General features: G+C 65.2%; 47 protein-coding genes, 3 tRNA genes, 1 other RNA gene and 2 pseudogenes (1 of these 53 running past the window's edge). 32 read left to right on the forward strand and 21 right to left on the reverse strand.

The genetic code is table 11. The features are described from left to right. Positions 1-173: 173 nt before the first annotated feature. The gene (locus CW348_RS01195; RefSeq protein ID WP_394355882.1) at positions 174-695 is read left to right on the forward strand and encodes a PucR family transcriptional regulator; all 522 of its coding nucleotides are present in this window, start codon (positions 174-176) and stop codon (positions 693-695) included. Positions 696-795: 100 nt separating this feature from the next. Further along, complete coding sequence (locus CW348_RS01200; RefSeq protein ID WP_104613097.1) at positions 796-3,024, forward strand: WD40 repeat domain-containing serine/threonine protein kinase; 2,229 nt, start codon at positions 796-798, stop codon at positions 3,022-3,024. A 163-nt stretch (positions 3,025-3,187) separates the two neighbouring features. On the opposite strand, the gene CW348_RS01205 is transcribed toward CW348_RS01200, so the two are convergent. From CW348_RS01205 to CW348_RS01215, 3 genes are all read right to left on the reverse strand, one after another. Then, a complete protein-coding gene (locus CW348_RS01205; RefSeq protein ID WP_011290502.1) occupies positions 3,188-3,811 on the reverse strand; it encodes a class I SAM-dependent methyltransferase in 624 nt (207 codons plus the stop codon). A gap of 451 nt (positions 3,812-4,262) precedes the next feature. After that, complete coding sequence (locus CW348_RS01210) at positions 4,263-5,879, reverse strand: hypothetical protein (RefSeq protein ID WP_011290501.1); 1,617 nt, start codon at positions 5,877-5,879, stop codon at positions 4,263-4,265. After that, positions 5,876-6,907: a hypothetical protein gene (locus CW348_RS01215; protein ID WP_104613098.1), complete on the reverse strand. Its 1,032-nt coding sequence runs from the start codon at positions 6,905-6,907 to the stop codon at positions 5,876-5,878. The genes CW348_RS01210 and CW348_RS01215 overlap by 4 nt, the downstream gene beginning before the upstream one ends. Before the next feature lie 1,830 nt (positions 6,908-8,737). On the opposite strand from CW348_RS01215, the gene CW348_RS01220 reads away from it, so the two are divergent. Further along, positions 8,738-8,905 carry a hypothetical protein gene (locus tag CW348_RS01220; protein WP_155983522.1) on the forward strand — a complete coding sequence of 56 codons (168 nt, stop codon included), beginning with the start codon at positions 8,738-8,740 and terminating at the stop codon, positions 8,903-8,905. A 34-nt stretch (positions 8,906-8,939) separates the two neighbouring features. On the opposite strand, the gene CW348_RS01225 is transcribed toward CW348_RS01220, so the two are convergent. Further along, positions 8,940-9,024, reverse strand: a tRNA-Ser gene (locus CW348_RS01225). Positions 9,025-9,149: 125 nt separating this feature from the next. Between CW348_RS01225 and ffs the strand changes: the two genes are divergently transcribed. The 6 genes and pseudogenes from ffs to dnaE all read left to right on the forward strand — a co-directional run bounded on the left by ffs (position 9,150) and on the right by dnaE (position 17,427). Continuing rightward, positions 9,150-9,245, forward strand: an RNA gene (gene ffs, locus CW348_RS01230) — signal recognition particle sRNA small type. A gap of 129 nt (positions 9,246-9,374) precedes the next feature. After that, positions 9,375-11,453, forward strand: coding sequence for a DNA polymerase III subunit gamma and tau (locus CW348_RS01235; RefSeq protein WP_104613099.1), 2,079 nt, complete (start codon positions 9,375-9,377; stop codon positions 11,451-11,453). Positions 11,454-11,805: 352 nt separating this feature from the next. Further along, a pseudogene (locus CW348_RS01240) lies at positions 11,806-12,165 on the forward strand (AAA family ATPase); the annotation flags it as partial. Positions 12,166-12,527: 362 nt separating this feature from the next. Then, positions 12,528-12,971: an ATP/GTP-binding protein gene (locus CW348_RS01245; protein ID WP_258076929.1), complete on the forward strand. Its 444-nt coding sequence runs from the start codon at positions 12,528-12,530 to the stop codon at positions 12,969-12,971. Positions 12,972-12,993: 22 nt separating this feature from the next. Next, positions 12,994-13,560 (forward strand): annotated as a pseudogene (locus CW348_RS15905) (RloB family protein). A 300-nt stretch (positions 13,561-13,860) separates the two neighbouring features. Next, positions 13,861-17,427 (forward strand): DNA polymerase III subunit alpha, encoded by a 3,567-nt coding sequence (gene dnaE / locus CW348_RS01260; protein WP_011290494.1) that lies wholly within the window; start codon positions 13,861-13,863, stop codon positions 17,425-17,427. A 44-nt stretch (positions 17,428-17,471) separates the two neighbouring features. On the opposite strand, the gene CW348_RS01265 is transcribed toward dnaE, so the two are convergent. Beyond that, entirely contained in the window at positions 17,472-19,310 is a 1,839-nt protein-coding gene (locus tag CW348_RS01265; RefSeq protein WP_104612765.1) for a glycoside hydrolase family 15 protein, read from the reverse strand. 315 nt (positions 19,311-19,625) lie between these two features. Between CW348_RS01265 and CW348_RS01270 the strand changes: the two genes are divergently transcribed. From CW348_RS01270 to CW348_RS01315, 10 genes are all read left to right on the forward strand, one after another. Beyond that, positions 19,626-19,952, forward strand: coding sequence for a YbaB/EbfC family nucleoid-associated protein (locus CW348_RS01270; protein WP_016187973.1), 327 nt, complete (start codon positions 19,626-19,628; stop codon positions 19,950-19,952). 99 nt (positions 19,953-20,051) lie between these two features. After that, a complete protein-coding gene (gene recR / locus CW348_RS01275) occupies positions 20,052-20,651 on the forward strand; it encodes a recombination mediator RecR (protein WP_011290491.1) in 600 nt (199 codons plus the stop codon). Between the two features lie 221 nt (positions 20,652-20,872). Then, positions 20,873-22,144 carry an aspartate kinase gene (locus tag CW348_RS01280; protein ID WP_011290490.1) on the forward strand — a complete coding sequence of 424 codons (1,272 nt, stop codon included), beginning with the start codon at positions 20,873-20,875 and terminating at the stop codon, positions 22,142-22,144. Then, positions 22,141-23,199 carry an aspartate-semialdehyde dehydrogenase gene (locus CW348_RS01285; RefSeq protein ID WP_011290489.1) on the forward strand — a complete coding sequence of 353 codons (1,059 nt, stop codon included), beginning with the start codon at positions 22,141-22,143 and terminating at the stop codon, positions 23,197-23,199. Before CW348_RS01280 ends, CW348_RS01285 begins: the two co-directional genes overlap by 4 nt. Positions 23,200-24,114: 915 nt before the next feature. Then, positions 24,115-24,348: a hypothetical protein gene (locus CW348_RS01290; protein WP_104612766.1), complete on the forward strand. Its 234-nt coding sequence runs from the start codon at positions 24,115-24,117 to the stop codon at positions 24,346-24,348. Positions 24,349-24,651: 303 nt separating this feature from the next. After that, positions 24,652-24,888 (forward strand): hypothetical protein, encoded by a 237-nt coding sequence (locus CW348_RS01295; protein ID WP_011290485.1) that lies wholly within the window; start codon positions 24,652-24,654, stop codon positions 24,886-24,888. Positions 24,889-25,193: 305 nt separating this feature from the next. Continuing rightward, positions 25,194-25,436 (forward strand): hypothetical protein, encoded by a 243-nt coding sequence (locus CW348_RS01300; RefSeq protein ID WP_156482500.1) that lies wholly within the window; start codon positions 25,194-25,196, stop codon positions 25,434-25,436. 255 nt (positions 25,437-25,691) lie between these two features. Continuing rightward, complete coding sequence (locus tag CW348_RS01305) at positions 25,692-25,940, forward strand: hypothetical protein (protein ID WP_104612768.1); 249 nt, start codon at positions 25,692-25,694, stop codon at positions 25,938-25,940. Between the two features lie 295 nt (positions 25,941-26,235). Continuing rightward, entirely contained in the window at positions 26,236-26,511 is a 276-nt protein-coding gene (locus CW348_RS01310) for a hypothetical protein (protein WP_016187970.1), read from the forward strand. Between the two features lie 282 nt (positions 26,512-26,793). Continuing rightward, positions 26,794-27,156 carry a hypothetical protein gene (locus tag CW348_RS01315; RefSeq protein WP_011290481.1) on the forward strand — a complete coding sequence of 121 codons (363 nt, stop codon included), beginning with the start codon at positions 26,794-26,796 and terminating at the stop codon, positions 27,154-27,156. Positions 27,157-27,183: 27 nt separating this feature from the next. Here the strand turns inward: CW348_RS01315 and CW348_RS01320 are convergent, their stop codons facing one another. Beyond that, entirely contained in the window at positions 27,184-27,978 is a 795-nt protein-coding gene (locus tag CW348_RS01320; RefSeq protein WP_011290480.1) for a GntR family transcriptional regulator, read from the reverse strand. A gap of 615 nt (positions 27,979-28,593) precedes the next feature. On the opposite strand from CW348_RS01320, the gene CW348_RS01325 reads away from it, so the two are divergent. Then, complete coding sequence (locus CW348_RS01325) at positions 28,594-29,145, forward strand: PLDc N-terminal domain-containing protein (RefSeq protein WP_227480966.1); 552 nt, start codon at positions 28,594-28,596, stop codon at positions 29,143-29,145. Positions 29,146-29,198: 53 nt separating this feature from the next. On the opposite strand, the gene CW348_RS01330 is transcribed toward CW348_RS01325, so the two are convergent. After that, positions 29,199-29,384 (reverse strand): hypothetical protein, encoded by a 186-nt coding sequence (locus CW348_RS01330; RefSeq protein WP_061783847.1) that lies wholly within the window; start codon positions 29,382-29,384, stop codon positions 29,199-29,201. A 242-nt stretch (positions 29,385-29,626) separates the two neighbouring features. Here CW348_RS01330 and serS point away from each other — a divergent pair, with 242 nt between their 5' ends. Next, a complete protein-coding gene (gene serS, locus CW348_RS01335) occupies positions 29,627-30,895 on the forward strand; it encodes a serine--tRNA ligase (protein ID WP_011290478.1) in 1,269 nt (422 codons plus the stop codon). Positions 30,896-31,185: 290 nt separating this feature from the next. Further along, positions 31,186-31,497: a type II toxin-antitoxin system VapB family antitoxin gene (locus CW348_RS01340; RefSeq protein WP_011290477.1), complete on the forward strand. Its 312-nt coding sequence runs from the start codon at positions 31,186-31,188 to the stop codon at positions 31,495-31,497. On the opposite strand, the gene CW348_RS01345 is transcribed toward CW348_RS01340, so the two are convergent. Further along, positions 31,464-32,381, reverse strand: a complete 918-nt coding sequence (locus tag CW348_RS01345) for a LysR family transcriptional regulator (RefSeq protein WP_011290476.1) — start codon at positions 32,379-32,381, stop codon at positions 31,464-31,466. The two genes, CW348_RS01340 and CW348_RS01345, sit on opposite strands and share 34 nt — an antisense overlap. Positions 32,382-32,464: 83 nt before the next feature. Here CW348_RS01345 and CW348_RS01350 point away from each other — a divergent pair, with 83 nt between their 5' ends. Beyond that, positions 32,465-33,571, forward strand: coding sequence for an aminotransferase class V-fold PLP-dependent enzyme (locus CW348_RS01350; RefSeq protein ID WP_011290475.1), 1,107 nt, complete (start codon positions 32,465-32,467; stop codon positions 33,569-33,571). Positions 33,572-33,696: 125 nt separating this feature from the next. Here CW348_RS01350 and CW348_RS01355 read toward each other — a convergent pair. The 4 genes from CW348_RS01355 to CW348_RS01370 form a co-directional block, all read right to left on the reverse strand. After that, positions 33,697-33,784 (reverse strand) — tRNA-Ser (locus CW348_RS01355). 823 nt (positions 33,785-34,607) lie between these two features. Next, on the reverse strand, positions 34,608-35,093 hold the full coding sequence (locus tag CW348_RS01360) for a nucleoside deaminase (protein WP_104612769.1): 486 nt from the start codon (positions 35,091-35,093) through the stop codon (positions 34,608-34,610). Continuing rightward, positions 35,090-35,584 carry a tRNA adenosine deaminase-associated protein gene (locus tag CW348_RS01365; RefSeq protein WP_011290473.1) on the reverse strand — a complete coding sequence of 165 codons (495 nt, stop codon included), beginning with the start codon at positions 35,582-35,584 and terminating at the stop codon, positions 35,090-35,092. The genes CW348_RS01360 and CW348_RS01365 overlap by 4 nt, the downstream gene beginning before the upstream one ends. 58 nt (positions 35,585-35,642) lie before the next feature. Next, positions 35,643-36,143 carry a tRNA adenosine deaminase-associated protein gene (locus CW348_RS01370; protein WP_011290472.1) on the reverse strand — a complete coding sequence of 167 codons (501 nt, stop codon included), beginning with the start codon at positions 36,141-36,143 and terminating at the stop codon, positions 35,643-35,645. 307 nt (positions 36,144-36,450) lie between these two features. On the opposite strand from CW348_RS01370, the gene upp reads away from it, so the two are divergent. The 4 genes from upp to CW348_RS01390 all read left to right on the forward strand — a co-directional run bounded on the left by upp (position 36,451) and on the right by CW348_RS01390 (position 38,558). After that, entirely contained in the window at positions 36,451-37,104 is a 654-nt protein-coding gene (gene upp / locus CW348_RS01375; protein WP_016187965.1) for a uracil phosphoribosyltransferase, read from the forward strand. Between the two features lie 392 nt (positions 37,105-37,496). Continuing rightward, positions 37,497-37,721: a hypothetical protein gene (locus CW348_RS01380; protein ID WP_011290471.1), complete on the forward strand. Its 225-nt coding sequence runs from the start codon at positions 37,497-37,499 to the stop codon at positions 37,719-37,721. A 141-nt stretch (positions 37,722-37,862) separates the two neighbouring features. After that, positions 37,863-38,030: a hypothetical protein gene (locus tag CW348_RS01385; RefSeq protein ID WP_011290470.1), complete on the forward strand. Its 168-nt coding sequence runs from the start codon at positions 37,863-37,865 to the stop codon at positions 38,028-38,030. Between the two features lie 15 nt (positions 38,031-38,045). Then, entirely contained in the window at positions 38,046-38,558 is a 513-nt protein-coding gene (locus CW348_RS01390) for a PH domain-containing protein (RefSeq protein ID WP_011290469.1), read from the forward strand. A 491-nt stretch (positions 38,559-39,049) separates the two neighbouring features. On the opposite strand, the gene dnaB is transcribed toward CW348_RS01390, so the two are convergent. Beyond that, a complete protein-coding gene (gene dnaB, locus CW348_RS01395; RefSeq protein ID WP_011290468.1) occupies positions 39,050-40,399 on the reverse strand; it encodes a replicative DNA helicase in 1,350 nt (449 codons plus the stop codon). A gap of 869 nt (positions 40,400-41,268) precedes the next feature. On the opposite strand from dnaB, the gene CW348_RS01400 reads away from it, so the two are divergent. From CW348_RS01400 to CW348_RS01420, 5 genes are all read left to right on the forward strand, one after another. Beyond that, positions 41,269-42,687 (forward strand): LCP family protein, encoded by a 1,419-nt coding sequence (locus tag CW348_RS01400; RefSeq protein ID WP_011290466.1) that lies wholly within the window; start codon positions 41,269-41,271, stop codon positions 42,685-42,687. A 558-nt stretch (positions 42,688-43,245) separates the two neighbouring features. Further along, positions 43,246-44,517: a mannose-6-phosphate isomerase, class I gene (gene manA / locus CW348_RS01405; protein WP_011290465.1), complete on the forward strand. Its 1,272-nt coding sequence runs from the start codon at positions 43,246-43,248 to the stop codon at positions 44,515-44,517. Continuing rightward, complete coding sequence (locus tag CW348_RS01410) at positions 44,514-45,620, forward strand: hypothetical protein (protein WP_227480965.1); 1,107 nt, start codon at positions 44,514-44,516, stop codon at positions 45,618-45,620. Before manA ends, CW348_RS01410 begins: the two co-directional genes overlap by 4 nt. Then, positions 45,617-46,927, forward strand: coding sequence for a DUF6716 putative glycosyltransferase (locus CW348_RS01415; RefSeq protein ID WP_011290463.1), 1,311 nt, complete (start codon positions 45,617-45,619; stop codon positions 46,925-46,927). Before CW348_RS01410 ends, CW348_RS01415 begins: the two co-directional genes overlap by 4 nt. A gap of 173 nt (positions 46,928-47,100) precedes the next feature. Next, complete coding sequence (locus CW348_RS01420) at positions 47,101-47,859, forward strand: metal-dependent hydrolase (protein WP_038042994.1); 759 nt, start codon at positions 47,101-47,103, stop codon at positions 47,857-47,859. Positions 47,860-47,886: 27 nt separating this feature from the next. Here the strand turns inward: CW348_RS01420 and CW348_RS01425 are convergent, their stop codons facing one another. The 8 genes from CW348_RS01425 to gyrB form a co-directional block, all read right to left on the reverse strand. Then, positions 47,887-49,215, reverse strand: coding sequence for a polysialyltransferase family glycosyltransferase (locus tag CW348_RS01425; protein WP_011290461.1), 1,329 nt, complete (start codon positions 49,213-49,215; stop codon positions 47,887-47,889). Positions 49,216-49,219: 4 nt separating this feature from the next. Continuing rightward, positions 49,220-50,182, reverse strand: coding sequence for a glycosyltransferase family 2 protein (locus CW348_RS01430; protein ID WP_011290460.1), 963 nt, complete (start codon positions 50,180-50,182; stop codon positions 49,220-49,222). Between the two features lie 78 nt (positions 50,183-50,260). Next, the gene (locus tag CW348_RS01435; RefSeq protein ID WP_011290459.1) at positions 50,261-51,172 is read right to left on the reverse strand and encodes an N-acetylneuraminate synthase family protein; all 912 of its coding nucleotides are present in this window, start codon (positions 51,170-51,172) and stop codon (positions 50,261-50,263) included. 6 nt (positions 51,173-51,178) lie between these two features. Then, the gene (locus CW348_RS01440; RefSeq protein WP_338114564.1) at positions 51,179-52,369 is read right to left on the reverse strand and encodes an acylneuraminate cytidylyltransferase; all 1,191 of its coding nucleotides are present in this window, start codon (positions 52,367-52,369) and stop codon (positions 51,179-51,181) included. Positions 52,370-53,424: 1,055 nt separating this feature from the next. After that, a tRNA-Ile gene (locus tag CW348_RS01445) sits at positions 53,425-53,498 on the reverse strand. 160 nt (positions 53,499-53,658) lie between these two features. Beyond that, positions 53,659-54,351 (reverse strand): DUF3566 domain-containing protein, encoded by a 693-nt coding sequence (locus tag CW348_RS01450; protein ID WP_104612771.1) that lies wholly within the window; start codon positions 54,349-54,351, stop codon positions 53,659-53,661. Between the two features lie 199 nt (positions 54,352-54,550). Continuing rightward, positions 54,551-57,097 carry a DNA gyrase subunit A gene (gene gyrA / locus CW348_RS01455; protein WP_011290456.1) on the reverse strand — a complete coding sequence of 849 codons (2,547 nt, stop codon included), beginning with the start codon at positions 57,095-57,097 and terminating at the stop codon, positions 54,551-54,553. A 56-nt stretch (positions 57,098-57,153) separates the two neighbouring features. Then, on the reverse strand, positions 57,154-57,671 hold the end of the coding sequence (gene gyrB / locus CW348_RS01460; protein ID WP_016187959.1) for a DNA topoisomerase (ATP-hydrolyzing) subunit B. 1,420 nt of this gene lie beyond the right edge of the window; only the last 518 of its 1,938 coding nucleotides appear in the window; its start codon lies beyond the right edge, outside the window — the gene reads right to left on this strand; the stop codon is at positions 57,154-57,156.

The raw sequence follows: 57,671 nt of genomic DNA on the forward strand, positions 1-57,671 counted from the left end.
AACGCCAGACGCACACAGACCACCGCAACCGTCTGTCGGCGGCCCGCGCAAAGTGTGAGCAACCCCCGCCCCCCCCCCGCCCCCCCCCCCCCCCGCGCCCCCCCCCCAACCCCCACCCCCCCCCCCCCCCCCCGTGCTCCGCCCCCCGCCTCGTCGACGACACCAGCACCCCCGTGCGCGCCATCCTCGCCGACCAAGGCACCCACCACGCCCACCTGGAACTCCTCGACAACCTGCACGCCGCCGGATGGCTCGCCGCACTCAGCCGCCCCGTGCCCGGCAGCGCACTCGCCGACGCCGACCAAGAAGCCGCGATGCTTCTCATCCGCGCCCACGCCACCGGCCGCCCCCTCCTGCCCGAAACCCAGCCCGACCCCCTCGAAACCCTCCTCGAAACCGACGAAGCCCGCGCCGCAGCCCGCACCCTCCTCGGCCCGCTCGCCGGAAACGACAGCACCTCCCGCACCCTGCGCACCACCCTCCGCGCCTGGCTCGCCCACCACGGCAGCTGGGACCGGACCGCCGCCGACCTCGGCGCCCACCGCAACAGCGTCCGCTACCGCATCAGCCGCATCGAACGCGACCTCGGCATCGACCTGTCCGACCCGGAACAGCGAATGCGCATGTGGTTTGCGCTGTCCCGATTCCCCGACGACACCCCCACCCACCCGACACAAAGGGACATATCACGATGAGGTGAAAGAAATTCACCGCCATCGTGGGGAAGAAAGGTTCTTGACATAATGCTGTGTGGGCACGATCGTGGCGGTCAGCGCGGTTACGGCGAGGAGGGAATTGATAGAGCCGTTGCAGCCCGGCGACCCCGGGCGGATCGGTCCCTACCGGCTCGTCAGCCGACTAGGCGCGGGAGGAATGGGGCAGGTATTCCTCGCCCGCTCCCCTGGAGGGCGACCGGTAGTGGTCAAAGTCATCCTGCCCGAATACGCCAACGACGACGAATACCGCATTCGTTTCGCGCGTGAAGTCGAAGCTGCCCGCCGCGTCGGCGGCTTCCACACCGCCCAAGTCATCGACGCCGACCCCACCGCCGACCCGCCGTGGATGGCCACCGCCTACATCCCCGGCCCCTCCCTGCGGAAAGCCGTCACCGAACGCGGCCCCCTCTACGGAAACAACCTGCGCACCCTCGCTGCCGGACTCGTCGAAGGCCTCGCCGCCATCCACGCGTGCGGCCTCGTCCACCGCGACTTCAAACCCAGCAACATCGTCCTCGCCGCCGACGGCCCCCGTGTCATCGACTTCGGCGTCGCCCGCCCCCTCGACAGCAGCGTCATGACCCAAAGCGGCGCCGTCATCGGCACCCTCGCCTACATGTCCCCCGAACAAACCGACGGCAGCCAAGTCGGGCCCGCCAGCGACGTGTTCTCCCTCGGCACCGTGCTCGCCTTCGCCGCCACCGGACGGTCCCCGTTCATGGCCGACTCCATCGGCGAAATCATCGCGCGCATCTCCGGACCGCCTCCCGAACTCCCCGAACTCCCCGACGACCTGCGGGAACTCGTCTACGCATGCTGGGAGCAGAACCCTGACTTGCGGCCCACCACGGCCGAACTCCTCGCCCAGCTCAGCACCGACCACACCGGCGACGACTGGCCCCCGCCCCACTTGAGCGACCTGATCGGCTCAATGCTCCCACTCGGGGCAACCACCTCCCCCAACCCGTCGCTCGCCATCGAACCGCCACCCCCCTCCCACGGCCCCCCGCGGCCGTCCGAACCGCTGCCCGACCCCGGGGACGACGCCGACGAACCCTCTGCGGAGAAACCCAGTCGGACCCTTCCGGAACCGGAGCCGCCGGAACTGGAAGAAAACCCCATCCAGGTCATCCACGAACCGGAACGCCCTGCACCCACCCCGCCCCGCCCCCGCGAACCCGCCAGAGGGGCGATAAAACCGAAAAATCCCCGCCCGGCAGCGCCCCAACCCCCCTGGTCCCCGCCCCGGGTCCAGCCACCCCGGTGGAAACAACTCATCACGAAGAAACCCGTGGCCGGCATCCTCACCGCAGTCGCCACGGCCGGCCTCGTCGTGTCCTTCCTCGTCTGGCAGTGGACACTCCCCGAGACCCCGCTGCGCCCCGACAGCAGCACCGCCCCCTCAGAGTCCGCTGACCCGCACGAACTCAACGAGCCTCGCATCCTCACCACCGACCGGGAAGCGGTTGCCGTCGCATTCAGCCCCGGCGGATCCCTCCTCGCCAGCGGCAGCGGCGACAAACTCATCCACGTGTGGGACGTGGCAAGCGGCGACGAACTCCACACCCTGGAAGGCCACACCGACTGGGTGCGTGCCGTCGCGTTCAGCCCCGACGGCGCCCTCCTCGCCAGCGGCAGCGACGACGCCACCGTGCGGCTGTGGGACGTGGCCGCCGCAGAAGAACGAGCCGTTTTCGAAGGACACACCCACTACGTGCTGGACATCGCGTTCAGCCCCGACGGCTCGATGGTGGCCAGCGGTAGCAGAGACGGCACCGCCCGGCTGTGGAACGTCGCCACCGGGACAGAACACGCCGTCCTCAAAGGGCACACCGACTACGTCTACGCTGTCGCGTTCAGCCCCGACGGCTCGATGGTGGCCAGCGGCAGCAGAGACGGCACCATCCGCCTGTGGGATGTCGCCACCGGAAAAGAACGCGACGTGCTGCAAGCACCCGCCGAGAATGTCGTCTCCCTCGCGTTCAGCCCCGACGGGAGCATGCTCGTCCACGGCAGCGACAGCACCGTCCACCTGTGGGACGTAGCCAGCGGCGAAGCACTGCACACCTTCGAAGGCCACACCGACTGGGTGCGTGCTGTCGCGTTCAGCCCCGACGGCGCCCTCCTCACCAGCGGCAGCGACGACCGCACCATCCGCCTGTGGGATGTCGCCGCCCAGGAAGAACACACAACCCTGGAAGGGCACACCGAGCCCGTCCACTCCGTAGCCTTCCACCCGGAAGGCACCACGCTAGCCAGCGCAAGCGAAGACGGCACTATCCGTATCTGGCCCATCGCCACGGAATAACCCCGTGCCTGCTCCTCCCCAGTCCGGCACTCTGTCAGCCCGGTTTTCTGTCCCGGCCCTCGGAACTGGCAGGGAAACACTCTGGTGCCCGAGTCCTCGACAGGCCCCTCTCTACTGAGGAGAGCACACCTCAAGACAGTTCAGTTCGGTGTGTCTGTTCCCGTCAGGCAGAGCGGTGCACCACGACGAGAGAGTCGACCGCGGTCCGCGGCCCCTCCTCCGTAGCGACCTCACGGGTCACATATCCGGCGCGCTCCACCTGGACCGCGAACCCTTCCCCAGCAGCGATCTCAGCCACCGCCATGGCGATGTCCTCAGGGATGTGCAAAACCTTCGGATCCTGCGGCCCGCCCACGCCGCGCGTGAGATTCTCCAAAGCGTGGCCCACACTCACCAGCCGACCCCTCGGAGCCACGGCCCGCACCGCCTCGGTGAGCGCGCGCCGCCAATCGCCGGGAGGCAGTTGGAGATAGCTGAGAAGCACCAAGTCGTAGCCTTCACGCCGAGGCGCGGGGTTGCGGGCATCGGCGCACAGCCACTCCACTTCCACACCACGTTCCCGGGCGAGCTTCTTCCCCCGTTCCACAGCAACCGCGGAAAAGTCGCTGGCCGTCACCTGCCAACCCTGCTCTGCAAGCCACACCGCGTTACGGCCCTCGCCCGCAGCCACATCCAAGGCCCGTCCCGGAGGTAAATCAGCGACGACCTCGACAACGAACCGGTTGGGCTCCACACCCCACACCAGTTCCTGCTCCCGGTAGCGCTGGTCCCACTCATGAGCGTCCATGCCCTCCCTTCTACCCGGTGCCCCCTCACAGGGAGGATGTCATCGACATATGCAGCCCCTGATGGCCACGTTCCATCATGGCTCGGTCAAAACAGGTTGGTGAGCACTGGCGACAGAGCACTGCCCTGGTATAAGCGTCGACCTCGCTTCATGGGCCCGGTGCGCGGCCAGGCCTACTGCTCGTCGGGTGACGAACTTCGGCACCAGCAGGCACAGTTCAACGTCAGGAACTAGCTCACGTACTCGGGTCACCACGAGTCAGCGCAGAATCCTCTCAAAGTAGTCCTCGATATCGGCGCGCACCACCCACCTGTTGCTCGCCTCCCGAGCTATTGCCAGCGCATGTACGGCGTCTCCACCCCAAACCTTTGCGATAGGCGAAACTCCACAGCAGCGCCGGGTCCAAATCCAGTTCAATGGCTTCCGGAACCGCGCATTCCACACCCTTGAGCTACATGTCCTTACGCCAGCGAGTGTGGGTGAGCGGTGCGGTGATGGGACGGTCGTCCCACAGGATTTGGGAGAACACGCCTGCTGCCAGACACCAGGCGGTCGCCTGAACGAGAGTGATGACGCCTGCACGGCTGTGGGCGGCCCAGCCTTGGGCGAGTTCTGCGCCGTTCTCGCTGAAGACGGGAACCACCCAGGCCAAACCCAGCAGGGAAACTATGAGGGCGTGCAGGGCGCCGACCAGTAAAACCATGAAAGAGCGGCCTAAGGCGCTCCGCCAGTCGATTCCGTTGTTGCGGGCGGTGGTTAACAGGTAGGCGTAGGCGGCAGCGCTCAGCAGGACCGTGGCCCAGAGCGGGCCCAGCGGGGGTGACACAGGTTGGGACCCTGAGGAGATGTCGGGAAGAGCGTCACCGAATGCGGCATGCCACCACGAAGGGTGCATAGCGGTGAGCATGAACAGGCCGATTGCTGCGGCGGCGGGCATCCGCAGCAGCAACGGCAGCGCCCATACACGGCCGTGCACAATAATGCCGGCTATCCCCAGCAGACAGCAGCCCCCAGCTACTACCGCGGCCCAAGTAAGAGTGGGACAACCTATCAACTTAGGCCGGAACAGCGCGACGATCACCAGCAACAATGTGGCAAGGGCCGACACACTGGTACAGAAGGCTATGCCCACTCTGCACCTACGCTCCTGAGTGATCGCCATGGCTACGCGTAACGTATCCCAGAGCCGGAAACGCGGCAGGAGGTGACGTTCAGCAAGGTTGGACATAATGCGCTTGTCGTCCTGCTTCAGCGTTCGGCATTTTCTCTCTTTTTTCTTGTGTTTGTGATCGTTACCCAGTGCATTCAAACGATCGGTGGACACGCCCAGTAGAGGACCACAACGACCGCTATCGAATAGTAGCGCTGTGATCTCCTGCTCTAGCTCAGAAGAGTCCGCATGGCTGAGTACTGTATGGGATTCGTAGTGGTCGAGACACTCCACCCAGATACGCCGCGCCTCGATGCTGCGTGTAGTGAACAGGTGTTCTGTATCGCTTCCAGGGGTGGCACCGAACACATAAGGAGCAGCAGTAGCTATCTGCTCCTCTGAATCATCCCGGGACCGGTAGACCTCGAGGAACGCTATACAGCGCTGCCGCGCGGCGACGGGGAGCAGGATGTCCAGTTCAGTGTCGATGAACCCTTTGGGTTTGATCTCGTCCAAACGGGCTATGCATCGCCACACCGCTTCCACGGTCCAGCACCAGGCGATCCACTGCTTATGTGCTCCCCATTCGCCATACTGCTCATTCGCCGCAGCAACGAGGGCAAGTGGTGAGTACAAGGCAGCCAAGAGCAAGGCGCGATTTTCAGCCAGCAGCCCGGTGATAGTACGGAGGCGGTCTTCTATCGTATCCGGTGACCGGTCAGAGCTCGTGTTGTGGATACGCAGGTGCGATACTAGTTCGTATTCCCTAATCAGCTCCTTGGCCTGTTGAAGGAGCCGAGCATCCCTGTCTCTGTTTCCATTGATCCGGGCCCTCTGGAACACGTCACCGAGAGCGGAACGCTCCCGCTCGAAGAAGGCGCCATGTACCCTGTCTTGCCAGGTAGAATTCGCAATCATTGCGGCACAGACTCTGTCGGAATACCAAACAGCTCGCACATACCCTGACCGAACGCAGTCAGGCGATATTCCTTCCCTCTTATTTCATAGGCATATCCCTCAAAAAAATTGGTTTCTAGATTTTTTGTTTTTCCATCCTTGTAGAACGGTTTGAGTTCATGGCGAACCTGACGGACCTCGAGCCGTCGAAGCGGAAGCTGGAAAGGCTTTCGAGATGTTTCGTGCATGATCCATGCCGATACATCCTCACCCAGACTGCGCACCCATTCGGCTAGAGCGACAAGATAGGGAATAGTGGCTTTATATCCTCCGGAGAGGTAGAAGCGGATTTCTTCTCGAGGTTGGATGATCCGCTTCACTTTTTCCAACATAGATTCGGGAGGAGCAACAAGCAAGCGGCCCAGACGTCCCATAATCTTCATGGGTTCCCGAAACGCCTGGTCGGAGTTGAAGGCATCCAATCCGGGAATTCGAAGAATGTGGATGCATCCGATTGCCGTCTTGTCCAATCGGGCGTTTTCGTCGAGATCAGACAGATAGCGAATTCGACGGATGTCGCCGTTTGCCAGTGCGATTGCGTTCCACCAGGCAGCTGCGATACCTTTATCCGTGTCGGTGGCAAGGAGAAATACCGTGTCTTTTCTAGAAGGGAGGAACTCTTCCTTCTTCTTTGCGGAAGAAATCTCAATGGCTGCTTGGCGTAGGGTGTCCAATTCTGCTGACACGCCCCGGTAGCGGATCCACTCTCCGACGTTGATCCTGTCAGCGATCTCCTGGAGCTCATCCCGTTCCGGAGAATCCGCTGCGGATCCCGTTTCGAACATAGCCTCCATGACATCTTTTGGCTTTTTTCCGGGGTAGATGGATTCGAGGTAGCCAGAGGCCTGCACCTGCTTGATCAGTTCAGTCCACGGAAAATCCTGTTCGATCGGATTTGGCCCGGCCGGTTCTTCAACAAACTTCAATTTTTCGATTTTTGCGAGGTTGCCAATGATACTCAGCCCGACGGGGGCGATGTGGACGGTCATTTTTCCTCCTCAGCGTTGATATATCCGTATCCGGAGCTGACTTTGACGCCGCTCCCGAGTTCAATCACGGCCTCGGCTAGCTACTGGGCGGCCTACGCGGTTGCCTGCTCGCTGTCGCCGACGACCGCGGCGTTGAACCACCCCACAGACACTGTCAGGAAGTGCGCTGGAACGGGCTGGTGGTATTCGGCATGTGGAGGGATGCCACGGTTAGCCCGGGGGTCGGCGGTCGCGTCGTAGGGCTTGGTGTGGGGGTGAGCATGTCCTTGGCGACAGTGACAAGGGAGTCGTTCCACGCGGGGTCGAGCGCGATCGCATCAGCGGATACGCCGGGGATGGCGGGCAGGGGTGTGCGGCCGAGGGCATGGTTTTGCAGGTGAGGTGGCCTAGCGCGATCGTGGAGGTCACCCAGGCGAACGCGCGCTGCAGGGTGGGTTCGGGAAGCGCCACGTGTGTGGCTTCCCACTGTTGCGCGTAGTCGCTGACCTCAAGTCCGGCCATACTCCGGGAGACTCCCGGGATGCCAGGGACTTTGATAACGCGGCCGGACACGCAAGCCATCCAGGATTTCCAGGTTTCGCGTACTGCCTGCACTGCGGAGCGGACTCGGCCCTGTCCTCTCCCTGCCGCCGGCAGTGCCGCGATCCGGTTCGGCATGCCCTCCGGGTCCGCTGCCGCGGGCAGCAGCTCCTCTGGGTTGAATTGGCGTGCCACTCTGGCAGCCGATTGCGCCATGATGCGGCTGACGTTCGCCGGATCGGCGGTGCTGTGCACTTCAGTGATGGACCGCTGCACCCCGGTCAGACCGATGACGACGAGATTTTTTCTTGGATTCATCCAGCCAAGTCCTCCGCCGGCCACTGACAGTCCCAACTTAGAGCTGATTGGGCGCTTCCATCCCTCGAATAGCCAGAAATACCCAAAATTGATGCCGAAAGGGATCAGACACCGAGGAGTGTATGTACAGGAATCCCCTGTCCCTTGCTGGGAATGATCGACGGTGGATATGAGGTCTGCGGGAGTCTGTTCTTGTGTTCGGTGGTGGCTCCCGGGTGTCTCCGCCGCGTCGATCCCGCCCGTGCTGATTCGTTTTCCCTGGTCAAAGGAGTGTGGCGAGGGTGAAAGGTAGGCGGGATCTCTAGCGCTTGACTGTTGTGGAGTTCTTGCCGCAGTCAGTATGCCTTTCTGGGCTCTCTGTCAGGTTCAAGGCGCTCTCAGTACCTTTCGTGCGCCAGGGTGGGCGGTAAGGGGCACTGGTGGACAGCGTCTCGGTCGAGCATGTCCGCGCGCCGCAGACACTATTGCCGTTCGCAGGCGAGGAAATAAAAAGGACAGTAGCTCGGGAGATTAATGGTTGGCGTGGAATCACTTTCTGTTGTCCTAGTACCGCACTTTGAATCCCCTGGTGTGCAGGGGAGTCCTTGGTCTTCTTTCAGAGAGGGCGCGGGTATTACGTAATTTCGGACACTGTCGCGGAATGATCTGGCATTCCGATTTCCGACCACCGAGGCGGCTACTGCCGCGGCCAACCTCGAGAAGCTTCCCGCTGAGCGTGGAGGTGTCCTGGTGGTTTCCCGCGGAGGCACGATGAGGAATCCACAGCCTGTGGATATTCCGCAGCTACCGCGAGGATCTCGGGTGTCCTCCCACTGCAGCGGTCCTCCTCTGTCACGGCCAGGCCAGGCTGGACTCTTTCGGGACACCACGCCGCGGTCGCGTAGCGTTTTCAGCCTCTCGAACGACGACCCCGCCGCGTCAGGCAGCTGGGGCAGCTGCTGCATGGACCACTGCATCAGGATCAGACCTGCCCCAAAGAGGGAAAGCAGCGGCATGCACGCCTACATGGGCGGACACCGGATGCTGCCCACTGCGGACAACGCCGGAGAGCGACGCTGGTTGCAGGCCTGGGAAGACCGCCGTGGCGGGGCCTGGACTGCTTTGGAACAGGCCGGATGGAAGAGTGAACTCGTCCTAGACGACGACGGGGTCCGGAGTTAAGAACTCCGGACCCCGTCCTGCCTCTCAGGCGAAGCGGAGGATAAGGGATTCGAACCCTTGAGGGGTTGCCCCCAACACGCTTTCCAAGCGTGCGCCCTAGGCCACTAGGCGAATCCTCCGCGGACCACTCTACATGGAAACGGGCACTATGCCGAACTGATATCCCGCTCCTGCGCGAAACCGCTGATCGGCGCGGGTGCAAGACCCGGTTCGCGAAACCGGGAGGGGGCCTATAGACTCTGGGTCAGGCCCCTCGTGCGGCGTCATCCTACGAACCTCCCCAGGGCCGGAAGGCAGCAAGGATAAGTAGGCTCTGACGGGTGCGCGGGGGGTCCTTCGCGTTTGAGCCACCGATCACGCGGAACAGCCCGGACTGTCACCGGAACCGGGTTGAATAGGTGGTTGGAGATACCACCGAGGAGCCTGTGACCCCACAGCGCTGGTCCGCGGAGGGAGCAGTGAGCGCGCCGTGAGCATCGCCCTGTACCGCAAATACCGTCCCGCGACCTTCGCTGAAGTACGCGGCCAAGAGCATGTCACTGAACCCCTGCGTCAGGCGTTGCGGAACGGGCGGGTGAACCACGCCTACCTGTTCAGCGGTCCACGCGGCTGCGGGAAGACCTCCAGCGCGCGGATTTTGGCTCGGTCGCTGAACTGTGCGAAAGGTCCCACGCCTGACCCGTGCGGGGAGTGCGACTCGTGCGTAGCGCTGGCCCCCGACGGCGGCGGCAGTATCGACGTCATCGAGATCGACGCCGCCTCCCACGGTGGTGTCGACGACGCCCGTGACCTGCGGGAGCGCGCGTTCTTTGCGCCGGTGAACTCGCGGTACAAGGTCTACATCATCGACGAGGCGCACATGGTGACCCGGGAAGGGTTCAACGCGCTACTCAAACTCGTCGAGGAACCGCCGCCGCATTTGAAGTTCGTGTTCGCCACGACCGAGCCGGAGAAAGTGATCGGCACGATCCGGTCACGCACCCACCACTACCCGTTCCGGCTGATTCCGCCGAACACGCTGCGGGAGCTCATCGAGGAGATCCTCAACGAGGAGAAGGTGCCCTACGACCCCGCGGCGCTGCCGCTGGTGATCCGCGCCGGTGGGGGGTCTGCGCGGGACACACTGTCCATCCTCGACCAGCTTCTCGCGGGTTCTGACGAGCGGGGCATCACCCGGGAGGCCGCGGTGCAGCTGCTCGGCTACACCGACTCCAGCCTGCTGGGGGAGATGGTGGACGCGCTGGGCGCAGGCGACGGCGCAGCCGTGTTCGAGCTGATCGACCGGGTGGTCGAGGGCGGGCATGATCCGCGCCGGTTCGCCGCCGACTTGTTGGAGCGGGTCCGCGACCTGGTGGTACTCAACGCGGTGCCGGACGCGTTGGACAAGGGTCTGATCAACGTGCCGCCCGATGCGGTGGAGCAGATGCGGGAGCAGGCGAGCCGTCTCGGTGCGGCCCAGTTGACGCGTGCCGCGGAGATCCTCAACAAGGGTCTCACCGAGATGCGGGGGACGACGTCGCCGCGGCTGCTGCTGGAGTTGATGTGCTCTCGGATTCTGCTCCCCGGAGTCGACCCTGGGGACGAGCTGGCGTTGGCAGCCCGGTTGGAACGGTTGGAGCGCAACGGTATAGCGGCTGCTCCGGCCGCTCCCGCGGTGTCTCCCCCCGCAGCGGGCACGCCTGCTGCAGCGCCGCCGTCCACCCCTGCGGCTGCGCCCCGGCCTAGCACGGCTGAGCCGAGGCCACCGCAGCCGCCCGCGCCCTCGGCACGCCCCCATCCGGCTCCGGCTGCTGCAGACGACTGGGGCGCTCCCCGACGGCCCAGCCAGCCCGCACCGGCTGCTCCCCAACCCGCGGCCCCTGGCCCAGCAGGGGAGGGGTCGTTTGATGACCGGTGGCCGCACATCGTGGAGTATTTGGCGAGTAATCGGAAGCGGGCCGCGCACGCCATCGTCCGCGACGGGGTGCACGCCACTCTGCTGCAGGGGCGCACCCTCACCCTGTTCTTTGAGACTGAAGGACTGATGCGCAGCTTTGTCACGGGCGGGCGGGCCCGGGACATTGCTGAGGCCGTGCACCGCGTGTTCGGTCTCGAAGTGGCCGTGGAAGCAAAGACGGGGCATCCCGGCAATGTGCGGCAGGCGCCCCCGCAGGCTCCGATGTCTCGTCCGCCGCAGCCGGTTGCCCAGTCCACCCCACCTCAGCCGGTCCAGCCTTCTACTGCCCAGCCGCCTGGCGAACCGCGGGACGCTCGGGCGGCAGCGGAAACCGGTTGGGACGCCCCGGCCGCTGTCCCCCCGTCGACGCCTGCCTCCACGCAGGAGCCGGCTCCGGTACCTGAACCAGAACCGGAGCCGCCCTCGGCTGCTGAACCTGCCCCAGCTCCTCCTGCCTCACCGGTGGACGTGTCCCCTGCGGGGGAGGCCGAGGAAACCAATCCGGAGGACACAGCCGACAATGACCTGGATGAGAGCTCGCTCACCGGTGCCGCGCTGATTGAGAAGGAACTGGGCGGCAAGCTCATCGAAGAAATCGACCACACCGACTGAGCGGGAGCACATAGTTTCTTCGCGCAGGTCCTGGACCGATATTCAGTAGTGCCGTTTGAACCCTTGTTACGGAGAAAACCTTCCTGGCAAGGCTTGGAGCGGCATACGATAGGTCCATCACGCTCCGCTCCCTCTTCGTCATACCTCTGTTGGGGAGGCCCTCGATGTTGCTGCGTTTCAGAGTGGCCAACCACCGGTCGATCCGCGAGGAGCAGGAACTGTCTCTCGTCGCGGTCCCCAAACGGGGGGAGGCGAAGCCGAAGGCTCACGAGATCCCGCCCACGGTCCACGTTGCAGGGATCTACGGGCCAACGCCTCGGGAAAATCTAATGTGCTGGATGCCTTGCGGTGGATGAGCGCAGCGGTCAAGTACTCGCACATCCACTGGCAGCCTGATGCCGGGGTGCCAAGGAAGCCGTTCCGGTTGGACGACACCTCTCACGAAGAGCCTTCGTTCTACGAGATCGACTTCGTTTTTGAGGGTGTACGGCACTCCTATGGGTTCGAAGTCACCGACCGCGAAGTCGTGGGAGAGTGGCTTTTCGTGTTCCCGCACGGGCGCCCCAAGCGGCTTTTCGAGCGGGAAGGACCACAGGACTACAAGTTCGGCAAATCCCTCAAAGGGGAATTGCGCCGTATTGAGAAACTTACCCGCCCTAATTCCCTCTACCTGTCGTGCGCGGCGTCGAACAACCACCCCTATCTTTCTTCCATCCACCACTGGATCGGGACTCACATCCGTTTCGCTACGCAGAATTCCTTCGATGAAGGCGTCAGGTTCCGCTTCACCCAGTCTCTGATCGAGGACCCCGGGAGCAAAGGGGCAGAGTACGTCAGCCGGCTCGTACGAGTCGCTGACCTGGGCATCACAGACATCGTCCTTTCCAAAAGAGAAATCGACGGCTTCGAGAAAGAATTCATCTCTTTCATCAGGGAGAGACTCCCCGATATCCCTGAAGAAGAATTCCGCAAGCGAATAGAGCAGCGCCCGCTGTTCATCCACGATTATCGGGAAAACCTCGACCGCTTCCTATCGACGAGGAGAGCGATGGGACGCGTTCGTGGTTTGGTCTCGTGGGATTTGTGCTGCGCGTGCTTGAGGAAGGGGACGTCTTCCTCGTCGACGAGATCGACTCCAGCCTGCACCCGGTCCTCTCGTCCACTCTCATCCGGATGTTCAAAGATCCGGTCATCAATCCCAAGGGTGCACAAATGGTGTTTGCCTCACATGACACCACTCTTCTCGGTACCATGCTGGAAAACAAACTTCTCGAACGGGACGAAGTATGGTTCACCGAGAAGGATGCCCACGGGGCGACCTCCCTCTACTCCCTCGTCGAATTCCATCCGCGGGGCGACGAGAATCCGGAACGGGGCTACCTTCAAGGCAGATACGGCGCTGTGCCCCACGTGAATTTCCAAGAGATCCGGTCGCTCTTCGCCGAACTTCACGGGGCCGCCGGTGAACCGTCCGCGTCGGCTGAAACGGGACCTCCGCCGGAAAGTCAATACGCGTAAAGCCCGCTCGCGTATCCTCGTTGTGTGTGAGGGGGAACGCACCGAAGTCGACTATCTGAAAGGAATCACTTCCTTTTTTGGGGCGCTTCCCGTAGAGGTGGAAGCGGTCGGCTTGGGCAGGGATCCGCTCCAGGTCGTCCAGGAGGCTATTGACCGGTTCCATGAGGCGCGGGTCAATGCTCGGCGGACCAAAGACGCGAACCTCGCCTTTGACGAGGTGTAGTGCCTTGTCGACGTCGACGAGCACACCCGGTTGGAGCAGGCGTTAGCCCTCGGCAGACGCGAAGAGGTCAAGGTCGTCGTCTCCAACCCCTGTTTCGAGTTGTGGCTGCTCTACCACTTCCAAGAGCTGACCAGTGGGGTGCACCGCACCGTGCTCCTCAAGGAGAAACTGCCGAAGTACCTCTCCGGGTACAACAAACGCCTTCCGGTGAACTTTCCCTACGCAGCCCATCCCAAGGCGAAAGCCCGGGCGTTGCGTGCCGCTCCCAAACACACGGAGACCTGTCACAAGGGACCGAACCCCTCCACCACGGTGTGGCTGCTCATCGACGCGATCCGCAACGCCGGGGACGCGAAGCGGCGCTGACCATCCCCTGCGCCCCGCTGTGCCCGTTGGCACCGGGGACAGCGAGGCGCACAAGGGCGTTTGGGGATGGGGCACCCCTGGGTTGGCGAAGGCTTCGGGATGTGCTCTCCTAGCCACTGCAGGAAACACCGGGTTCGGCGTGGCATCCGATAGTCGAGCACGCAGCGTTTCCCCCGGCCCGCGCAGCGCATCTGGGTGCACATCTGTTCGTAAAGAGCTCAGCACAGGGCAGGGAAGAGTCGTAGGCTCAGGTGCCACAGCCGTCTCTTCTCTTTAGTCGCCTTTGGGAGTAGTCGCGTCGTGACGAACGATCCCTTCGTCCACCTTCACGTCCACACCGAGTATTCGATGCTGGACGGTGCCGCCAAGCTCAAGCCGCTGTTCGAGGAAGCTGCCCGGTTGGGCATGCCTGCCGTGGCGATGACGGACCACGGAAACATGTTCGGGTCTTACGAGTTCTGGCAGACCTCCAAGGAGTCGGGGGTCAAGCCGATCATCGGGATCGAGGCGTATGTGGCGCCCGAGTCCCGCTTCCACAAGCAGCGTGTGTTCTGGGGGACGGGAAAGACCGGCGACGAGGCTGCTGAGGGTGGCAAGGACGTTTCTGGCGGCGGCCGCTACCTGCACTTGACCATGTGGGCGCGGAACGCGAAAGGGCTGCGCAACCTGTTCCGGTTGTCGTCGCTCGCGTCTTTCGAGGGCTACTACACCAAACCGCGCATGGACTTGGAGCTGATGGCCCAGTACAGCGAGGGCATCATGGTCACCACCGGGTGCCCGTCGGGTGGGGTGCAGACCCGGCTGCGGCTCGGCCAGGAGCGGGAGGCTATCGAATACGCGGGCAAGCTCCGGGATATTTTCGGTCGCGACTCCGTGTTCGTGGAGTTGATGGACCACGGTCTGGATATTGAGCGGGAAGTCCGCTCCGGCTTGTTGACTGTGGCGAAGAAGCTCGGCCTGCGGCCCGTGGTCACCAACGACTCCCACTATGTGACCGAGGACCAGGCGGCCGCGCATGACGCGCTGCTGGCCGTGGGTGTGGGCAAGAACCTCGACGACCCTACGCGTTTCCGGTTCAACGGCACCGGCTACTACCTCAAAAGCGCAGAAGAGATGCGGTCCCTCAACACGTTCGACGAATGGTTGGAGGGGTGCCGCAACACGCTGTGGATCGCCGAGCAGGTGGAGGACGGCGCATACGACGACGTGTTCCGCCCCCGGGACTTGATGCCGAAGTTCCCGGTGCCGGAAGGGGAGACGCAGGCGAGCTGGCTGCGCAAGGAGATTGAACGCTGCATCCCGAACCGGTACCCCAACGGGCCGAGCCGGGAAGTGCGGGAACGTATCGAACACGAGTTGAGCATCATCGAGCGGATGGGGTTCCCCGCCTACTTCCTGGTGGTGGCGGACATCTGCCAGTACGCGCGGCGTTCGGGGATCGCGCTGGGGCCGGGGCGTGGTTCGGCGACCGGGTCGATGGTGGCCTACGTGCTCGGGATCACCGACTTGGACCCGTTGGAGCACTCGCTGCTATTTGAACGGTTCCTCAACCCCGAGCGTGTGTCGATGCCTGACATCGACTTGGACTTCGACGAACGTAAGCGCGGCGACATGATCCGCTACGTGACGGAACGCTACGGGGAGGACCGGGTCGCGCAGATCCTCACGTTCGGCACGATTAAGGCGAAGGCTGCGATCAAGGACGCGACGCGGATCCTCGGCTACCCGTACGCGCTCGGTGACAAGATCACGAAGGCGTTCCCGCCGGCGGTGGGTGGTAAAGAGATTCCGCTGTCCGCGGTCTTCGACGAAAGCCACCCCCGCTACAACGAGGCGGCTGAGCTGCGGCAGCTCATCGAATCCAACCCGGACGTCCGCAAGGTGTATGAGACTGCAAGCGGTCTGGAAGGGCTGACCCGGGGCACGGGTGTGCACGCGGCGGGTGTGATCCTCTCCGCTGAGCCGCTGCTCGATGTGATCCCGCTGCACAAGCGGGAGACGGACGGGGCCATCATCACAGGCTTCCCCTATCCCCAGTGCGAGGAGATGGGCCTGTTGAAGATGGACTTCCTGGGGTTGCGGAACCTGACGGTCATCGACGACGCGATCCAGAACATCAAGGCCAACGAGGGCAAGGAGATCAACCTGTCCGCCCTGCCGTTGGACAACAAGAAGACGTATGAGCTGCTGTCGCGCGGGGACACGCTCGGTGTGTTCCAGCTTGACGGTGGTCCGATGCGGGCGCTGCTCAAGCGGATGGAGCCGAAGAAGTTCGGTGACATTGCCGCTGTGCTCGCCCTGTACCGGCCGGGTCCGATGGCGGCGAACGCGCACAACGACTATGCGGACCGGTCGAACGGGCGCCAGGAGATCACTCCGATCCACCCGGAGCTGAAGGAGGCGTTGGACCCGATCCTCGCCGAGTCTTTCCACCTGATCGTCTACCAGGAGCAGGTGATGGCGATCGCCCAGCAGCTCGCCGGGTACACGCTGGGCGGCGCGGACTTGTTGCGCCGCGCGATGGGGAAGAAGAAGAAGGAGGCCCTGGAGAAGGAGTACACCAAGTTCTCCGAAGGCATGCTGTCCCGGGGCTTCTCCAAGGAGGCCATGCAGGCCTTGTGGGACGTGATGCTTCCCTTCTCCGGCTACGCGTTCAACAAGTCGCACACGGCCGGGTACGGGATGATTTCTTATTGGACCGCCTATTTGAAGGCGAATCACCCGGCGTCCTACATGGCGGCTCTGCTCACGTCGGTGGCGGACGACAAGGACAAGATGGCTGTCTATCTGGCGGAGTGCCGGAAGATGGGCATCCGGGTGCTGCCGCCGGACGTCAACGAGTCGGGTCTGCAGTTCACCCCGGTCGGCAACGACATCCGTTTCGGGTTGGGCGCGGTCCGCAACGTGGGCGCCAACGTGGTGGAGTCGATCCTCAAGACCCGTGAGGAGAAGGGGAAGTTCACGTCGTTTGTGGACTTCCTGTCGAAGATTGAGCTGACGGTCTGCAACAAGCGGGTCATCGAGTCGCTGATCAAGGCGGGGGCGTTCGACTCGCTCGGCCACTCTCGCCTGGACTTGTACCGGCACCACGAGGCCGCGGTGGATGCGGTGCTCAGTTCGAAGAAGCAGGAGGCGCACGGCCAGTTCGACCTGTTCGGCGGGGGTGACGAGGAGGACGGCGGGGAGAGCGCGCCGCTGGGCTTCTCCATCAACTGGACGGGTGAGGAGTGGGACCGGAAGACCAAGCTCGCGTTTGAGCGGGAGATGCTCGGCTTGTACGTGTCCAGCCATCCTTTGGCGGGGGCCGAGCGGATTCTGGCGCGGGCTAGTGACGCCCCGCTGCTGGACGTGGTGAACGGGGAGCGCCGCAACAACGACGAGGTGCGGATTGCGGGCTTGATCTCCAAGGTGGAGAAGCGCATCAACAAGGCGGGCAACCAGTGGGCGATCGCCACGGTCGAGGATTTGGACGCTTCTATTGAGGCTTTGTTCTTCCCCAAGGTGTATCCGCTGTATGTGGACGCTTTGGTGGAGGACACCGCGGTGTCGATCAAGGGGCGGCTCAACGACCGGGACGGCACCTTCTCCCTCTTCGTGTCCGAGATGTCGATTTTGGACATTTCCCATGTGTCTGAGGGGGAGCCGCCGGTTCTGTTGACTATTCCGGAGAAGAGGGTCACCCGGGAGTTGATCAGCGAGCTGAAGCAGACGCTGCGCAGCCACCGGGGGGACACGCCGGTGCGGATCCGGGTGGACAACCCGCGGCGATCGCGGATTTTCGCGATCGACGACTATCCGGTACGGGTCAGCCCGGAGTTTTCGGGTGAGGTGAAGAGCCTGCTGGGACCGGAGTCGATCACCTACTGATCCCGGTGTGGTGTGGGGGCCTGCCGTCCCGGCGTGGTGCGTGGCTAGGCGGGGCGGCGGGCCTCCACGCGGTGGGCGCGTTCCCGTTGGGCTTCGTCCAAGTGGAGTGCTGCTTCGATCAGCGCCAGGTGGGTGAACGCGTGCGGATAGTTGCCGAGCATGGTGCCGTCTGCGGTCATTTCTTCCGCAAACAGGCGGAGTGCTCCGGCGTGGGCGCACAGGGTGGTGAAGCGGTGGTGGGCTTCGTCGACCCGGTTGGCGAGGACGAGCGCGGAAACCATGTCGAACGAGCAGGGGAGGAACGCGCCTTCCCCGGTGTCGGGCACGTCGTCGCGGGTGGTGGAGGCGTCGTAGCGGTGCACGAGGAAGCCGGCTTCGCCTAGTTCGGCGTCGATCCGGTCGATGGTGGCGACGACGCGGGGGTCGGTGCCGGGGAGGAAGTCGACGAGGGGAATGTGCAGCAGGGAGCCGTCGACGTTGGCGGCCCCGTAGGTTTGCACGAACCTGCCGAGCCCGGCGTGGCAGCCTTTCGCGATCACGTCGGTGCGGATCGCGTCGCGTTCTGCCTGCCACTGGTCGAGGGTGTCAGCGGGGACGGTGCCGGTCTGTTGGAAGAGGCGGAGGGCCCGGTCGAAGCACACCCACGCGTACAGTTTCGATTCGGTCCAGTGCCGGGGACTGGTGTTGATCCCCCACACTCCGGCATCGGGGTGGCGCCACAGCCGGCCTGCGATCTCCACTACTTTGCGGAGTTCGTTGAGGTCGGTTAGGGAGGTGTGTCCGGTGGCCTCGTGGTAGGCGAAGGCTGCTTCCAGGATGTGTCCGTAGACGTCGAGCTGGTGCTGCCGGTAGGCGTCGCTGTGGATGCGCACGGGCCGGGAGTCGTGGTAGCCGCTGAGGTGGGTCAGCGTGGTTTCGTTGGGGAGCGGGGTGTTGTCGATGCGGGTGACGGGCGGCACCCGGTTTTCTTTTTCTGCGCAGTAGTCGAGGAGGAATCGCAGCAGTTGGCCTGCGTCGTTGTGGTGGCCGAGGCGGAGCAGGGCGCGGATGGTCCGGGCTGTGTCGCGGCGCCACGCGTAGCGGTAGTCCCAGTTGCGGGCTCCTCCCGGCCATTCGGAGAGCGACGTGGTGGGGGCGGTGATGAGGGCGCCGCTGTCGTCGCTTATGAGTCCTTTGAGGACGACTGCGCTGTGCCGCACCCAGTCGGCTGCGACGCCCTGGTAGTCGGAGCGGGATGCCCACGCCTGCCAGGTGTGCGTGGTCTGGGTGAGGAGGTGGTGGGCGGTGGTGGCGTCGACGCGGCGCAGCATGTCGCCCGTGTAGTCGAGGCCGAGTGCCACGGATTCTCCGGCGCGCAGCACCATGTCGGTGACGACGGCTCCTGACCGGTCGGGGATGGTTTCTGCGGGGCCGGAGAGGAGGAGGCCGCTGTGCTCGTCGATGAGCGCGTGGCTTCGGCTGGTCCAGTGGGCGTCGCGGGTGCTGTAGTCGGGGCGTGCCGTGATCCGGGATTGGAGGCGCACGGTGCCGCGCTCGCAGTGCAGGAGCCGCACGAGGATTCCGGCGGGTGCGATTCCGGAGGCGTGGCGGGGGACCACGGCGAGGAAGTCGTGGCCTACCGCGGTTCCGTTCGGGGTGTGCCAGCGGGTGCGCAGCACCAGGGTTTCCGCGAGGTAGTCCCGGTGGACTGTGGTGGCTTCGGGCACGGTCCACTCCCAGGCGGCGCCGTGGTGCCGGTCGAGGAGGCGGGCGAAGACGCTGGGGCTGTCGAAACGGGGCGCGCACAGCCATTCAATGGTGCTGTCGGGGGCGACGAGTGCGGCGGTGCGGCAGTCGGACAGCATCGCGTACTCGCTGATGGGCGGGATTGTGGTTGTGGTCATGGTCGCAACTCCGGTCGCTCGGGCGTGTCGAACGGTGTTGCTGGGTGCGCATCCTTGTGATGCGTGGGGGTGTACGGGCGGGAGGACGGGGCACAACTGTTGCTCGTCATGGTGTCTTCCGCCTGTCGTCGGATGCCTTACGGCGTGGAGCAGGGTTTTTTGCCGTGACTATTGCTGGCTATCCCTCTTGGGGGTGGGTAAACCCGCTGGGGGTGTCGCATCCGTGGTTTTGGGGGGCGGGAGAGCGGCTAGGCTCGCAGGCACGGACAACCCAGACCAAGGAGCAGAACAGTGAATCCTGGTGGCGGATTGGACATGCAGGCGATCCTGCAGCAGGCCCAGCAGATGCAGCAGCAGCTCATGGCGGCCCAGCAGGAGTTGGATGAGACCAAGGTGACGGGCTCTTCCGGTGGCGGTCTGGTCAGTGTCACCATGAACGGGCGCGGACAGGTGGAGGACGTGTCCATCGACCCGAAAGCGGTGGACCCTGATGACGCTGCGGAGACCGCGCAGACGATTGCGGACCTGGTGCTGGCAGCGATCCGCGACGGTGAGCGTATGGTGGAAGAGATCCAGCAGCAGAAGATGGGTCCGCTCGCCCAAGGGTTGGGCGGTGGTTTTCCTGGGCTTCCCGGTCTGTGACCGGTCAGCCGGGGTCGCGGGTCCGGTGGGGTAGGGTCCTCACCGGTTCCGTGTGTCCACTACGGTGGTAGCAGTATCCACGTCACGAGTAGGCAGGCAATGTACGAAGGCGCGGTTCAGAATCTGATCGACGAGCTTGGGCGGCTGCCTGGCGTCGGTCCGAAAAGCGCGCAGCGTATTGCCTTCCACCTGCTCGCCGCGGAGACCGCTGACGTTCACCGTCTGGTCAACGCGCTTGTCGCGGTCAAGGAGCGGGTCCGGTTCTGTGCCGTGTGCGGCAACATTGCCGAGGAGACCCAGTGCCGGATCTGCCGTGACCCGCGTCGGGACGACACGGTGATCTGTGTCGTTGAAGAGCCGAAGGATGTCGTGGCTATCGAGCGGACGCGGGAGTTCCGCGGCCGCTACCACGTGCTCGGTGGTGCAATCAGCCCGATCGAGGGCGTGGGCCCCGACGATCTGCGTGTGAAAGAGCTGATGGCGCGCCTCTCCGAAGGCCGGGTCACCGAGGTGATTCTCGCCACGGACCCGAACCTGGAGGGTGAGGCGACCGCCACCTATCTGGCACGCCTTCTGAAACCCATGGGGCTGAAGGTCACCCGGCTCGCCAGTGGCCTGCCCGTGGGAGGCGACCTCGAGTATGCGGACGAGGTCACCCTGGGCCGGGCCTTCGAAGGCCGCCGAGCCCTCGACTTCTGAGAGCCGAACTTCAGCCCCCTCGCCCCAGCGGCCGCGGCAGGTCACCCGGCCGGGCGAGAGCCGTATCCGGGTGATTGGTCGACGGCCCCACTGATATCCCTGTCCTGTTCACGGGTATCTCCCTGCCTCGGCTCCTGTCCGACGCGCAGGGAGCCGTGAATCTCCGATCACTAGACTGGCTGGTCGATTACCGTGAACCCGATTCCTCAGGAGCGCCGACCGTGGCTTTGATCGTGCAAAAGTACGGCGGGTCGTCCGTCGCTGATGCGGATGCCATTAAGCGGGTAGCCGAACGGATCGTCGCTCAGAAGAAAGCCGGATACGACGTGGTCGTCGTGGTCTCCGCCATGGGCGACACCACTGACGAGCTTCTCGACCTTGCGAAGCAGGTGAGTCCGCTCCCGCCGGGCCGGGAGTTGGACATGCTGCTGACTGCCGGGGAGCGGATCTCGATGGCCCTGGTTGCGATGGCTATCGGGAACTTGGGCTATGAGGCCCGGTCGTTCACCGGTTCGCAGGCCGGGGTGATCACCACGTCGCTGCACGGCAACGCGAAGATCATCGATGTCACCCCGGGGCGGATCAGGGATGCGCTCGCCGAAGGGGCGATCTGCATCGTCGCTGGCTTCCAAGGGGTGTCGCAGGACAGCAAGGACATCACCACGTTGGGCCGCGGTGGTTCGGACACTACGGCTGTGGCGCTTGCTGCGGCGCTCAACGCCGACTTGTGCGAGATCTACACCGACGTCGACGGGGTGTTCACTGCTGATCCGCGTATCGTGCCCTCCGCTCGACGCATCCCCCAGATCTCCTACGAGGAGATGCTGGAGATGGCGGCCTCCGGCGCCAAGATCCTGCATCTGCGCTGCGTGGAGTATGCGCGGCGGTACAACATTCCGCTGCACGTGCGCTCGTCTTTCAGTCAGAAGCCCGGTACCTGGGTCGTCTCGGAAGTTGAGGAAACCGAAGGCATGGAACAACCGATCATCTCCGGCGTGGCGCATGACCGGAGCGAAGCCAAGATCACGGTTGTGGGGGTGCCCGACCGTGTCGGCGAGGCAGCAGCGATCTTCAAGGCGCTGGCCGACGCTGAGATCAACGTGGACATGATCGTGCAGAACGTGTCCGCGGCTTCCACGTCGCGTACGGACATTTCTTTCACTCTGCCTGCCGACTCGGGGCAGAACGCGCTGGCCGCGTTGAAGAAGATCCAGGACAAGGTCGGTTTCGAGTCGCTGCTGTACAACGACCGGATCGGCAAGGTGTCGCTGATCGGCGCGGGGATGCGCTCCTATCCGGGGGTGACTGCTCGGTTCTTTGACGCTGTGGCCCGCGAGGGCATCAACATCGAGATGATTTCCACTTCCGAGATCCGCATCTCGATCGTGGTGGCGCAGGACGACGTGGACGCCGCAGTGGCCGCCGCGCACCGTGAGTTCCAGTTGGACGCCGACCAGGTCGAGGCCGTTGTGTATGGAGGTACCGGCCGATGAGTAACCGTCTTCCCACTCTCGCCGTTGTGGGGGCCACCGGTGCGGTGGGCACTGTCATGTTGGACATTCTTTCCACGCGTAAGAACGTGTGGGGGGAGATCCGCCTGGTGGCGTCGGCCCGGTCTGCGGGCAAGCGGCTCACGGTCCGCGGCGAGGAGGTCGAGGTTCAGGCTATTTCCCCGGAGGTCTTCGACGGGGTCGACGTGGCCATGTTCGACGTCCCCGACGAGGTGTCCAAGGAGTGGGCGCCGATCGCGGCGGAGCGGGGCGCGGTTGTCGTGGACAACTCTGGCGCGTTCCGTTTGGACGACGACGTGCCGCTGGTGGTGCCTGAGGTCAACGCCGAGCAGGTGCGCAACCGTCCGCGCAACATCATCAGCAACCCGAACTGCACGACCCTGTCGATGATTGTGGCGATCGGGGCGCTGCACCGGGCCTACGGGCTGACGGACCTGGTGGTGAGCTCGTACCAGGCGGCGTCCGGTGCGGGCCAGCAGGGGGTCGACACGCTGTACGACCAGATCGCCAAGGTGGCGACGGACCGCACGTTGGGTACTCGTGCGGGGGATGTGCGGGCTGCGGTGAGCGACTTGGGTCCGTTCCCGGCGCCGCTGGCGTTGAACGTGGTGCCGTGGGCGGGGTCGTTGAAGGACGACGGCTGGTCGTCGGAGGAGTTGAAGGTCCGCAACGAGTCCCGGAAGATCCTCGGACTGCCTGACCTGCGGGTGTCGGCAACGTGTGTGCGCGTGCCGGTGGTGACCACCCACTCGCTTGCGATCCACGCGACGTTCTCCACGGAGGTGGATGCGGACGAGGCGCGGCGCCTGCTGGCTTCCTCTCCTGGCGTGGTGGTCCAGGACGACCCGGCGAAGGGCGAGTTCCCGACCCCGATTGACGTGGTCGGTACGGACCCGACGTGGGTGGGACGGATCCGCCGTTCGCTGGACGACCCGCGGTCGCTGGACTTGTTCCTGTGTGGGGACAACTTGCGTAAGGGTGCGGCGTTGAACACCGCCCAGATCGCTGAGCTGCTCGCTGAGGAGTTCACCAGCTAGCGCGGTTCTGGTCTGTTTGCGGGGAGGACGGCTGCTCGCCGGTGCGGCGGGTGGCGCGGTCCTCCCCGTTTTTCGTGTCTCGGCGGGGCGTGCTGCGGCCGGTGCGCAGCGGAGGCGGGGGTTGGCGCGGGAGAGAGGGTTCGATGGCCGCAGTCCTTTCCCTGCTTCGGATCCGCTTCATCCGGAATTCCGGTTTTCTTATCCTCGAAAAAGGGGAGAGCAGTTTCTTCTTTTCAACCGGAGAAAAATGTCTTCTATCCCATGAAACGCGGTGATCCGAACTGCAGGGACAGTAAAACAGTTGCAAGGATGTCTGGGGCGAGGTTTCTGTTTACCGGTAGTACGGGCATCGTTTGTTTGGTGCTGTTCAACGTCTGAGGCGATGGCCGGCGACTTGTGTCGTCGGCCATCGTGCGTTGCGGGGGAATGGACGCGGTGTGGCTGCCCGCTGCGGGGGCGGTTGTCCGGACACTGCTATATCGGCCGCTTTGACCAGCATCTTGAGGACTGGCATGTCGCCACGGGCCGGCTAGGGAGGGCCGCGTTCTGCTGCGAGGAGGGTGCAGCGGCCACAGGATCAATTCCGGATCTTGTGTCGGCAACGCCAATCCCAACAACAAAAGAAACCGTAATTCTTGTTTTCATTGCACTCCGTTCCCCTTCTGCGCAGGAACGCTTTTCTTTCGGAGATCCCGGAAGGAGAACCAAATTTTCTCTTCCTCTACCTTTCTCCGCTAGTAACGTTGAGATCCAATTGTTCAAAAAAGAGTCCAGGGCACGGATTTTCTCGTCTGTCTCGACTGGGTTGTGCGGCACTGTTGTGGTGTGCGTCCAGGAGAAAACTCCTGGACGTTGCGATAACGGCTGGCGGCCGCCTATCGGTCGCCGAGGGCACGAGAGAAAGGTATGTCTCAGATGCGGCGAATCATGAAGCTAGCCGCTGTGGGCGCGCTGGCCGCGGGGCTCGTCGGCGCGGGGGCCTCGACCGCCTTCGCCCACGACTACACCGAGATCACCGCCACCAAGACGGTACAGTGTGTCGCTGAGCAGCCAGCAGTCGGCCTCGGCCTGGTCGCCGGGCTGGGCTTGAACGTCAACGCCCTCAACTCGGCGTCCTGCACGGGCAGCGTCAACGTCAACGACAACTAGAAACCGCAATTCTTATTTGCATTAAAAACCATTCCACTGCCCTGAGATAAAAGCGCCGCCTCCCACAGGAGTCTGGGGAGGCGGCGCGTCTTTCTCTCTCCCCCAGATCGCCCGGATTTGCGACGGTCACACTGTGGTTTTGCCGGTAAAGACAATGCAAAACCCGCGTTCCGAAGCGTTGCAGGTAAACCCCCGCATGGCATTGTTGTGCTGCACGGTTTGAAGGATGCTCTCAACCGTCATCGCAGTGAGCTGATGGTCGCTTTTGTCGACCGTCGTTACCGTCATCGAAAGGTATTTGTCATGCGGCGAATCATGAAGCTGGCTGCCGTGAGCACGCTGGCCGCGGGTCTGCTCGGCGCCGGGGCCTCCAGCGCCCTGGCCGGCGACTACACCGAGATCACCGCCACCGAGACCGCGCAGTGCATCTCGGCTCAGGAGGCCACCGGTGCGGGTCTGCTCCTCGGCCTGGGCCTGAACCTGAACCTGCTCAACTCTTCGGCCTGCGCTGGCAGCGTCAACGTCAACGACAACAACTAGTTTCGAGGGCGCTCCGGTCCGCCTGGACTGACACCCCATCGCTCTCCACCCGCCGCCTCCCACGGCACGGCTGTCTGGACCGTGGGAGGCGGCCCGACACCCAACCCGCGTCGCACGGCGGCGTGGGCTAGCGGCATTTTCAGTAAAAGAAAAGCAATCCCCGTGTCTTCGCGTGGCTCATGCCCACCCCATGCGACACAGTTTCCGACAGCAATCGAGAGATCACTCTCGGTGCACACCTGTCGATTGACGGTCGCCTGACCGCCAACGGTCACCATTTGAAAGGTTTGAGTCACATGCGTCAGATGACGAGGCTAGCCACGGTGGGCGCGATGAGCCTGGCCCTGGTCGGTGCCAGCGCTTCCGCTGCGCTGGCGGGCTACCACGAGTTCTCCAGCGAGGAGACCTTCACCAACATCGACCAGTGCGTGGTGGTCCAGCAGTTGGAGGCCGGCGGCCTGACCCTTCCGGACATCATCCCTCCGGACCTGCTGGGCGGCTCTGCCTACAACTGCATCGGCAACGAAGTCGTCGTCGTCAACGAGTAGTGCCTCCAGGGCTCCTCCCAACGCTGCGAGGAGCCCCCGTTTCTCATCCCAGAGACGGTCTTTGACTCTCCCATGAAACCGGCCCCGGACGGCCCAGCCCGCTCCGGGTAAGGGAGTCACGGTCTTCACCGGCCTCGTTCGCCCGTGGCCGCAGATCGTCGCCGCATCAAGCCGGAAAACGTGCTTCTCAACGCCCGCCCGCTGGCCGTGTCCGTTCCCACACGGTCAGCGGGCCTCACAGAAGGGACACCCTCAATGCGTGGAATCGTCAAAGCCGTGGCGGTGAGCGCGATCACCGCGGGACTGCTCAGCTTCAGCACCGCTACTGCCCTGGCCGGCGGATTTGAGATCGACCGGGAGTCGCACACCACTGTCGTGGACCAGTGCGTTGTCGACCAGCGCGTGACCATCTCCAGCCCGCTCGACCTTCCCGCCGAGCTGCTGCCGCTGGGGGAGGACACCTACAACTGCATCAGCAACGAGGCCGTCGTCATCAACCGCTGACACCTCGTCTGGAGCTCCCTCTCTGCAGGGAAGGCGGCCGCCTTCCACCTGGCCTCTGGGAGAAGGCGGCCGCACCCGTACTGACATTGATCCCGCACACCCTGGGCTGTGCGTCACGGTTGCGACCCACCACCCGATCCCCTCCGCCTGGTCTTCCGCTCTGCTTCTTTCTTTGTCATCGCGTCACCGGCTCCCGGCCTCCCGATCCCTGCGCGACACGGACCACACCCGCATCTTCGACCCGTCGGCCGTGACCGTTTCACACACCGAGATCCACACGGAAGGGACACCCTCAATGCGTCGAACCGTCACTGCCATAGCAGTGGGGACGCTTGCCGCAGGGCTGTTCAGCAACACCGCTCCTGCTCTGGCCGGTGAGGAGCCGCGCCCCATCGTCATGGAGCTGTGCACGGTCACCCAGCGCCTCATCACCGGGAACGTCACCGTTCCCTCCCCCGCACCGGCGCCTGATGAGCCTCCGGACCTGCCGGCGCCGGCCCCCGAAGCGCAGCACCACCCCTTGCTCGCCGCGGCATGCGAGGGCAACTCCGTCACCGTCACTACTCCTTAAGCCCAGCACACCCGCAGCTCTTGCCCAGGGCTGCACTCGAAAGCACGACGGTCTCGGGCCTGTCCGCGAAGACCGTCCCATCCGGCCTGGAGGAGTCCGCTACTGCTTCGGAAGGCGGCCTTCCGAAGGCCACAGCGGCACACGGTTCCCGTGGCTCTGCGCGCTGTGGCAAGAGTGGGGCTGTCCAGCGTCCCCGCTGCGGCTTCTTCGGCCTTGTCCGTCGCTGCCTACCGCACGAGCAGCGGACGTCCGAAAACCCGAAGAAAAGGAATGGATTCTGTGATGCGCCAGATCATCAGGGGGGCGGCAGTAAGCGGGGCGGCCGCGTGTCTTCTCGCTGTCAGCTCCTTCCCCGCCCTCGCCGAAGAAGAAGCGGACTGGTCTACGGACGTGAGCATCGACCTGCCCGTCCTGGACGACGAGGTCTCCGGCCTCAACGAGCAGCCTGAAGGCGAAGGGCTGGAAGAGGACACTGTCGGGGCGGGAACCGTCATCAACCAGTGCGTTGTCGAACAGGACGCTCTCGTGCTAGGTCTGGCCCCCGGCGACCCCGGTGGTCTTCCGCTGCTGTCCCTAGGCTTGAACGTCCTCAACGAGTACTACTGCATCGGCAACACTGTTGAAGTCCACAACCACGCCAACTAGGCGTACTCCTCACTCCAGCGGGTTTGCTCACTCTGCCGATCCCATCTGAGAAGAAGCGGCCGTCTCCCGGGACCGTGGGGGAGACGGCCCGTTCTTGTCCGCGGCAGTCCGCCCCGGCCGGGACGGGGAAACCAGCCGGTAGCCGAGCCGGCAGTGCTCCGCTGAGACGATGAGGTCCGACGTTTCCACGACCCGCCGCCCAGCAAAATGGGTGCGCTGCACGAGCAGGATGGCCGTGCCCGGCTCCAGTGCGAGCCGCCGCGCTTCCACCTCCCGCAGTCGACGAACCGACACCTCCTCTTCGATCCGGTCCACGGTGACCCCCACCTCGGCGAGCCGCTCCGCCACACTGGTGTCTGGCCGCTCCCCCGGGGTCAGGCCGGTGCCCAGCGTGAGAATGGCGGGCTCCCACGCCACCCACAGCGCGATCGGAGTGCCCTGCGCGTATCCGAGGCATTCCGTCCGGTACAGCGGCTCCCCCACCCGGGTGCCGAGCCGCCGGGCCATGGCAATGGACGCGGTCTCGGTCCGGGCCCCCAGCCACTCGGTGCGCAGCGGGTCGAGCCCGGGGAGGTGGGAGGTGCGGGATAAGAGGACTTCCGCGGAAGGCGCTCGCACGTAGTACCCGGATCCGGCCCGTCCCTCAATCAGCCCTTCTGCCACGAGAAGCTGTAACGCGCAGCGCGCCACCTGCTCGCTGACCGCGTGGCGGCGGGCCAGCTGGGCCCGCGAAGGCAGCCGAGTCCCTGGGGGAAGCTCCCCGTTGAGGATGGGTTCCCGCAGACTGTCGGCGACCCGCAGGTAGCCGGGCTTCTCAGTCACGGTTATCCGCACGGTTGGACTCTGCCTCCACGACACTGGTCGAGACTGTGTGTCACGACTGTGGTCCCGGGGCATACGGATCTGCTTGCGATGACGTGTCGCCGCTCGCCCATGGAGCCAGTAAAGCAGCAGGTCGTGCCCGTGCGCAGAGAAATCAAGAAGGAAGCCCGCTTTTCTTCCACCCGACCGACGGTCACGGAGAGTACATGTCTTCGGGGTTTTCTGAGGGCGCGTCGACGTGGAGACCGGACCGCTGTGGAGAGCAGCGGCCGCCATCCGCAACCCCGTGTCCCGGGAGTCCGGCCCCGGCGGTGACCCGCGGGTCAGCGGTGTCTCCGCTGCTGTTTCCCGGGGGGACGTGCCCCGCCGCCCAGACCGCGGTCTGCGCTGTCAGCCTGCTTTCCCGGCTCCGATGCGCCTACGCACAAGCCTGTGCCCGTGGACGGGCAGCATGCTCCGGGCTCCTATGCGGAGCGTGTCCGACAATCGCAGGGAGTTTTACCGTCGGCTGGCCGTGCCGCTGGCGTGCGTTGGGTCGTGACTCCCCATGCTGGTGATAGCAGCCGGAAAAAGAGTCGCAGAGGGAGGGTCACGGCAGCCGTGACACAGCAGCCGATGTCGGACAGCACCGCCATGCTCGTAGGAATCCTCGCGGGCCTGGCCACAATCGCGCTACTCACCTTGGTCATCGCGGCGCTGGCCTCCGTACTGTCCATGCGTTCGCTGACCCGGGGCGGCAAGCTGCTGTGGACGCTCCTCGTTCTCCAACTGCCGATCCTCGGCGCTGTTGCATGGTTCGTCATCGGCCGGCAAGGCCCGCTCAACAGCCTGCTCGGCTTGATCAAAAGCGGCCGCCACGAATCCCCCGGCACCGGAGAGCACGTCCACGACGACCTGTTCGAAACCGACGTGGACCGGCTTCTTGCAGCCTCGAACGGGGCAGAGTCGCGCAGCTCGCGGCGGGCCACCGCTCTCGTCACCGAGCCGTCTCGCTTCGCCGACGAGTACAGTCCGGCAGACCACTCGTGGCACACCGTCAACGGGCACCACGATACGGCCACGATCAGGGCCCGCACTGGGGCGACCGCCTCACGGAGGGGCAGCGACTCCACCCCGCGGTTCCGTAGTGAACGTTCCAGGATTCCGCGTTCCCGAATGCCCAGGTGAACGTTGAGGGGCCCTCACCTGAAACGTTGGGAACAGCGTGCCTGGCGGGGGTCTCAGCCCACCAGCACCGAATCCTCGTCGAACATCCAGTCTTCCGAGGCCACCCGGTACAGCTCGTGGCGCAGTGCCAGCTCCAAAGCCGTGTCTTCGGGTGCAACCTCGTCGAGCCGGTCCAGTGCCGCGCGGATTTCCGCGGCGGTCATTGCACCAACCGGCTTCATCCCCCAGTGCTGTGTCATTGTGTTCTCCCCCTTTCTGCTCCGCCACCACACCGGTGCGGAGCGCAGGCCGGTTTCCCGGCCGAAGCGAGACCCGTCGCAAGGAGGGATCCCACTCGTGTCCTCGTGTAGGCCCCCCTTGTCGCACGCTGCGTCCCCGTGACAGGTCCTTTCGGCCTCATTCGACGAGGCCGACACCTTTATCGTTCCAGAAACGTCTGACACTGTGTGCGGAAAGCCGTGATACCGGTACCCTGCTCAACGTGATCGACCTTCGAGCTCTACGGGAAGACCCTGACCGTTTGCGCGCGTCGCAGCGGGCACGCGGCGAAGACGAATCTGTCGTCGACCGGCTGCTGGATCTGGACTCGCGGCACCGCGCCGCCCTGGCGCGTTTCGAAACGTTGCGCGCCGAACAGAAAAGCGTCGGCAAGTCTGTTTCCCGCGCCTCCGCAGAGGAGCGGGAAGCGCTGCTGAACCGGGCGAAGAGTCTGGCGTCTGAGGTCAAATCCGCTGAGGCTGAGGCCGAAGCGCTCTCCGACGAGCTCACCACACTGCTGCGTTCCGTGCCGAACGTGGTGGAAAGCGACGCGCCGGTGGGCGGGGTTGACGACTTTGTCGTGGTCGAAGAGGTCGGCACGCCCCGCCAGTTCGACTTCACCCCCCGCGACCACCTGGAACTGGGTGAGATGCTCGGCGCCATCGACACGGAGCGGGGCGCCAAAGTGTCGGGGGCGCGGTTCTACTTCCTCACCGGTGTCGGCGCGCTGCTGGAACTGGGCCTGCTCAACTTGGCGATGCAGCGGGCCGTCGCCAACGGCTTCACCCCGATGATCCCGCCGGTGCTGGTCAAACCGGAGACCATGGACGGCACCGGGTTCCTCGGGGAGCACGCTGCGGAGGTCTACCACCTTCCCGCCGACGACCTGTACCTGGTGGGCACCTCCGAGGTGCCGCTGGCCGGGTACCACGCGAACGAGATCCTGCCCGCTGACGCCCTGCCGACCCGCTACATCGGCTGGTCGTCGTGCTTCCGCCGGGAGGCGGGCTCCTACGGCAAGGACACGCGCGGCATCATCCGGGTCCACCAGTTCAACAAGGTGGAGATGTTCGTCTACGCTCACCCGGACGAGGCGCACGAGGAGCATCTGCGGCTGCTCGCGTGGGAACGCGAGATGCTTGACCTGATCGAGGTGCCCTACCGGGTGGTGGACATCGCCGCCGGTGACCTGGGGACGAGCGCGGCACGCAAGTACGACTGCGAGGCGTGGCTTCCCAGCCAGGGCCGCTACCGCGAGCTCACGTCCACGTCGAACTGCACCGAGTTCCAGTCCCGCCGTCTCAACATCCGCTACCGCGACACTGACGGCAAGCCGCGGTTCGTGGCCACACTCAACGGCACGCTGGCCACCACGCGGTGGATTGTCGCGATCTTGGAGAACCACCAGCAGGAGGACGGTTCCGTGGTGGTGCCTGAGGCGCTCCGCCCGTTCGTGGGCCAGGACGTGCTGCACCCGATCGCGAAGAAGTAGGAGGGGGGCCGGTGGCCGGGGACCGGCTGCTGTCTTGCGGCCACCGCAACACCTCTTCAGGAACAGCCGCCTGCCGCGGAGGGTTTTCTCCGCGGTTTTCTAGGTTGGGCGGCTGTTTTTCTCTGCTTCTCGAACTTTTTCAGCGCGGACATTCCCCGTGCACCCCCTTTTTCCTTTCGCGGGCTGAAATATCCTCTTCGGGGCTGTTTCCGCCGACCTCATTCTGAACAGGGGGTGTCCGTTTCTCTGTCATCTCTCACCACCTGTCCAGTTCCGCTTACTATTGGTGCATGGTCTTCAAGCGGGTCGGCAACGGCCGTCCTTATCCTGATCACGGCCTGTCGCCAAGCGCGTGGTACAAGATTGCGCCTAGACAGGTGCGGCTGGATGAGCTCGTGACCACCAAGAGTGTTTTAGATTTGAAATACCTCCTCTCCAAGGACTCCACCTTCTTCGGGGATCTTTTTCCGCACGTGGTGCGGTGGAAAGGCGAACTCTACTTGGAGGACGGATTGCACCGGACGCTGCGCGCCGCCTTGCAGCAGCGGGAAACGGTGGCGGCCCGGGTTTACGACCCGGCCTGGTTCCCGGAGTTGAGTTGACCCACCGCGGCGGTGAGCTCGTCTACGAGCGCCGCGGCAGCAGGCGGTATCGTGCCCCCGGCAACAGCCACGAACAGGCGCCGCCAGCCCAGTTCCGGGGAGTCGACCACGGCGACGTTCTCCCCCTGGTGGAGGAGGAGGGCAAGCTGCGGCAGCACCCCCACTGCCATGCCCAGGGACACGAGACGCTGAACGGCCAGGTGGTCGTCGGTGGTGTAGGCGATCCGGGGCTCGAATCCGGCCCGGCGGCACACGTGGACGAGGTGGGAGCGGCAGCGCTCGCAGCCCGCCACCCAGGTCTCTTTGCGCAGGGCAGCGAGTTCCAGAGTGTGCTCAGCGGCGAGCGGGTGGTCACCGGGAAGCAGCAGCCGCACCTGTTCCCGGCAGAGCGTGACCTCGCGGATGCCGGTGCTCGCATCAGGGGGTGTCTCGTCGTAGGAGAAGGCGAGGGTGACGTCCACTTCGCCTTCGCGGAGCAGGTCCAATGATTCGGGGGGTTCCGCTTCGACCAGGGTGACCGCGACATCGGGGGCGCGTTCCCGCAGGGTGGCCAGGGCTTGCGGCACGATTCCGGCGGTGGCTGTAGGGAAGGCAGCGAGGCTGACCCGGCCTGCCCGCAGTCCCGCGATGGCCGCGACTTCTTCTTCAGCCGTGTCCAGCCGGGCCAGTACGGCTTCCGCGTGGCCGACGAGGACCCGGCCCGCTTCGGTGAGCCGCACCCCGCGCCCGTGCCGCACCACGAGGGGCGTGCCCACTTCCGCTTCGAGGCGGGCAATGTGGTGGGAGACGGCGGGCTGGGTGTAGGAGAGGGCGCGCGCGGCCGCGCTCATCGATCCCAGTCGGGCCACCTCGCACAACACACGGAGTCGAGTGAGGTCCAGCACACCCCCAAGGTATCAAAGCTATTTATGAGAGAAGACGAAAATCTTTTCTTGATCTTTGAGATCGGGTTGCTGACAATCCAAGCATGGACACCGCACCCCTACTTCCCTCGTCAATCCGCGACCAGTTCACCCGTGAGGTGGTCTATTTGAACACCGCCACCTGCGGGCTTCCGCCCCGCGTCGCCCACGAGGCGACTCTCGCCGTGGAGCGCGACCGCGCCCGAGGACGGTTGACGTTGGACATTGCGCATCAGGCGGTGGAGCGGTCGCGGGCCGCCTTCGCCAGACTGGTCGGAGTGCCCGTGTCTCGAGTGGCGGTCGGATCGCAGGCGTCCTTCTTCGTCGGACTGGTCGCGGCTTCTCTTCCCCCGGGTGCAACCGTGGTCGTGGCCGAGGAGGACTTCACCTCGGTGACCTACCCTTTCCTCGCCGCAACCGGACGAGGGGTCACGGTCCGCCCGGTTCCGCTGGACCGGATCATCGACGCCGTGGACACGAGCGTGGACCTTGTCTCGGTCTCTGTGGTCCAGTCCGCCGACGGCCGTATCGTTGATGTTCCCGCGCTGCTGGACGCGGCTGCCACGCACGGCGCGCGGGTGCTGCTGGACACCACCCAGTCGTCGGGCTGGCTTCCTATTCCCGCAGACCGCGTGGACTACCTGGTGTGCAGCGCCTACAAGTGGCTGCTGGGACCGCGGGGCGCCTGTTTCTTCGCGGGAACCGACGATGCCCTGGCCGAACTCACGCCGATCGCGGCGAACTGGTTCGCGGCTGAGGACATCACGAGCGCGTTCTACGGCACCGAGCTACGCCTGGCCTCGGATGCGCGCCGCTTCGACCTGTCCCCGGCGTGGGCGTCGTGTGTGGGGCTCGCCCCTGCTTTGGAGCTGCTCGCCGACCTGGGGGAAGCAGCGCTCGGAGCCCATAACGTCGCGTTGGCGAACCGGTTCTGCGCTGCGCTGGGACTGCCGCCCACCGATTCAGCGATCGTCAGCGTGGCAGTGGACGCCAAGGCGCAACAGGTTCTGGCCGACGCGGGGATTGTCGCGGCCATGCGCGCAGGCCGCATGCGCTGCGCTTTCCACCTGTCCACGGACGCGGCAGACGTCGACCGCGCAGTGGAGGAGATCGGGCCGTACCTGCGCGACGCAAACCTGGAGGAGGCTGTCCGCGTGCCGGGCGACCGGTAGGGGACGCAGGAACGCGCAGAGCGGTGGACCGGGGTTCTCCGCGCAGCAGCACCTGCTGGGATGTGCTCGCGGTCAACGGTCGTCCCCGGGGAAAGCAAGAGGCCGGTCCTCCAGGACCGGCCTGCTGGCGGTGGAGGTGGGATTTGAACCCACGGAGGGTTGCCCCTCACACGCTTTCGAGGCGTGCGCACTAGGCCGCTATGCGACTCCACCGCGGACCACTCTACATGGCTCTGTGAAGTGCCGCGAGTTGAGCGGTCTCCACCCGACACTTTATGTGCGGTAAGTCACATTGAAGACAAAGTGCGCCAAGTGGAGCATCCCGGCCATCGGGTACCGCCACCGTGCTTCACCCGTCTCTCGAGCACAGCGCCCCCGGCAGGCTCGCATGGCCGGAAAGTGCGGCGTCCAGCGAGCAGTAAAGAGCTCGACCGCCGGACAGGCTTGTCGGCCTCTCGGATCCCTGTTTGGGGGATCGGTGGGCCGCCTCGTCCCCGTCTTCGCTGCCCTGTCACGGATGAATCTCACCCTGGCTGCGCCAACGGGAGGAAATGCTCTCTTCACGCGAAGCGCCCCCGTAAAACCATGGGGTACGGCACGCCGGTTACGAATACGAGCCTTTACCCGGAGACGCATTCCCCGACCAGCCCGCCTCGCCCCGGAAACTCCCCCTGAAATTCGTTTCTTTCGCGAAAGCCCGGCATACCGTCATCCGCCTCATCACCGAGCATCTCCATGCCCTGCTCCTGCTTTCCGGAAAGGCACAATTTCGACTTCACCAGATGTGGAGTTCAACGGGGAAGATTGGCGCACGCGGTTTCAGAAGTCCTTTTGCGCACGGGGAGTTCACTGCAGGCCAGTGGTTTTCTGTGCTTCCGCTCCCCATGGCGAACGCTTTCCTGCCCACGCAGCGCATGCCCTCGGGATGCTGGCGGGCCGACTACCCTGCAACACCGCCGGGTCCGACGAAACGGTGTTCGTTGCACGCGTGCGGCTGGTACTCACTGACGGTGGTGTCTGCCAGGGCTGGGCAGTGCTATCGGGTACGGTGGCGCGCGAAGAAATCGGTGAGGAGGCGGCTGCACGCGGCAGACAGTTCCGGGTCCACGAGGTTGGGGGGAATCACTTCGGGACGGTGGTTGAGTCGCCGGTCGCGAACCACGTCCCACAGGGACCCTACGGCTCCTGCCCGTTCGTCGCGTGCCCCGTAGATGAGCCGTTCGATCCGGGCCAGCACGATGGCGCCCGCGCACATCGTGCACGGTTCAAGAGTGACCGCCAGGGTGCAGCCGCTCAGCCGCCAGCTGCCTAGACGCCGTGCTGCGGCGCGCAAGGCGAGCACTTCGGCGTGTGCGGTGGGGTCGCCGGTGGCCTCGCGCTCGTTGTGGCCGGCGCCGATGACCACGCCGTCCGGGTCGAGGACGACAGCGCCCACGGGAACATCGCCGCTAGACGATGTCTTCTCGGCCTCTTCCAGCGCCCGCCGCACGGCGGCGTCGACCCCACTCCGCCCTACGCTCATGCCCGCAGCTCGTCGAGTTCTCCGGCGAATCCGGCACGGTCAGCGATGGTGGTCAGCGCATCCGCGGGCAGGATGCCTTCGCGCGTGGTCAGCGCCATCAGTTCGGTGCCTGGGATGCCGAGGTCGTCGAGCAGGTCGGGGTCTCCCACCGGTTCGGGGTAGGGGTTCTGCCCCGTGCCTTCGGTTTCTTGATCGTCGTCTATTCCTCCGTCGGTTTCGAGGAACAGGCGGGCTGCCGGGTGCCCGTACACCACTCGCATGTCGGAGAGGAAAGCTCGCGGCTCCCCGGTGTCGTCCAGTCGGGCAACGCCGAACCATTCGTCGTCGGCTTCCGCGAGCACCACGACGGAGGTTTCTGCGGTGGACTCGGCCGCGGCCGTGTCACGCATCAGATCGGCAAGGTCGTCGATTCCCTCGTACTCCGCTAAATCCACCTCGGTCCCCGTCCACCCGTCTGCTGCATGGGAGAAGACCGCTGCGAAAACCGCCACCCGGACTCCTGTCTACTGCGCTTCTTCAACCACGTGCCAGCCGGTGTGCACGCTGGCTTTACCCCAACGCGTCCAGGGCGCGTTGGAAAGCAGCGTGAAATCCGAGACGTTCCGCGATACTGGACAGCACCTCGTCCGGATACAGGTCGAGGTCTCCGGCCAGTGCACCCAATTCCATCTCATCCAGCCCCAGGTCAGCGAGGATCGACATGTCTCCTGCGGGGAGCACCTGGTCTACATCCTCGTCGTCGGGGATGTCGATATCCAGGTATTCCAGGACATCGCGGGCGATCTTCCAGTCCATCGACGCGGTGATATCGGAGAGGAAGACGCTGACGTTGTCCCGTCCGTAGACGCGGGCGAGGATGAAGAAGTCGTCGGCGACCGAAACCAGGCCGATGGCTCCGCTGATGCTCGGCTGCTGGTGGAGGGCGTGCAACAATCCTTTGAGGTCGCGGGTTAGCGCGACTGGGAGCAGGTCGACATCCCAGTAGTCTTCTTCTCGATAAGCTACGGCGGCGAAGTCGCCTGCGCCATCGTCCAGTTCGAGTTCCGTCATCGTCGCTCCACCCGGCTGGCCTTGGTCAAACCAGAATCGCAGATCGTCCCTTGCTTGGTCACTGAAACGGCTGCCTTCGCCCGTGTTGTGCTCTCCTAGCGGGAAGGCTGGTCCGTTGTAGAAGTCCGCGCTCACGTCTCCTATTAGAACGGACGTTCCTGTAGGAACAGAACGTGATCCGGTCTTCAACCGCACCCCGCGACAGCGACAGAACGCCCCGCGGGGAGCACGCACCGTGAAACCCCTGGTGGAATCGGTTTGACGGGGAATGTGTGGGAAGGCGCCCGGAACGATAGTTTGATCTCCTATGGAGATCTTCGTTGTGGACCATCCGCTCGTTGCCCACAAGCTCACCACGCTGCGGGACGTGCGCACGGATTCGCCTACCTTCCGCCGTCTCACCGACGAACTCGTGACTCTTCTCGCCTATGAGGCGACGAGGGATGTGCGGGTGTCGGAAGCCACGGTGCAGACTCCGCTGACCGAGACGGTGGGGGTCCAGCTTTCCCGGCCGGTTCCGCTAGTGGTGCCGATCCTGCGCGCCGGGTTGGGCATGCTGGACGGGATGACGCGTCTGCTGCCCACCGCCGAAGTGGGCTTTTTGGGGATGGTCCGCGACGAGGAGACGCTGCAGCCGGCGACTTACGCAGACCGGCTGCCTCGGGACTTGTCGGGGCGGCAGTGCTATGTGCTCGACCCCATGCTGGCGACGGGCGGCACTTTGGCGGCGGCGTTGCGGCTGCTGGTGGAGCGGGGCGCCGACCATATCACTGCGCTCTGCCTGCTTGCTGCCCCGGAAGGGTTGGAGCGGCTGCGCACCGGTTTGAGCGGGGTGTTGGAGGAGCGCGGCGACCTGCGGCTGCGTGTGGTGACGGCCGCTATCGACGAGCGTCTCAACGAGTCGGGGTTCATTGTTCCTGGGCTGGGGGATGCGGGGGACCGGTTGTACGGCTCCGCATAGCCACTGGAAAGTTTCTTTCTCCACTCCCCAGATAAATTAAGGAAACTTTATGTTTTAGTTTTATCTCCTGGGGAATAAAGCAATAATTGTTCGGGATCTAAAACTCTACCCCTGGGATCACAACCAGGGGTTTCTTGTACCAGTCGAACTCATATCGAGATATACGCGTGACCCGTTGTGGTAATGATGTTTATGGCTCCTAATAATTCTCCGCACAACCCCAACCGAAAAACCGTGATCTCCACCACTCATCCCCCCGGTCCCTGATCGGGCGCTCGGTGGTCGGCACAATCCCGCGCCTGCGGGAAGGTGCCCCGCCCGCTCTGGACTGCGCCGGAGCTCACAAAGAGATCGGAGCACCACGACCGCTCTCTGCCGTCCCGAGGAGTGACATGTCCCAGACCCATGACGCGCTCTCGCGCGACCTCGCCCCCGTTGTCACGCGACTCAGCGCCGAGTTCAAGGACGTGCACCCGGAATCGATCGTGTCCCGCTGCGTCACCGCGGCCCGGAACGGGGCGGAGGACGTGGTCGGCTACGCCACTCCGGAGCTCGTGGAGCGGATTGCGCGGCAGCACCTGAAAGTTCTCGCCTTGGCCCTGGCGGAGCAGCGCTGACCAAATATCGGACGAAGGTCCGACCCTAACCTTCTGACCTGGAACGGCACGCCAGAGCTTCCTATTGTCTTTACGTGTCCCAGCACTGGTGTAACAATCGTTGTGGGTTAGTGGGTCTTCGCTCTAGTGGGGAGTGCGTTCATGCCGCCGAAATTGAAAAAATGGCTGGGTTACGCCCTCATTGCCTTTGCCATCTTCTACCTGCTGACTCAGCCGGCCACGGTGGGCACTCTGGTTCTGAACATCTTCGCCGGGCTGGGCGGAGCCGCCAACTCGCTCTCCACGTTCGTCAACACCATCTTGTTGTGAGGGGCGTGAGCCCGGATGAAGCTGGTGACACCGGGCGACTCGGCGCCCGCGTCGGTTAACCGCTACCTGCTCCCCCACGAGCAGCAGGTCATCACGGTCCGCCGACACCCTGCTGTCCTGTTGGGGCCGACGGCGATCGTGCTGGGCAGTCTGATCGCCGCGGGGATTCTGAGCAACACCTCGTTCGTGACGAGCGGGGCCATGCTGGCCATCATCTGGTGGCTGTGGCTGCTGGTGCTGGTGTGGTTCGTATGGAAGGTCGCCGAGTGGTCGGTCGACTACTTCGTCATCACGTCGGCGCGCCTGTTGGGCACGAACGGCCTGATCACCCGGCAGGTCAACATGATGCCGCTGGGCAAGGTCACCGACATGCGCTTTGAACGCACCCTGTTGGGCCGCTTGCTGGGCTACGGCACGTTCGTCATGGAGTCGGCCGGTCAGGACCAGGCTCTCAGCAAGATCGACTTCATCCCCTACCCGGAGCAGCTTTATCTCGAAGTGGTGGGCCTCATCTTCCCCGACAAGTGAGTGACCCACTCACCATTACGATCCACCCCTCGTGAGTTGTGGGGCCTCGCGCGAGCGCGGGGCCCCACAACTTTTGCTGCCGTTCCCACGGCAAGGAAGGTCTATTTGACTTCAAGGTGAACAGAAGGTTAACTTGGGTCATCGTCTAGTTGAATGAGGGGGTGATGTCATGGCTTGGCGAGCAAGCAAGGCGCCATCGACCACCCGCCCCGCCCAGACTCGACGCCGCCGTCGGCCGACCCGTCGGATGACTTCTCTGCGGCACAGCACCACCCTTCTGCCGCAGCAGCGGGACACTGCGGACACGGAGACCCTCGACACACGGCCGAAGCTGACGTGGGTTTTGCTGCCGGACAGCACTGGCCGTCTGCGTCCTCAGGCGCGGTGGATCTGAGATTGTTCGCCTGAGCGGGTGAGGGACCGACCAGACGCTGGTCGGTCCCTCACCCGTTAGCGACGCCTGCCAGTGAGACCTGCTGGTGGGGCGCCTGTTACCCCGGTGCCATGTCGACGAACCGGCTGTAGTGCCCTTGGAACGCCACGGTCACCGTGGCGGTGGGGCCGTTGCGGTGCTTGGCCACGATGAGGTCGGCTTCCCCGGCCCGCGGCGACTCTTTCTCGTGCACGTCCTCGCGGTAGAGCAGGATGACCATGTCGGCGTCCTGCTCGATGGAACCCGACTCCCGCAGGTCGCTGATCTGCGGTTTCTTGTCGGTGCGCTGTTCTGGGCCGCGGTTGAGCTGGGACAGGGCGACGACGGGAACCTCAAGCTCCTTAGCGAGCAGCTTGAGCGAGCGGGACATCTCGGAAACCTCCTGCTGGCGGCTCTCCACCCGGCCGTGGGAGCTCAGCAGTTGGAGGTAGTCGACGATGACGAGTTTCAGGTCGTGCTGCTGTTTCAGCCGACGGCACTTGGCCCGGATCTCCATCATCGTCAGGTTCGGGGAGTCGTCGATGAACAGCGGCGCTCCCGCGACCTCGCCCATCCGCCGCGCCAGCCGGGCCCAGTCCTCGTCGGTCATCATTCCCGAGCGCATAGTGTGCAGGGGCACGCGCGCTTCCGCCGAGAGGAGCCGCATGACGATCTCGTTGCGCCCCATCTCCAAGCTGAAGAACACCGTGGTCAACTGGTGTTTGATTGCTGCAGAGCGGGCGAAATCCAGGGCGAGAGTGGACTTTCCCACCGCGGGACGGGCCGCGATGATGATCATCTGTCCGGGGTGCAGCCCGTTGGAGAGGGCGTCGAAGTCGGTGAACCCGGTGGGGACCCCGGTCAGGGTGTCGTCGTGGGAGGCGATTGCTTCGAGCTCGTCGAGCGCTCCCGGCATGATGTCGCTGAGCGGCAGATAGTCTTCGCTGGTGCGCCGTTCCGCGACTTTGAAGATCTCGGCTTGGGCTTGGTCGACAAGGTCGTCGACGTCCCCGTCTCCCGAGTAGCCGAGCTGCGCGATGCGGGTGCCCGCCTCGACCAGGCGGCGTAGCACGGCGCGGTCGGCGACGATCCGCGCGTAGTATCCGGCGTTCGCTGCGGTGGGGACGGTGTCGGTGAGCGTGTGCAGGTAGGGAGCGCCGCCCACCCGCGCGATCTCTCCCCGTTTGGTGAGTTCCGCGTGGACGGAGATCGCATCCACCGGCTCGCCTCGGGCGAACAGGTCCACGATCGTGTCGTAGATGGTCTGGTGGGCTGGGCGGTAGAAGTCGGAGGAGCTGAGGATCTCCACTACCTGGATGATGGCTTCTTTGGACAGCAGCATGCCGCCGAGGACGCACTGCTCGGCCATGATGTCGTGGGGCGGGGTCCGGTCATACCCCACTTCCTCGACTGAATGGTCGACGCTCATGGCTCCCCCCGGCTGACTTCACGCCTGAACGTGACATGCCCGAACCAGGATTCTCGCCACTTCACGAGACGGTCGCAAAGACAACCTGTGGATAAACCTGGGGACATCCTGTGGATGACTGGCGTCTAGTTGTGGATAACCTGTGCACGCAACCTGTGGATAACTTTTCCCCACCCTCTAATCACAGCCTCTGAGCTGCAAAAACTCTGTCCACGGGCTGTGCATGAAAAAAATTCTGCAGATAGATATCCACAAGTTATCCACAGGCTAGGGCGACACCTGTGGATGTTCTTGACTCCGACTTCCCCACGTATCCACTGCGGCAGCCGAGGCCCCTCGACCCCTCTCGGACGGCTACGCGAACCCCGCTACGGCAGGCGATGGCGCAGCCCGCACCCTCACACGCACCGACGGGACATGGGCGGCGCTGTCCTCAGCGAAGCGCCGGACCCGAGGCAGGTGCGGCCGCGCGGAAACCCCGTCCCGCCGCACACACCCCCTGGAAACGAGGGCCCGTGCCCTGCCATTGCCGATTCCTTTCCTACCGCAGCCGCCGCGGCCCGCACCATCCTCTTCTCACAACAGCTTCCGCTGCAGCACACAGCGGTTTTCCCCACCACCCGGAAAGGCCCGCTACGTTCCGGTTCCTCGGCATCTGCGCTGTTCACTCTGCTGAACCAGGTAGGCCCAAGGCATACTTACCCCGCCCCTCTGGCGTTTCCCTTCTCCCCTCGAACCCCGTTTTCCTGACTTTCCACAGCAAAAGCCAAAAATTCCGCAACTCACCACGAAAAGGAAGGTAGGGCGCCGAGTGGTCGCCGTGTTTCCCGGTTAGATGCCTCCCCACGGATGCGTGGGGGTGGTTGACCATGGCATATCCAGCGGAAGGCGGGCGGCGCCCACGGTTCTGGGCGACCGCGCGCGCCGCATTATGGACGAGCGCTTCGGCCCTCCTGCCCGGCCTCGCCCACCTGCGCGCTGGGAAACGCGCCGCAGGAGCCGGCATCCTCGGAGGATTCCTCCTGCTCGCCACCGCCGCCGGTGCGGCCTTCTACCAACTGCGCAGCGACCTGTCCTGGCAGGCGTGGCTGGCTGCCCAGCCCTACTGGGTGGAAGCGGTCGCCATCGGCGCCGTAGCCCTCGCCACCCTGTGGTCGAGCATCATCATCCGGTCCTGGCAGCTCACCCGGCCGCGCCCCGAACGCTGGGGGTCCCGGGCCGTAGGCGCGGTACTGGTCACCGTCCTGTGCACCGCGCTCATCGTGCCGTTCGCGTTCGTCGTCCGCACCGCCGTCACCCTGCACAGCACGCTGACCAGCGTGCTCGCCCCCGCCGAACCGGCGTCCCAGGCTGCCGCCGACACCCCGTGGCCCCACCGCTCCCATATCAACGTCCTGCTCCTCGGCGGCGACGCCGGCGACAACCGGTACGGGCTGCGCACCGACACGATGATCGTGGCCAACATCGACATCGACAGCGGGGACACGGTCCTCATCAGCGTGCCCCGCAACCTGGAAAACGTGCCGTTCCCCGAAGGCACAGCGCTCGCGGAACGCTACCCGGAGCCCTACGGATTCGACGACCTGCTCAACGAGGTCTACCAGACGGTGGCTGAAGAACCCGAGGAGCTGGCCATCAACCCCGACGCGCCCGATCCAGCCGCGGACACGCTGAAGCACGTCATCGGGCACGCACTCGGCATCTCCATCGACTACTACGCTCTCGTGGACCTCCGCGGGTTCGCGGACCTCATCGACGCGATCGGCGGCGTGGTCGTCCCCGTGGAAGAACCCATCCGCTACGGCCGCCGCGGCGAAGGCCTGCTCGAACCAGGGGAGCGGCGCATGAGCGGCAAAGAAGCGCTGTGGTACAGCCGCAGCCGCACAGACAGCGACGACTACGCCCGCATGGGCCGCCAAGGCTGCCTGTTGAAATACGTCGCGGAGCAGACCAACCCGGTGACAGTGCTGCGCCGCTTCGACGAACTCGCCGACGCCACACAGCGCACCCTCACCAGCGACATTCCCCCTTCCCACCTGCCTGCCCTCGTCGACCTGGCCAGGCGGGTCTCCCAAGCGCGCATGCACACCCTGCAGCTTTCCCCGCCCCAGGTCACCACCGCGCACCCCGACTGGACGGAGATCCGCACACTCGTCGACAGGGCGATCCGCAGCAACGGCGAAGACCACGGCCCTGCCGACACCGCCAAGCAGCCGTCACCGTCCCCCGACAGCCCTGGCCGCCAGATCGGGAAAAAACCGGTCTCGCTCGACAGGCTCTGCCCATGAGCCCCGGCCGCACAGCCGTCTGGGACAGGCTGCTCCGACCCGCAGCAGCCCCACCATGGGCGCTTCCCGCTGGGCGGGCCCCGCCCGAGAAACACACAGGGGGTGTGAAACCGGAGGAACAAGGTATGCCCATCGAAGAGCCGCAGAACTGTAAGCATACAACAACAGAAAGTCACGAGACTCTGGGGTGAGCGTGCCCAGCCGGAAGGAGGACCCTGTGAGCCCAGCCGCGTCCTCTCGCCCAAGCAGCGAGGAGCGTCGCGGGTCCTCCACGGCGCCTGGCAGTGGAGTACAGGCCCGGGACCGCTCGCCAAGAAACCGCGCCAACGATCACACAAGGCTCACTGCTGGACAAAAGTGGCCCACTTCATACGATCCTGGCCTAACCTACAGATTCCCTACTAGCGAGTTAAATCTTGCTGGCGCGAGGACGAAATTCAGGGGGAACACCCCTCTGATCACGGTTTTCACCGTCTTGTCGGGGTTAGCGTGGCGGCTACCGCGTCCTGGTGAACCGAGTTCGAGGGCGCACCGTTCCGCCTCACGGAGGGACTGACCATGTGGCGACTCGCCAACCACGTTCGGCAGTACGCGTGGGGATCCACCACCGAGATCCCTAGGCTGCTCGGAATTGAACCCAACGGGCAACCCCAAGCCGAACTGTGGCTGGGTGCCCACCCCAGTGCCCCCAGCACGATCGCCAGTGGCGGCACGGAACCGATCGGACTCGACGCGATGATCGCGTCCGACCCGGTCACAACACTCGGCACAGAAGTGGCGCGCAGCTTCAACAAACGCCTTCCCTTCCTCCTGAAATTCCTCGCCGTCGCCCAACCCCTGTCGCTGCAGGCCCACCCCGACAAGGAACGCGCCCAAGCCGGATTCGCCGCAGAAGAAGCCGCCGGGATTCCCATCGACGCGCCGCACCGCAACTACCGGGATCCCAACCACAAACCAGAACTCGTCATGGCGCTCGGCGAATTCGAAGCCCTCTGCGGGTTCCGCTCCCCGGCCGCCTCAGCGGCCGACCTCGCCGGCCTCACCACCCCGCTGGCACAGGCACTCCACGCCGACCTGACCGCAGCCGATCCGTCCGCGGCACTGCGCTCCGCCATGACCCGGCTGCTCACCCTGCCCGCTGACCAGCGCGCCACCCTGGTCACCGAAACCGCGGAAGAACTCGCGGAACGCGCCACAGCGCCCTCCCGCCACCTGCGGGCCGTGCTCGACCTCGCGGAACGCTACCCCGGCGACCCGGGGGCCATTGCAGCGCTCCTCCTCAACCACGTGGTGCTGTCCCCAGGGCAAGCCCTGTTCCTGCCCGCGGGCAACGTCCACGCCTACCTGCACGGGGTCGCCGTGGAAGTGATGGCCACCTCCGACAACGTGCTCCGCGCAGGCCTCACCACCAAACACGTCGACCCTGAGGAACTCCTCAAGGTGCTCGACTACAGCATGCTGCCCATCCCCTACGTGGAACCCGTGGTGCGGGACGGCCTGATCGAATACCGGCCCGACATCGACGACTTCGCGCTCATCGTCGCCGAACCCAGGGAGAAAGCGGTGTGGCTTCCCGAAGGCCCCGCCATCGCCCTCGTCGTCGAAGGCGCCGTGGAACTCCACGCACCCAGCGGAGGCAACCTCGCCCTGGCCCGCGGAGAATCCGCCTTCCTCAGCGCCCGCACCGGCCCCGTGCTCGCCTCCGGCCAAGGCCGCATCATCATCGCCACCGTGGCCCAGCAGCCGGCCGCCACCACGGCAGACCACCACGACCACACCACCCGTTGGTCTTCCGTTCACCCGACCCTGGATCCCGTTAACCCACGATGAGTACTCTGCGTGCCGCCCTCCTTTCCTTTCTCTCCCCCGGTGTCGACATACCGGGACGACAGGTCGGCATCGTGAAGAACTCCTCGTCTCCCGCGTTCTGCCCGGACCGTGCGGACAGCACCACCACCGCTATGGCCTGGGTGGAAACCCCGCTGCAACTCCTGTCCGTGGTCGAAGCCCACCACACCGGTGCCTTCGCCCAGCACACGCAGGTCCTGCCCCGCGCCGGATCCCCGTCCCTCGCGGACACGGTCACCGCACTGGCCGAGACCGATCTTCCCGACGGGCTCACCGTCCTGCCCGCCGTCCCCAGCCTGGCCCCGCACCACAGCGGGTCCGGGGTCTGGTTCATCGGGGACGCGTTCTCCGGACAAGTGCAGCGCTCCCTGCTCGGCAGCCGCGCCCGCCACTACGTCATCGTGGACGACGGGCTCGCCACCCTCCACCTGCTCCGCCTGCTCAGCCGCCGCACCGCAGTCCCGCTGGAGCGGGCCCGCGTGCGCTCCACCCTGCCCCGCCGCCTCCTCGGCCTGGCAGCGGCACGGAAGATCCGCGCGGCGGCACGCACCGGACGGGTCACCGTGTTCACCATGCTCCCGCTGCCCGACCGTCTAGTCGACGAAGCCACCGCGGTCGGCATCCGCATCATCACGCACGACTTCCCCTGGCTGCGGTCCCTGCCAGGCGGGACCCTGCCCGAGGAAAACCGCGTGGTGCTCGGCACGGCAATGGTCTGCGACGGCCTCATCCACGCCGAGCCCTACCTGGCGTGGGTGACGCACCAAGCCGAGCAGGCACCGCTCCTCTACTACCCGCACCGGCGGGAAGACGACCGCACCCTGGCAGTCCTGCGCGCCCACCCTCGCCTGCGGGTCGCCGACCAGGGCCTCCCCGCCGAACTGGCCTTGCGCGGACTAGCCGCCCGGCACGAAGTGGTGAGCCTGCCGTCCACGGCCGTGACCTCGCTCCGCGTTCTGCTGGAACGGAACGGCACCACGGTCAGCGCGGTACCGATCCCGGAAACGTGGTGGACCGACCAGGCCACCCCCAGTCTGCGAGCCCACTTGAGCACATTCGTCACACATCCGAAGGACCCGTCGTGACCAACCGTGGACCCGTGCACGTCATGGCGATCGCCGACTCCGACTCCTACCTGAAATGGGCGGCGTGCCTCGTCGACGCCCTTCCCCCTGACTGGTCCGGGGAACTCGCAGTGGCCCGCACCCCGATCGCCCCCTCCCCCACCCAGATGCGGGGCGCGCTCGAAAGCACCCGCGCGAGCGCTGCGCTGCCGCCCGTGCTGTCCGCCACGGCGCTGCGCCGCGCCGTACGCCGCACCCGCCCCGACGTGGTGGTGACCGCGTGCACCGGCCCCGTGGTCGACGTGCTCATCAACGACGTGCTCGCCGGGCTCACCCCGCGCCCGGTCTTCGTCTCCGGCCTGCCCGGGGTGTCTGTTCCAGCCACGGAGAAAGCGTGGCTATACCGCGCCCCCGTCGACTTGTTCATCGTGCACAGCCACCGGGAAGCAGCCGAGTTCCGGGAATTGGGCGAACAGCTGGGGGTGACCGGGGAAGTCGGGCTCGCCACCCTGCCGTTCCTCCCCCACAACCCTGCCCCGGCCCTCCCCGCACCGGCTGCTCCCAGGGAAGCGCCGCGCAACCGCGTCGTCTTCGCCACCCAGGCGAAAGTGCCCGTGGAACGGGAAGAACGTGAAGCGATCCTGCGTGCCCTCGCCGACCTTGCGGCCCGCCGCCCCGACCTGGAAGTCGTCGTCAAACTGCGGGCCCGCGCCCACGAACAGCAGACCCACCGGGAACGCCACCACTACGAAACCCTGTGGCAGAACCTGGTGGCGGCCGGGGAAGTGCCCGCCGACGCGGTCACGTTCGCGGACGGGTCGATGCGGGAACAGCTCGCGCACGCCGTCGGTTTCGTCACGGTCAGCTCCACGGCCGCGCTCGAAGCGATCGCCTACGACGTGCCGCTGCTGATCCTGTCGGACTTCGGCGTATCCGCAGAAATGATCAACCTGGTGTTCGAAGACAGCGGCACCCTCGGCACCCTGGAAGATCTGCGCGCAGCCGAATTCCGGAAACCGGACCCGCAGTGGTGTGCGGCGAACTATTTCCACGACGCGGCCGACAACGACTGGGTGCCGCGGTTGAGCGCGCTCGTGGCACGCGCCCGCACGGAAGGGCTGCCAGTACGGCCCCCACTGCTCACCAGTCCCAAAGACGTGGCGCGGCGCCGCCGGGGACGGCTGCGCATGGAAGTGCCACCGGGTGCGCTACGTACGATCGGCCGGTTCCGGAAACGCCTCAAACGAGTCCGCCGCCTGCTCACCCCCGCGAAGAAACCCGCGGCGCAACCGGTGCACCACGACCGGGCCGAACAGTCGTCCACCTAGCGGACCCGTGGGCAGCCGCGGTTCCCCACCCAGCGCACTGGCGGTCCAGGGGGCGCCCGTTTTTCGGACAGGGAGTCCTCCCCCACCGGGACAGCAGTAAATATCGGCTCCCGCGCAATGGGGTAGGACATGGCCCGTCCCCCCCAACAATTGGAGAACGGGAGTCCACCACGATGATGGGCTTCAGCCATGCGACCACCGGAGTCCTGGTCGGAGTCGCTGTCGCTGCTCCGCTCGCTGCCGCCGCGGGCACCCCTCCCACCCCCATGGGCCTGCTGGCGTGGGCGTTACTCGGCGCGGGCTCGGCCTTAGTCCCCGACCTCGACCATCCCTCCTCGACCGCCACCCGCTCCCAAGGGTTCGTCACCGGCCTGCTGTCCCGGGGAATGCGCGCCCTGTCGCTCGCCGTCTACCGGCGCACCCGAACCCCAGCCGACCGCTCCGACGGGGAACACCGCCACCTAGGCCACACCCCCGTCTTCGCGGCCGCAGTCGGCGCAGTGATCGGCCTGCTCTGCCACCTGTCCTGGTGGGCGACCCTGGTCACCGCATGGTTCCTGGCTTTTCTCGGCCTCCGCGCGCTCCGCAAAGTCGCGTGGCGGGGACTGCGTACCGCGCTCGGCTCGTGGCCGGGCGCGGCCCTCGGCGCGCTCTGCGTGGCCGCACTGTTCCTGACCGCGTGGGACAACCACCCGCCCGGGTGGATCGTCGGCGCCGTCGTCGCCCTCGGCATGATCGTCCACTCCCTAGGAGACGCGCTCACCTCATCGGGAGTTCCCCTCGCCTGGCCGTTCACCGTCAACGGCCGCCGCTGGGCCATGCTCGGCGTGCCCCGGTGGATGCGGTTTCGTACCGGAACCTGGCCGGAATGGGTGGTGGGGGCCGTGTCCCTCACCGGATCGCTCGCCGTCGGCTACGCGCTCGTCGCCTAACCGTGCTGCGGCCCGCGGCAGCCCACGTCAGGACCGTCCCCGCAGGCGGCGCACCCGGGCAGCCAGCCAAGGCAGCGAGCGCGGCTTGGCGGGGGCAGCGCCGGGCAGCCGCAGCGCGGTGAGCCGCCGCTTCTTGAAATAGCGGCGCGTCACCTCGTCAAGCCCGCGGGACAGATACGCTACGGCCTCGTCCCGCAGATGCGAGTACACGCTGTTCTGCATGCAGTAGCCCACCGCCACCAGCAGCGGCAGCAGCTCCTCCGCTACCCGGTCGGCGGTGATCCGCGGCGGGTGCACGGTACCGTCCTCGGCCAGCCGCGGCATCGTGGCGTCGGCGAGCGTCACCGGAATCCGGTTGCTGTTCTGATACGGGGTGATCCGATCCAGCAGCAGTTCCGTGCCCACGGTCGCCACTGGCAGACCGTAGTAGCGGGACGCGGTACTCAACCCCGTAGAGAACACACCTACCACGAGAGCCGGGCGCAGCACCTCGTACCACACTTCCACGGGCACCGGCTCGTCGAGCACCACCAGTTGCACCCCCTGCTGTTCAGCGGTGGCGTGCAACGTCCGGAACGTGCGCGCTGTGGTTGACGGGTGCGGTTTGAACAGCACTGTGCGGTGGCCTTGGGCAGCCACCCCGCGCAGCATGCGCGCGTGCAGCGCATCCTCCTCAGCCGCGGTAAGAAAGTTAAGCGCCGCAAGATACTGGCCGAGCAGGAGCGGCGCCCCCGCCCACGCCGTGCGTTCCCCCACCCCGTCCACAGCTTTCGCTACCTCGGCCACCACGGCACGAAACGCTTCACCGCTGATCGTGCGGCGCGCAACCCCGTACTCGCTGAGCAGCAGCGGCTCCACCCCGGGCACCAGGTCAAGGTAGAGGACCCGGTCGATACGGGTGGCGACCTCGCGCGGCGGCGACTCCCGGGTCGGGCCGTAGCTCATCAACCCGTCGGAGTACACGGTGATCGCGGCATCGTCGAACACGGAAGCGAACGCCCGCGCCGGCGGCACTTGAATGGACTCCACCACCAGGTGCAGCGGCTCGTCCTCCGCCAGATCCCAGTAATGGCGCAGCAGCCGGTTCAGAAGCGGCCGCTCCTGCTGTCGCGGCTGCCATGTGGACGGGTGGAACGGCCACAGCAGCTCGTTCCAGGACACCACCTCCCCGAAACGCGACCGCAGCACATCAAACCCGGGGGCGGCATCCAACGGCGGAACCACCTCGGGCACGAGCGCATTGTTCGACACCACGAGGATGCGCCGCTGGTCTGCCGCACCGAACTGGCCCGCGTCCAACGCGGCAGCAAGCGACATCGCACCGAAAAACGTGCTGGCGACGAAAAGCTGCGCCATCAGGTCAGGCCACCACCGTTTCCAGGTCGACCAGTTCCGCGAGAAGCTGTTCGCGTTCCGCCCCCAAAGCGGGCAGCACCCGGGCGAGAAGACGCGGCGGCATAGCGCTCAGCGCCGCAGCAGCCCGCGACCGCAGTTGTCGCCGCACCCGCGGAGCCAACCGGTCCTCCCGGTCAAGGTGGAAGGCAATCAACGCACAGTAGGTGCGGATGAGCTTAGGAAGATAGCGTTCCCCGTCAGGCAGGGACTCCAGTTCCGCGCGGATCCGGTCGTGGGCGTCGAAGAACTGCAACTGCCGCTCGTCCCCTGCCTGAGTCAGCGACTGGGGGACCTCCCGCCGGTAGAACACCCCGACCAGGGGGACAGCCGCAAACGTGTCGGCGTGCAAGTGCAGCCGCCACGTCCACAACCGGTCTTCAGCGGTGTGCAAGTCCTCGTCGAAGGAGAGCAGGCCCTGCTCGTACAAGCGCCGGTCGTAGACACCGGACCACACGTTGGGATAGTCGACCATGGTGGTCGCATGCTCCGGGGGGATACCGGAGCGTGCGGGAAGCGCCACCCCACGCCGCCCTTCAGGGACCCGCGCCCTGCTGCGGGCCTTCCCCGTGACTTTGACATGGTCGGTTTTGATGAAGTCGACCCCCAGGTCCGCGATCGCCTCGACCGCGTCCGCCAAATATCCGGGAGCCAGCCAGTCGTCGCCGTCGAGAAAAGCGACATACTGGCCCTGCGCCACCGCCAGTCCCCGGTTGCGGGCCGCGGACGGCCCCAGCGACCGCTCGGAACGGAGCAGGGTCAGCCCCGGCACCCCCGAATCTTCCACCACCTCAGGGGTGGCGTCGGAAGAAGCGTCGTCCACAACGATGAACTCGAAGTCAGGCCGTGCGTTGCGCCGCAGGCTTTCCAGCGTGTCCGCGATCAACGGTGCAACGTCACGCACCGGAATGATGACCGACAGAGTGGTCACTCACGAGCCCCCAGCAGAAACGAAAACGGGAATGTTCGGGAGGCCGCAGCCTCCCGAACACGACAGCACCGTGCCGGCTCACGCGGTGGTGCGGCGCAGCCGTTTCCGGGGCTCCTCCTCCCCCGGGAAGACGCGCTTCACACCGTCGCCGAGCGCCTGCTCAATCACCCGGATGTCCCGGACCAGGTGCTGCAGCCCCGCGGGCTCCAGCGAGGCGGCGTGGTCCGACCCCCACATGGTGCGGTCTAACGTGATGTGCCGTTCCACCGCCACCGCGCCCAACGTGACCGCGGCCAACGAAATCTGCAGGCCACGCTCGTGCCCCGAATAGCCGACCGGCACCCCGTAGCGCTCCCGCAGCGTGATGATCGTCCGCAGGTTCGCCTCCTCCGGCGGCATCGGATAGGTGGAGGTGGAGTGCATGAGGATCAGCTTGCTGCGGTCGAAGATCTCCACCGCCGCGTCGATCTCCTCAATCGTCGACATGCCCGTCGACAGGATGATCGGCTTTCCAGTTGCGGCCAGCGCCCGCAGCAGTTCGTGGTCGGTGATCGACGCGGAAGCCACCTTGTGGGCGACCACGTCGAACGACTCCAGGAACTCCACCGACGGCACATCCCACGGGGACGCGAACCACTGGAGACCGTTCTCCTCGCAGATCTTCGCGATCTCGGTGTACTCGTCCCGGCCGAACTCCACCCGGTGCTTGTACTCCAGGTAGGTCATCTCGCCCCACGGGGTCTGCCGTATCTTGTCCCGCTGTTCCTTGGGGACACAGATCTCAGGTGTCCGCTTCTGGAACTTGACAGCGTGACATCCGGCTTCCGCCGCGACCTCGATCAACTGGCGCGCAATGTCCACGTCGCCGTTGTGGTTGATTCCGATCTCGCCGATGACGTAGGTGGGCTGGCCGGGTCCGACCAGAATGTCACCGATCGCTACGGGAGCCGGAACAGACACGCTGAGGTCGGTCGTTGCGTTCTGGGTCATGGCTACCTATCCTTTGCGTGCCGCGAGGACGCGTTCACAGATCTCGCGGACCGCCCCGGAGCCTCCGGGACGGGTCAGAACAAGCCGGGCCGCGGCGAGGACATCCGGATGGGAGTCCGGGACCGCGATCGGCCATCCGACCTCGGCCAGGCAACCGAGGTCATTCACGTCGTTTCCGACGTAGGCGACGCGGGCTGGGTCGAGCCCTTCGTCGGCCATCCACTGGAGCAGGGCTGTGCGCTTGTCGCTCAGCCCGTGCATCACAGGGACACCTAGTTTTCGTGCACGCGCCCGCACCACCGAGTTGACCTCGGTGGAGAGAATGCACACGCGGATACCTGCCTTAAGGAGCAGGCTCACCCCCATACCGTCACCGCGGTTCACCACCACCGTTTCACGTCCGTCCTGGTCCACGTAGACACGGTCGTCGGTGTGCACACCGTCGAAATCGGTGACCACGGCGTCGACGTCCAACGGTTCTTCCCGGTCCAGTGCACGGGCGACCGCGCAGGCCAGGTCCAGTTCCTCGACCGAGTCCACTTCCACCGCGTGGGCGGGGTTGACCTGCTGCACGGCGATACGGCCGAAGAACCGGTGCTGGTGCTCGCGGAAACCGGAGACGCGCAGCACGTAGAACGCTCCGGTCTCCCGGTAATGCGGGGCGCGGTCCTGGCGGCGCGGCCGGTACGTGTGGTCATGGTTGACCCCGCGTGCCCCATCGGGGGTGATGTGCCACAGGAACTCGTAGGTTTCCACGGCGGAGAACACCGAGTCGGCCAGGTCGTCGCGGACCTGCCGCACCGCGTCGTCCAGGTCAGCGGGGTCGATGAACGGGCTGGTGCACTGGACGAAGACCAGGATCTGCGGGTTGATGCCGTCTTCCGCGAGCCGGTCGAGGGCGTGCAGCAGCACCGACTCGGAGGACGCGGTGTCCGCGCCCAGGTCGGCAGGGCGTTCCACCACGGTGGCCCCGGCGTCGCGGGCGACTGCGGCGATGCCGTCATGGTCGGTGGAGACAACCACCATGTCGACGAGGTCGGCGCGGCGGCAAGCGTCCACTGCGCGCGCCACCAGAGGGCGGCCGCCTACTCTGGCGAGGTTCTTCAGGGGGACCCCCTTGGATCCTCCTCGTGCGGGTATGACGGCGACAACGCTCACAGGCTGGGCTCCAGGATCGGGAAGAGAAGAAGAGGACACACAACCCCCGCATCCGGTCCCGAAAACCGGTCAGGGGCCATCGACAGTAATGGGACTTCCCTACACCTGGGTGAACAGCAACCCCGCAAACAGTGAATATGACTTTGTGATCCGGCACAGGGTGCGTATCAGGATCTTTCACAGCAAAAACGGGCATTGCGGAAGACGGTGGTGCTGCTTCCCCTGCCAGCACGGCGGTTCCGATCGTTCACCTGCTGTTCATAGCGGACACTCCGGGAAGTCGACCTACTGCACGGAGTAAGAAACAGGAGCGGAGATCCCCAAGTCCGGCGTGTCACGCTTCCCTCTGCGCGCAGGTCTATGGCAAGGCACGGCCGGGTTCGGCAGACGGTGTGTGGCGAGCGTGGGACATCCCGCGGTGGAGCTGGACTGGGAGGACGAGAGGGAAACCGTGCTGGAGAAGGCCCCGACTGGTCTTGCCACGCATCAGCCGAGACTCGAGCAGGGTTCCCCGCCCTGGGCTCGCGGTGGCTTCCGCCGTGCCGCCTGTGCTGGGTGAACGCTCACGCAGGCATCACCACCATCGCCAGGACAACCCGCGCCGACTGCGACAGTCCTCCTTTTCACAAGGAAAGGAAGTTCACCCTCGGCGAGCAGCAAAGTCTTAGCGGCCCATCCGGGCAGGGCGCATGCCGCGCAAGCGTTCCACGGGATCCCGGCGGTCTCTGCGATAGACAGGAAGCACGGCGTCTACCTCTCCCCCAGTTGCCCATCACGTTCGCGCTTCAACGTGGGCGGCCTCTCGAGAGCCGTTGACACTTCTTCACCCCAGGAGATCGCCAACCACTTGGGAATGAAGGAAGGGGCAAGGCATCGGTCCGGCGCCGCCTGTACTTCAGGGTTGCTGCCCCTCTTAGGGGCGATAAGGAACCTGGTGATGACCAGCCCTACGTGGTGGGTGTCGAGATGTGCCGCAACCAGATCTCGAACGCGATGGAGATCTCCACGCCTAGCGGCGGGGATCCAGCGGGACGGATTCGCTCCCCAAGAGCGGAAATTAAAAGGCCCCCGCATCCGGCGAGGGCCTTGAACTGTGGGCGTACCTGGACTTGAACCAGGGGCCTCATCCTTATCAGGGATGCGCTCTAACCGACTGAGCTATACGCCCTTCGCTCGTGTAGAACTCTACCGCATCCAGGGGAGTGGGGCGAACCGGAAACCCCCGGGTGGGAGAGGAAGTCCGGAGTGGTTTGCTCCGTCTTCTTCAATTCTACCCGCTTCTGGAAGTCCTCGGGCCCGTGCTCTGCGGCACGGGCCCGCGAGAAGACTCACTCGGTTTCGCTGAGCGTTACGTCGATGCCGCCCACGAGGTCAGCGGACAGGTTGTAAAGCATCGCACCTGCGGTAGCGAGAGCCGTGATGAGGATGACGTTCAGCGCACCGAACAGCGCGGTGTATCCAAGAATCCGGGTCGGCGAGAACCAGACCTCCGGGTTGATGATGAACTCCTCACTGACCTCGTCCCCCTCGGTCAGCGAGGTGATCAGCTCCGTCACCGCGTCGAACACACCCAGGACTTCCAGCCCGGTGTAGAGCACTGCGACCGCCACGAACAGGATGATGAAGCACACCAGCGAGATGATGAAGCTGAACTTCATCACCGACCACGGTTCGATCCGGCTCAGCGTCAGATGCGCCTTACGCGCCGCGGTCTTGGCGGTCTTGCTTTCGGCACTCGGTGACGCGGCAACCGCTTCTGCTGCCATATCCGAACCCCCCTGTGCAGCTTCCGAGGTCGATGCCTCGGCCGCGTCCGCGCTCTCCGGAGACTCCCTCTCAGCGCCTCCGGTCGTCTCGGGACCCCCTGCCCCAGTCACTTCATCAGAGTCCGTGGCCGTCCCGAGCGTCTCGGTCTCGGGTCCCTCGACCTCGGTAGTCCTTGCGGCGTCTACTCCGCTCTTGTCGGTATCGGCAGGATTCGGCTCCACCGCAGCGGACTCTCGTTGCGCGTTGTCGGACATAGCCACGTTACCGCTGAACTCTCCCTATAGTCGGTGGAATTCGGGGAGATCTCAGGACAGGAGCACCGAACTCCACGAAACGAATGTCACTGATGACGAAAAACCACTCTATTGAGTGGTGGACATGGCGGCCAGTGGCACGCGCGAGGGGCGGGTAATACCTTTCCCCTCACGCGTGCGCACGCGTTTCACGTGAAACTCAGTCTTGTTCGGTGTCTTCGGCGTCCTCGGAACCGTGTGCACCGTTCTCGGCGTCGTCGCCCATCCCCTCCGTGTTGCGGGCGATAGCGACCACGTGGTTGCCCTTGGAGAGGTGCATGAGGCGGACGCCCATGGTGGCCCGCTGCGACTGTTTGATCTCCGCGCACTTGGTGCGGATCACGCCGCCGTTGGAGGTGATCGCGAGGATCTCGTCCTCGGGGTCGACCATCAGCGCGCCCACGAGCTTGCCCCGGGACTCCACGATCCTGGCGGTGAGCACGCCCTTGCCGCCGCGCTTCTGCACCGGGTACTGGTCGGCCGGGGTGCGCTTGGCGTAGCCGCCTTCGGTAGCCACGAGCACGTCCGTGGCGCCTTCGCCTTCCCGGATGACGTCCATGCTGAGCAGGTAGTCGCCCTCGGCGAAGCGCATACCGATGACACCGCTGGTGGCGCGGCCCATGGGGCGCAGCGAGTCGTCGGAGGCGGGGAATCGGATCGCCTGGGCGTTGCTGCTGATCAGCAGCAGGTCGTCGGTGGGGTAGACGAGCCGGGCGGCGATGAGCTCGTCGTCTTCCCGCAGGTTGATGGCGATGATGCCGGAGGAGCGGGCGGAGTCGAACTCCGCCAGCTTGGTCTTCTTCACCAGGCCGGAGCGGGTGGCGAGCACCAGGTAGGGGGCGGCGTCGTAGTCGCGCAGCGCCAGCACCTGGGCGATCTCCTCGTCCGGGAGGAACGGCACCAGGTTGGCGACGTGGTGGCCCCGGGAGTCGCGGGCGAGCTCCGGCAGCTCGTACGCCTTGGTGCGGTACACCCGGCCCTTGTTGGTGAAGAACAGGATCCAGTGGTGTGTGGTCGTCACGAAGAAGTGCTGGACGATGTCGTCCTGTTTGAGCTGGGCGCCGCGCACGCCCTTGCCGCCGCGCTTCTGCGCCCGGTAGTTGTCGAGGCGGGTGCGCTTCGCGTAGCCGCCCCGGGTGATGGTGACGACAATGTCCTCTTCGGCGATGAAGTCCTCCATCCGCATGTCGCCCTCGTAGGGGACGATCTCGGTGCGGCGGTCATCGCCGTACTTTTCGACGATTTCGGCGAGCTCGTCGCGGATGATCCTGCGCTGCCGCTCCGGGGATTCGAGGATCTCGTTGTAGTCGGCGATCTGCGCCATCAGCTCGTCGTATTCGCTGGTGAGCTGCTGGCGTTCCAGGGCCGCGAGTTTGCGGAGCTGCATGTCGAGGATGGCGCGCGCCTGCACGTCGTCGATGGCCAGGAGCTCCATGAGGCCGTTCTTCGCGTCGTCTGCGGAGGCGCTGCCTCGGATGAGCGCGATGACCTCGTCGATCCGGTCGATCGCCTTGAGCAGGGCGCGGAGGATGTGGGCGCGTTCCTCAGCTTTGCGCAGCAGGTAGCGGGTGCGCCGGACGATGACTTCGATCTGGTGGGCCACCCAGTGGCGGATCATCTGGTCGAGGCGGAGGGTGCGGGGGACTCCGTCCACCAGGGCCAGCATGTTCGCGCCGAACGTTTCCTGGAGCTGGGTGTGCTTGTACAGGTTGTTGAGGACGACCTTGGCCACCGCGTCGCGTTTGAGGACGATGACGAGCCGCTGGCCGGTGCGGCCGCTGCTCTCATCCTTGACGTCGGCGATCCCGCTGATCTTGCCTTCCTTGACGAGCTCAGCGATCTTCAGCGCAAGGTTGTCCGGGTTGACCTGGTAGGGGAGTTCGGTGACGACGAGGCACTGCCGGCCGCGCTTGTCCTCTTCGATCTCGACCACGGCGCGCATGGTGATCGAGCCGCGTCCGGTGCGGTAGGTCTCTTCGATGCCGCGCCGGCCGACGATGCGTCCGCGGGTGGGGAAGTCGGGGCCTTTGATGCGTTCGATGAGCGCGTCGAGGAGTTCCTCGTCGGAGGCGTCGGGGTGGTCGAGGTACCAGTAGACGCCTTCGGCCACCTCGCGGAGGTTGTGCGGGGGGATGTTGGTGGCCATGCCGACGGCGATACCCGACGACCCGTTGACGAGCAGGTTGGGGAAGCGTGCGGGAAGGACGACGGGTTCTTGGGAGCGGCCGTCGTAGTTGGGGCGGAAGTCGACGGTCTCCTTGTCGATGTCGCGCAGCATCTCCATGGCCAGCGGCGCGAGTTTGCACTCGGTGTAGCGCATGGCCGCTGCCGGGTCGTTGCCCGGGGAGCCGAAGTTGCCGTTGCCGTCGACCAGCGGCATCCGCATCGCCCAGGGCTGGGCGAGCCGCACCAGGGTCTCGTAGATGGCGGAGTCGCCGTGCGGGTGGTAGTTACCCATGACGTCCCCGACGACGCGGGCGCACTTGAAGTAGCCGCGGTCGGGACGGTACCCGCTGTCGTACATGGCGTACAGGACGCGCTGGTGGACGGGTTTGAGACCGTCGCGGACGTCGGGGAGGGCGCGGCCGATGATGACCGACATGGCGTAGTCGAGATAGCTGCGCTGCATCTCGACTTGGAGGTCGACCGGTTCGATGCGGCCGCCGGTGTTGTCGGGGGCCTCGGGAGTCGTGTTCACATCCGTCACGGGATGTCGATCCTTTTCTGGTGGGTCGTTCGCTGCCGGGAAACGTCAGGTTCGGGCTAGATGTCCAGGAAACGGACGTCCCGGGCGTTGCGCTGGATGAAGGCGCGTCGGGATTCGACGTCTTCCCCCATGAGCACGCTGAACATTTCGTCTGCCTGGGCTGCGTCGTCCAGCGTCACTTGCAGCAGCACCCGCCGTTCGGGGTCCATGGTGGTTTCCCACAGTTCGCTGGGGTTCATCTCTCCCAGGCCTTTGAAGCGCTGGACGAGGTCGCGGGGCCGGGGGTCCTTCTTGCCCGCTGCGATACCGGCGGCGATCTTCTCGTCGCGTTCGCGGTCGGAGTAGGCGTAGTCGACGTCGGTTCCGCGGGGGTCCCACTTGATCTTGTAGAGCGGGGGCTGCGCGAGGTAGACGTGTCCGGCTTCGATGAGCGGTTTCATGAAGCGGAACAGCAGGGTGAGCAGCAGCGTGCGGATGTGCTGGCCGTCGACGTCGGCGTCGGCCATGAGGATGATCTTGTGGTACCGCAGCTTGGTGATGTCGAAGTCGTCGTGGATCCCCGTGCCCAGCGCGG

The organism is Thermobifida sp. (genome assembly GCF_017577275.1).
Lineage (GTDB): Bacteria > Actinomycetota > Actinomycetes > Streptosporangiales > Streptosporangiaceae > Thermobifida > Thermobifida fusca.

Coding starts and splice junctions, on each gene's coding strand:
- CW348_RS01350 (WP_011290475.1), top strand. CDS start 32,465: ATGGACACCGCACCCCTACTTCCCTCGTCAATCCGCGACCAGTTCACC.
- CW348_RS01205 (WP_011290502.1), bottom strand. CDS start 3,811: ATGGACGCTCATGAGTGGGACCAGCGCTACCGGGAGCAGGAACTGGTG.
- CW348_RS01325 (WP_227480966.1), top strand. CDS start 28,594: ATGTCGGACAGCACCGCCATGCTCGTAGGAATCCTCGCGGGCCTGGCC.
- CW348_RS01420 (WP_038042994.1), top strand. CDS start 47,101: ATGATGGGCTTCAGCCATGCGACCACCGGAGTCCTGGTCGGAGTCGCT.
- CW348_RS01400 (WP_011290466.1), top strand. CDS start 41,269: ATGGCATATCCAGCGGAAGGCGGGCGGCGCCCACGGTTCTGGGCGACC.
- CW348_RS01295 (WP_011290485.1), top strand. CDS start 24,652: ATGCGGCGAATCATGAAGCTGGCTGCCGTGAGCACGCTGGCCGCGGGT.
- CW348_RS01290 (WP_104612766.1), top strand. CDS start 24,115: ATGCGGCGAATCATGAAGCTAGCCGCTGTGGGCGCGCTGGCCGCGGGG.
- manA (WP_011290465.1), top strand. CDS start 43,246: ATGTGGCGACTCGCCAACCACGTTCGGCAGTACGCGTGGGGATCCACC.
- CW348_RS01425 (WP_011290461.1), bottom strand. CDS start 49,215: ATGGCGCAGCTTTTCGTCGCCAGCACGTTTTTCGGTGCGATGTCGCTT.
- upp (WP_016187965.1), top strand. CDS start 36,451: ATGGAGATCTTCGTTGTGGACCATCCGCTCGTTGCCCACAAGCTCACC.
- CW348_RS01410 (WP_227480965.1), top strand. CDS start 44,514: ATGAGTACTCTGCGTGCCGCCCTCCTTTCCTTTCTCTCCCCCGGTGTC.
- CW348_RS01315 (WP_011290481.1), top strand. CDS start 26,794: ATGCGCCAGATCATCAGGGGGGCGGCAGTAAGCGGGGCGGCCGCGTGT.
- dnaB (WP_011290468.1), bottom strand. CDS start 40,399: ATGAGCGTCGACCATTCAGTCGAGGAAGTGGGGTATGACCGGACCCCG.
- CW348_RS01435 (WP_011290459.1), bottom strand. CDS start 51,172: ATGACCCAGAACGCAACGACCGACCTCAGCGTGTCTGTTCCGGCTCCC.
- CW348_RS01450 (WP_104612771.1), bottom strand. CDS start 54,351: ATGTCCGACAACGCGCAACGAGAGTCCGCTGCGGTGGAGCCGAATCCT.
- CW348_RS01380 (WP_011290471.1), top strand. CDS start 37,497: ATGTCCCAGACCCATGACGCGCTCTCGCGCGACCTCGCCCCCGTTGTC.
- CW348_RS01300 (WP_156482500.1), top strand. CDS start 25,194: ATGACGAGGCTAGCCACGGTGGGCGCGATGAGCCTGGCCCTGGTCGGT.
- CW348_RS01285 (WP_011290489.1), top strand. CDS start 22,141: ATGAGTAACCGTCTTCCCACTCTCGCCGTTGTGGGGGCCACCGGTGCG.
- CW348_RS01220 (WP_155983522.1), top strand. CDS start 8,738: ATGCACGCCTACATGGGCGGACACCGGATGCTGCCCACTGCGGACAAC.
- recR (WP_011290491.1), top strand. CDS start 20,052: ATGTACGAAGGCGCGGTTCAGAATCTGATCGACGAGCTTGGGCGGCTG.
- CW348_RS01210 (WP_011290501.1), bottom strand. CDS start 5,879: ATGATTGCGAATTCTACCTGGCAAGACAGGGTACATGGCGCCTTCTTC.
- CW348_RS01270 (WP_016187973.1), top strand. CDS start 19,626: ATGCAGGCGATCCTGCAGCAGGCCCAGCAGATGCAGCAGCAGCTCATG.
- CW348_RS01215 (WP_104613098.1), bottom strand. CDS start 6,907: ATGACCGTCCACATCGCCCCCGTCGGGCTGAGTATCATTGGCAACCTC.
- CW348_RS01390 (WP_011290469.1), top strand. CDS start 38,046: ATGAAGCTGGTGACACCGGGCGACTCGGCGCCCGCGTCGGTTAACCGC.
- CW348_RS01385 (WP_011290470.1), top strand. CDS start 37,863: ATGCCGCCGAAATTGAAAAAATGGCTGGGTTACGCCCTCATTGCCTTT.
- CW348_RS01340 (WP_011290477.1), top strand. CDS start 31,186: ATGGTCTTCAAGCGGGTCGGCAACGGCCGTCCTTATCCTGATCACGGC.
- CW348_RS01360 (WP_104612769.1), bottom strand. CDS start 35,093: ATGAGCGTAGGGCGGAGTGGGGTCGACGCCGCCGTGCGGCGGGCGCTG.
- CW348_RS01310 (WP_016187970.1), top strand. CDS start 26,236: ATGCGTCGAACCGTCACTGCCATAGCAGTGGGGACGCTTGCCGCAGGG.
- CW348_RS01370 (WP_011290472.1), bottom strand. CDS start 36,143: ATGACGGAACTCGAACTGGACGATGGCGCAGGCGACTTCGCCGCCGTA.
- CW348_RS01265 (WP_104612765.1), bottom strand. CDS start 19,310: ATGACCACAACCACAATCCCGCCCATCAGCGAGTACGCGATGCTGTCC.
- CW348_RS01330 (WP_061783847.1), bottom strand. CDS start 29,384: ATGACACAGCACTGGGGGATGAAGCCGGTTGGTGCAATGACCGCCGCG.
- CW348_RS01305 (WP_104612768.1), top strand. CDS start 25,692: ATGCGTGGAATCGTCAAAGCCGTGGCGGTGAGCGCGATCACCGCGGGA.